This is a genomic window from Parafrigoribacterium mesophilum, assembly GCF_039652555.1.
GTDB classification, from domain to species: domain Bacteria; phylum Actinomycetota; class Actinomycetes; order Actinomycetales; family Microbacteriaceae; genus Parafrigoribacterium; species Parafrigoribacterium mesophilum.
On sequence record NZ_JBDJAF010000001.1, the window covers coordinates 1632098 to 1688857 of the forward strand.

At 66.9% G+C, this 56760-nt stretch carries 54 protein-coding genes (2 of these 54 only partly in view); 19 read left to right on the plus strand and 35 right to left on the minus strand.

Going from position 1 to position 56760, the window contains the following annotated elements; all coding sequences use genetic code 11:
• Positions 1 to 430: the end of a 6-phosphofructokinase gene (locus ABFX56_RS07810; protein ID WP_346232686.1), read on the plus strand. Its footprint begins 596 nt before the window's first position; the window shows 430 of its 1026 coding nt (coding positions 597–1026); its start codon lies beyond the left edge, outside the window; it ends in the stop codon at positions 428 to 430.
• A 164-nt stretch (positions 431 to 594) separates the two neighbouring features.
• On the opposite strand, the gene ABFX56_RS07815 is transcribed toward ABFX56_RS07810, so the two are convergent.
• Genes ABFX56_RS07815 through ABFX56_RS07830 form a run of 4 tightly spaced genes read right to left on the minus strand, consistent with a single transcriptional unit; the run spans position 595 to position 5611 of the window.
• The gene (locus ABFX56_RS07815; protein WP_346232687.1) at positions 595 to 2088 is read right to left on the minus strand and encodes an aldehyde dehydrogenase family protein; all 1494 of its coding nucleotides are present in this window, start codon (positions 2086 to 2088) and stop codon (positions 595 to 597) included.
• 18 nt (positions 2089 to 2106) lie between these two features.
• The gene (locus ABFX56_RS07820; protein WP_346232688.1) at positions 2107 to 3246 is read right to left on the minus strand and encodes an iron-containing alcohol dehydrogenase; all 1140 of its coding nucleotides are present in this window, start codon (positions 3244 to 3246) and stop codon (positions 2107 to 2109) included.
• Positions 3243 to 4061, minus strand: a complete 819-nt coding sequence (locus ABFX56_RS07825) for an enoyl-CoA hydratase/isomerase family protein (protein ID WP_346232689.1) — start codon at positions 4059 to 4061, stop codon at positions 3243 to 3245. Before ABFX56_RS07825 ends, ABFX56_RS07820 begins: the two co-directional genes overlap by 4 nt.
• The gene (locus tag ABFX56_RS07830; RefSeq protein WP_346232690.1) at positions 4061 to 5611 is read right to left on the minus strand and encodes an acyl CoA:acetate/3-ketoacid CoA transferase; all 1551 of its coding nucleotides are present in this window, start codon (positions 5609 to 5611) and stop codon (positions 4061 to 4063) included. The genes ABFX56_RS07825 and ABFX56_RS07830 overlap by 1 nt, the downstream gene beginning before the upstream one ends.
• Before the next feature lie 191 nt (positions 5612 to 5802).
• On the opposite strand from ABFX56_RS07830, the gene ABFX56_RS07835 reads away from it, so the two are divergent.
• Complete coding sequence (locus ABFX56_RS07835; protein ID WP_346232691.1) at positions 5803 to 6618, plus strand: IclR family transcriptional regulator; 816 nt, start codon at positions 5803 to 5805, stop codon at positions 6616 to 6618.
• An 86-nt stretch (positions 6619 to 6704) separates the two neighbouring features.
• Here the strand turns inward: ABFX56_RS07835 and ABFX56_RS07840 are convergent, their stop codons facing one another.
• Together ABFX56_RS07840 and ABFX56_RS07845 are read right to left on the minus strand one after the other, a co-directional pair.
• Positions 6705 to 7391: an HAD hydrolase family protein gene (locus tag ABFX56_RS07840; protein ID WP_346232692.1), complete on the minus strand. Its 687-nt coding sequence runs from the start codon at positions 7389 to 7391 to the stop codon at positions 6705 to 6707.
• Positions 7388 to 8536 carry a glycoside hydrolase family 88 protein gene (locus ABFX56_RS07845; RefSeq protein ID WP_346232693.1) on the minus strand — a complete coding sequence of 383 codons (1149 nt, stop codon included), beginning with the start codon at positions 8534 to 8536 and terminating at the stop codon, positions 7388 to 7390. The genes ABFX56_RS07840 and ABFX56_RS07845 overlap by 4 nt, the downstream gene beginning before the upstream one ends.
• Positions 8537 to 8711: 175 nt before the next feature.
• On the opposite strand from ABFX56_RS07845, the gene ABFX56_RS07850 reads away from it, so the two are divergent.
• The 5 genes from ABFX56_RS07850 to acuI all read left to right on the plus strand — a co-directional run bounded on the left by ABFX56_RS07850 (position 8712) and on the right by acuI (position 14105).
• Positions 8712 to 9512 carry an IclR family transcriptional regulator gene (locus tag ABFX56_RS07850; RefSeq protein ID WP_346232694.1) on the plus strand — a complete coding sequence of 267 codons (801 nt, stop codon included), beginning with the start codon at positions 8712 to 8714 and terminating at the stop codon, positions 9510 to 9512.
• Between the two features lie 174 nt (positions 9513 to 9686).
• Entirely contained in the window at positions 9687 to 10772 is a 1086-nt protein-coding gene (locus tag ABFX56_RS07855; RefSeq protein ID WP_346232695.1) for a substrate-binding domain-containing protein, read from the plus strand.
• 77 nt (positions 10773 to 10849) lie between these two features.
• Entirely contained in the window at positions 10850 to 11668 is an 819-nt protein-coding gene (locus ABFX56_RS07860) for an ATP-binding cassette domain-containing protein (RefSeq protein WP_346232696.1), read from the plus strand.
• A complete protein-coding gene (locus ABFX56_RS07865; RefSeq protein WP_346232697.1) occupies positions 11665 to 12915 on the plus strand; it encodes a sugar ABC transporter permease in 1251 nt (416 codons plus the stop codon). Before ABFX56_RS07860 ends, ABFX56_RS07865 begins: the two co-directional genes overlap by 4 nt.
• Positions 12916 to 13061: 146 nt before the next feature.
• Positions 13062 to 14105, plus strand: coding sequence for an acrylyl-CoA reductase (NADPH) (gene acuI / locus ABFX56_RS07870; RefSeq protein ID WP_346232698.1), 1044 nt, complete (start codon positions 13062 to 13064; stop codon positions 14103 to 14105).
• 170 nt (positions 14106 to 14275) lie between these two features.
• On the opposite strand, the gene ABFX56_RS07875 is transcribed toward acuI, so the two are convergent.
• On the minus strand, positions 14276 to 15037 hold the full coding sequence (locus ABFX56_RS07875) for an IclR family transcriptional regulator (RefSeq protein ID WP_346232699.1): 762 nt from the start codon (positions 15035 to 15037) through the stop codon (positions 14276 to 14278).
• Positions 15038 to 15359: 322 nt separating this feature from the next.
• Here ABFX56_RS07875 and ABFX56_RS07880 point away from each other — a divergent pair, with 322 nt between their 5' ends.
• Complete coding sequence (locus ABFX56_RS07880; RefSeq protein WP_346232700.1) at positions 15360 to 16394, plus strand: Gfo/Idh/MocA family protein; 1035 nt, start codon at positions 15360 to 15362, stop codon at positions 16392 to 16394.
• Positions 16395 to 16409: 15 nt separating this feature from the next.
• Complete coding sequence (locus tag ABFX56_RS07885) at positions 16410 to 17213, plus strand: SDR family NAD(P)-dependent oxidoreductase (RefSeq protein ID WP_346232701.1); 804 nt, start codon at positions 16410 to 16412, stop codon at positions 17211 to 17213.
• 19 nt (positions 17214 to 17232) lie between these two features.
• Here ABFX56_RS07885 and ABFX56_RS07890 read toward each other — a convergent pair whose 3' ends face one another.
• From ABFX56_RS07890 to hemE, 17 genes are all read right to left on the minus strand, one after another.
• On the minus strand, positions 17233 to 17847 hold the full coding sequence (locus ABFX56_RS07890; RefSeq protein ID WP_346232702.1) for a bifunctional 4-hydroxy-2-oxoglutarate aldolase/2-dehydro-3-deoxy-phosphogluconate aldolase: 615 nt from the start codon (positions 17845 to 17847) through the stop codon (positions 17233 to 17235).
• 51 nt (positions 17848 to 17898) lie between these two features.
• On the minus strand, positions 17899 to 19053 hold the full coding sequence (locus ABFX56_RS07895) for a YyaL domain-containing protein (protein ID WP_346232703.1): 1155 nt from the start codon (positions 19051 to 19053) through the stop codon (positions 17899 to 17901).
• A 56-nt stretch (positions 19054 to 19109) separates the two neighbouring features.
• Positions 19110 to 20042 carry a carbohydrate ABC transporter permease gene (locus tag ABFX56_RS07900; protein WP_346232704.1) on the minus strand — a complete coding sequence of 311 codons (933 nt, stop codon included), beginning with the start codon at positions 20040 to 20042 and terminating at the stop codon, positions 19110 to 19112.
• Positions 20039 to 20983, minus strand: a complete 945-nt coding sequence (locus tag ABFX56_RS07905) for a carbohydrate ABC transporter permease (RefSeq protein WP_346232705.1) — start codon at positions 20981 to 20983, stop codon at positions 20039 to 20041. Before ABFX56_RS07905 ends, ABFX56_RS07900 begins: the two co-directional genes overlap by 4 nt.
• A gap of 46 nt (positions 20984 to 21029) precedes the next feature.
• Positions 21030 to 22358 carry an ABC transporter substrate-binding protein gene (locus ABFX56_RS07910; RefSeq protein WP_346232706.1) on the minus strand — a complete coding sequence of 443 codons (1329 nt, stop codon included), beginning with the start codon at positions 22356 to 22358 and terminating at the stop codon, positions 21030 to 21032.
• A gap of 214 nt (positions 22359 to 22572) precedes the next feature.
• Complete coding sequence (locus tag ABFX56_RS07915; protein ID WP_346232707.1) at positions 22573 to 23844, minus strand: FAD-dependent oxidoreductase; 1272 nt, start codon at positions 23842 to 23844, stop codon at positions 22573 to 22575.
• 127 nt (positions 23845 to 23971) lie between these two features.
• Positions 23972 to 25291 (minus strand): glutamate-1-semialdehyde 2,1-aminomutase, encoded by a 1320-nt coding sequence (hemL, locus tag ABFX56_RS07920; protein ID WP_346232708.1) that lies wholly within the window; start codon positions 25289 to 25291, stop codon positions 23972 to 23974.
• Positions 25292 to 25328: 37 nt separating this feature from the next.
• On the minus strand, positions 25329 to 26288 hold the full coding sequence (hemB, locus tag ABFX56_RS07925) for a porphobilinogen synthase (protein ID WP_346233173.1): 960 nt from the start codon (positions 26286 to 26288) through the stop codon (positions 25329 to 25331).
• Between the two features lie 34 nt (positions 26289 to 26322).
• Positions 26323 to 27120 (minus strand): uroporphyrinogen-III synthase, encoded by a 798-nt coding sequence (locus ABFX56_RS07930; RefSeq protein ID WP_346232709.1) that lies wholly within the window; start codon positions 27118 to 27120, stop codon positions 26323 to 26325.
• Positions 27117 to 28064 carry a hydroxymethylbilane synthase gene (gene hemC, locus ABFX56_RS07935; protein ID WP_346232710.1) on the minus strand — a complete coding sequence of 316 codons (948 nt, stop codon included), beginning with the start codon at positions 28062 to 28064 and terminating at the stop codon, positions 27117 to 27119. Before hemC ends, ABFX56_RS07930 begins: the two co-directional genes overlap by 4 nt.
• Complete coding sequence (locus ABFX56_RS07940) at positions 28061 to 29263, minus strand: ferrochelatase (protein WP_346232711.1); 1203 nt, start codon at positions 29261 to 29263, stop codon at positions 28061 to 28063. The genes hemC and ABFX56_RS07940 overlap by 4 nt, the downstream gene beginning before the upstream one ends.
• A complete protein-coding gene (gene hemQ, locus ABFX56_RS07945) occupies positions 29260 to 29964 on the minus strand; it encodes a hydrogen peroxide-dependent heme synthase (protein ID WP_346232712.1) in 705 nt (234 codons plus the stop codon). The genes ABFX56_RS07940 and hemQ overlap by 4 nt, the downstream gene beginning before the upstream one ends.
• Positions 29965 to 30004: 40 nt before the next feature.
• The gene (locus tag ABFX56_RS07950) at positions 30005 to 30238 is read right to left on the minus strand and encodes a DUF3618 domain-containing protein (RefSeq protein WP_346232713.1); all 234 of its coding nucleotides are present in this window, start codon (positions 30236 to 30238) and stop codon (positions 30005 to 30007) included.
• Complete coding sequence (locus tag ABFX56_RS07955; protein WP_346232714.1) at positions 30235 to 30654, minus strand: phage holin family protein; 420 nt, start codon at positions 30652 to 30654, stop codon at positions 30235 to 30237. The genes ABFX56_RS07950 and ABFX56_RS07955 overlap by 4 nt, the downstream gene beginning before the upstream one ends.
• Entirely contained in the window at positions 30647 to 30967 is a 321-nt protein-coding gene (locus ABFX56_RS07960) for a YtxH domain-containing protein (RefSeq protein ID WP_346232715.1), read from the minus strand. Before ABFX56_RS07960 ends, ABFX56_RS07955 begins: the two co-directional genes overlap by 8 nt.
• Before the next feature lie 106 nt (positions 30968 to 31073).
• Positions 31074 to 32345 (minus strand): protoporphyrinogen/coproporphyrinogen oxidase, encoded by a 1272-nt coding sequence (locus ABFX56_RS07965; RefSeq protein WP_346232716.1) that lies wholly within the window; start codon positions 32343 to 32345, stop codon positions 31074 to 31076.
• 84 nt (positions 32346 to 32429) lie between these two features.
• The gene (gene hemE, locus ABFX56_RS07970; protein ID WP_346232717.1) at positions 32430 to 33488 is read right to left on the minus strand and encodes a uroporphyrinogen decarboxylase; all 1059 of its coding nucleotides are present in this window, start codon (positions 33486 to 33488) and stop codon (positions 32430 to 32432) included.
• 40 nt (positions 33489 to 33528) lie between these two features.
• Here hemE and ABFX56_RS07975 point away from each other — a divergent pair, with 40 nt between their 5' ends.
• Complete coding sequence (locus ABFX56_RS07975; protein WP_346232718.1) at positions 33529 to 34818, plus strand: glutamyl-tRNA reductase; 1290 nt, start codon at positions 33529 to 33531, stop codon at positions 34816 to 34818.
• Between the two features lie 239 nt (positions 34819 to 35057).
• On the opposite strand, the gene ABFX56_RS07980 is transcribed toward ABFX56_RS07975, so the two are convergent.
• From ABFX56_RS07980 to ABFX56_RS08000, 5 genes are all read right to left on the minus strand, one after another.
• Positions 35058 to 37391 carry a hypothetical protein gene (locus tag ABFX56_RS07980; protein ID WP_346232719.1) on the minus strand — a complete coding sequence of 778 codons (2334 nt, stop codon included), beginning with the start codon at positions 37389 to 37391 and terminating at the stop codon, positions 35058 to 35060.
• A gap of 351 nt (positions 37392 to 37742) precedes the next feature.
• The gene (locus ABFX56_RS07985) at positions 37743 to 38993 is read right to left on the minus strand and encodes a hypothetical protein (protein ID WP_346232720.1); all 1251 of its coding nucleotides are present in this window, start codon (positions 38991 to 38993) and stop codon (positions 37743 to 37745) included.
• A gap of 288 nt (positions 38994 to 39281) precedes the next feature.
• Positions 39282 to 40049 (minus strand): serine hydrolase, encoded by a 768-nt coding sequence (locus ABFX56_RS07990; RefSeq protein ID WP_346232721.1) that lies wholly within the window; start codon positions 40047 to 40049, stop codon positions 39282 to 39284.
• Between the two features lie 134 nt (positions 40050 to 40183).
• Positions 40184 to 42136 (minus strand): M13 family metallopeptidase, encoded by a 1953-nt coding sequence (locus ABFX56_RS07995; protein ID WP_346232722.1) that lies wholly within the window; start codon positions 42134 to 42136, stop codon positions 40184 to 40186.
• A 55-nt stretch (positions 42137 to 42191) separates the two neighbouring features.
• On the minus strand, positions 42192 to 42584 hold the full coding sequence (locus ABFX56_RS08000; protein ID WP_346232723.1) for a PPOX class F420-dependent oxidoreductase: 393 nt from the start codon (positions 42582 to 42584) through the stop codon (positions 42192 to 42194).
• 76 nt (positions 42585 to 42660) lie between these two features.
• Here ABFX56_RS08000 and ABFX56_RS08005 point away from each other — a divergent pair, with 76 nt between their 5' ends.
• Entirely contained in the window at positions 42661 to 42909 is a 249-nt protein-coding gene (locus ABFX56_RS08005) for a DUF2249 domain-containing protein (RefSeq protein ID WP_346232724.1), read from the plus strand.
• Positions 42899 to 43150, plus strand: a complete 252-nt coding sequence (locus ABFX56_RS08010; protein WP_346232725.1) for a hypothetical protein — start codon at positions 42899 to 42901, stop codon at positions 43148 to 43150. The genes ABFX56_RS08005 and ABFX56_RS08010 overlap by 11 nt, the downstream gene beginning before the upstream one ends.
• Positions 43151 to 43346: 196 nt before the next feature.
• Here the strand turns inward: ABFX56_RS08010 and ABFX56_RS08015 are convergent, their stop codons facing one another.
• Positions 43347 to 43625, minus strand: a complete 279-nt coding sequence (locus ABFX56_RS08015) for a hypothetical protein (RefSeq protein WP_346232726.1) — start codon at positions 43623 to 43625, stop codon at positions 43347 to 43349.
• Positions 43626 to 44102: 477 nt separating this feature from the next.
• On the opposite strand from ABFX56_RS08015, the gene ABFX56_RS08020 reads away from it, so the two are divergent.
• A complete protein-coding gene (locus ABFX56_RS08020; protein ID WP_346232727.1) occupies positions 44103 to 44273 on the plus strand; it encodes a hypothetical protein in 171 nt (56 codons plus the stop codon).
• Positions 44274 to 44276: 3 nt separating this feature from the next.
• On the opposite strand, the gene ABFX56_RS08025 is transcribed toward ABFX56_RS08020, so the two are convergent.
• Positions 44277 to 45371, minus strand: a complete 1095-nt coding sequence (locus ABFX56_RS08025) for a LacI family DNA-binding transcriptional regulator (RefSeq protein ID WP_346232728.1) — start codon at positions 45369 to 45371, stop codon at positions 44277 to 44279.
• Between the two features lie 76 nt (positions 45372 to 45447).
• Here ABFX56_RS08025 and ABFX56_RS08030 point away from each other — a divergent pair, with 76 nt between their 5' ends.
• The 4 genes from ABFX56_RS08030 to ABFX56_RS08045 all read left to right on the plus strand — a co-directional run bounded on the left by ABFX56_RS08030 (position 45448) and on the right by ABFX56_RS08045 (position 50167).
• On the plus strand, positions 45448 to 46716 hold the full coding sequence (locus ABFX56_RS08030) for an MFS transporter (RefSeq protein WP_346232729.1): 1269 nt from the start codon (positions 45448 to 45450) through the stop codon (positions 46714 to 46716).
• 110 nt (positions 46717 to 46826) lie between these two features.
• On the plus strand, positions 46827 to 47522 hold the full coding sequence (gene nucS / locus ABFX56_RS08035; protein WP_346232730.1) for an endonuclease NucS: 696 nt from the start codon (positions 46827 to 46829) through the stop codon (positions 47520 to 47522).
• Between the two features lie 60 nt (positions 47523 to 47582).
• A complete protein-coding gene (locus tag ABFX56_RS08040) occupies positions 47583 to 49343 on the plus strand; it encodes an aldehyde dehydrogenase family protein (RefSeq protein ID WP_346232731.1) in 1761 nt (586 codons plus the stop codon).
• A gap of 125 nt (positions 49344 to 49468) precedes the next feature.
• Entirely contained in the window at positions 49469 to 50167 is a 699-nt protein-coding gene (locus tag ABFX56_RS08045) for an HAD hydrolase-like protein (protein ID WP_346232732.1), read from the plus strand.
• Positions 50168 to 50239: 72 nt separating this feature from the next.
• On the opposite strand, the gene ABFX56_RS08050 is transcribed toward ABFX56_RS08045, so the two are convergent.
• Genes ABFX56_RS08050 through ABFX56_RS08065 form a run of 4 tightly spaced genes read right to left on the minus strand, consistent with a single transcriptional unit; the run spans position 50240 to position 54303 of the window.
• On the minus strand, positions 50240 to 51271 hold the full coding sequence (locus ABFX56_RS08050) for an NAD(P)/FAD-dependent oxidoreductase (protein ID WP_346232733.1): 1032 nt from the start codon (positions 51269 to 51271) through the stop codon (positions 50240 to 50242).
• Positions 51272 to 51284: 13 nt separating this feature from the next.
• The gene (locus ABFX56_RS08055) at positions 51285 to 51800 is read right to left on the minus strand and encodes an isoprenylcysteine carboxyl methyltransferase family protein (RefSeq protein WP_346232734.1); all 516 of its coding nucleotides are present in this window, start codon (positions 51798 to 51800) and stop codon (positions 51285 to 51287) included.
• A complete protein-coding gene (locus ABFX56_RS08060; protein WP_346232735.1) occupies positions 51797 to 52852 on the minus strand; it encodes a type III polyketide synthase in 1056 nt (351 codons plus the stop codon). Before ABFX56_RS08060 ends, ABFX56_RS08055 begins: the two co-directional genes overlap by 4 nt.
• Entirely contained in the window at positions 52849 to 54303 is a 1455-nt protein-coding gene (locus ABFX56_RS08065; protein WP_346232736.1) for a lipase maturation factor family protein, read from the minus strand. The genes ABFX56_RS08060 and ABFX56_RS08065 overlap by 4 nt, the downstream gene beginning before the upstream one ends.
• Positions 54304 to 54520: 217 nt before the next feature.
• Here ABFX56_RS08065 and ABFX56_RS08070 point away from each other — a divergent pair, with 217 nt between their 5' ends.
• The gene (locus ABFX56_RS08070; protein WP_346232737.1) at positions 54521 to 55849 is read left to right on the plus strand and encodes an MATE family efflux transporter; all 1329 of its coding nucleotides are present in this window, start codon (positions 54521 to 54523) and stop codon (positions 55847 to 55849) included.
• A 146-nt stretch (positions 55850 to 55995) separates the two neighbouring features.
• Positions 55996 to 56760 carry the 5' portion of an SDR family oxidoreductase gene (locus ABFX56_RS08075; RefSeq protein ID WP_346232738.1) on the plus strand. It continues 237 nt past the right edge of the window, so only the first 765 of its 1002 coding nucleotides appear in the window; the start codon lies at positions 55996 to 55998; the stop codon falls past the right edge of the window.

Genomic DNA, 56760 nt, shown 5'->3' on the forward strand with positions numbered 1-56760 from the left:
GCAGATCTGCACCTGGGTGCAGCAGACCAGGGACCGCGGCCGCGCCCCGCTGGTGGTCGTCGCGGAGGGCTTCGCGCTCGACACCATGGACGACGTGCACTACGAACGCGGACTGGATGCCTTCGGCCGACCTCGCCTGGGCGGCATCGGCGAGATGCTCGGCCCGATCATCGAGGAGAACACCGGCATCGAAACCCGGGCGACCACGCTTGGGCACATCCAACGCGGCGGAACGCCCACCGCCTACGACCGCGTGCTGGCCACCCGGTACGGTATGGCGGCGGTCGACGCGGTGATGGAGGGCCTGTGGGGCCGGATGGTCTCACTCACCGGCACCGCCATCACGAACGTGCCCCTCGAGGACGCGCTCGGCAAGCTGAAGACGGTACCGCAGGAACGCTACGACGAGGCAGCGATCCTGTTCGGCTAGTCAGCGGGCGGCGGGAGACACGCCCCCTTCGAGACAGGCGCTAGAGCGCCTTCCTCAGGGAACGCGTCTCCCGGTCGGTCCCATGTGGCGTGAGCCGCCAGGCGAACATCGGTCCCTGAGAAGTGAGCCGCCAGGCGAACGTCTCGAAGGGGCACCGCCCCGGACTACCTCGCTGAGGGGATCGCGAAGGTGCCGGCGCGCTTGCCGGTGCGGATGTTAACGCTCTTCAGCTCGGTGAACTCCTCGAACCCGGCCTCGCCCATTTCGCGGCCGATGCCGCTGGCCTTGTAGCCGCCGAACGGCATCTGCGGTGGCGCGTCGATGGTGGTGTTGGCGTAGACCGTGCCGCTCCTCAGCTGCTTGGCGACGTCCAGCACGGTGTCGATGTTCTTGCTCCAGACGCTGTTGGACAGCCCGTAGTCGACGCTGTTGGCCAGCCGTACCGCTTCTGCAGCATCGTTGAACCGGGTCACCGTGAGCACCGGGCCGAAGATTTCCTCCTGGAAGGCGGAGGCAGTGAACGGCACCTTGTCGATGATCGTCGGTTGCAAGAACTGCCCGGCACCGTACTCGCCGCCGGTGAGCCGATCACCGCCGGTGACGATCTCCGCGCCCTGCCCGGAAGCGCCCTTCACGTACGCGCTCACCTTGCCCAGGTGCGCGGCGTGGATGAGCGCGCCGATGTCGCTGGTGCGATCCAGCGGCTGCCCGACCTTGAGCTTCGCGGCACGGCGGGCCACTTCGGCGACGAAGTCGTTCGCCACGGAGGATTCCACGAGCAGTCGCGGCTGGGAGACGCAGCACTCGCCGTTGTTGAAGTTCATGCCGAACACGACGCCGGCGGCGGCATCCTCGAGGTCCGCGTCGGCGAACACGAGGTTGGCGGCCTTGCCACCGAGCTCGAGCGAGATCTTCTTCATATTCCCCGTCGCGGCAGCGAGCACGCGCTTGCCGGTCGCGGTGGAGCCGGTGAACGATACCAGATCGACCATCTTCGACTCGGTAAGCGCCTGCCCGGCGGGGCCGGCACCGGAAACCATGTTCACCACGCCGTCCGGCACCCCGGCCTCGGCGACGAGCTTCATGATCTCCCACGCACTGGAGCTGGTGAACTCGCTCGGCTTCACCACGACGGTGCAGCCGGCGGCGAGCGCGAACGGCAGCTTCTGGCAGAGGATCAGCGCGGGGAAGTTCCACGGGATGATCAGTCCGACAACGCCGACCGGCTCCCGCAGCACCAGGCCGGTGAAGTCCGGCCCGTTGCTCGTGAACGTCTTGCCCTGCATGTTCAACGCCAGCGAGGCTGCATACCGGCACAGCGATGCGGCGCCGCCGATGTCACCCTCGGCGAGGATGATCGGCTTGCCGCCCTCCTCGCTGTCCAGCCTGGCGAGCTTCGCAGCATCCCGGTCGATCAGGTCGGCCAGCCGGTTCAAGATGATGGCCCGCTCCATGCCGCTGGTGTGCGGCCAGGTGCCGGTGTCGAACGCGGTGCGGGCGACGCTGATCGCGTGCTCGACGGCCTCAACACTCGTCGCAACCACCTGGCTCACCACCTCGTCCGTGCCGGGCGCCCGCCGGTCGATGAGTTCGAGCCCTGCGGATTCGACGTAGTCCCCGTCGACGAAATTGCCAATGATGCGGGTGGATGCTGCCATGATCTTCTCTCCTGCTACCTAGAGTGCCTTGCGATACAGAGCTTGAATGTCCTCGAGGGTGACCTCGCGGGGGTTGCCGGGCAGGTCAGCCTGCACGAGCGCATCCTGGGCCAGCGCGTCGATCGCGTCGGCAGGCACGCCCACCTCGGAGAGCTTGCGCGGCACCCCGGTCTCCTGGGCTAGACGGTGCACTGCGGATGCCGCGCGCTGCGCCGCCTGCTCGTCATCCAGGCCTGTGGTGTCCTCGCCGAGTGCCCGGGCGATGCGCGCGAACCGGGCTGGAGACGAGGAGATGTTGAAGTCCATCACATAGGGCAGGAACAGCGCGTTGGCGGTGCCGTGATGCACGCCGAAGTGCGCCCCGATCGTGTTGGCCAGCGCGTGCACGGCGCCCAGGCCCGCGTCGTGGAATCCGATTCCGGCCATCGACGACGCCACCAGCATGTTGTACAGCGCGTCCTCATCACCGTGGGCGGCAGCGACCAGATTCGCACCGATCAGCTCGATCGCGCCGATGTTGATCGCGTCGGTGACCGGGTTTGCGCCCTTCGCGACGTATGCCTCGATCGCGTGCGTGAGCGCATCCATGCCGGTCGTTGCCGCGATTCGGCCGGGCAGGCCGGCCACCACGCGCCGGTCGAGCAGGGCGATCTTCACGAACATCAGGTCGGAGACGATGACCATCTTCACGTGGGTGGCCGGGTTGGTGATCACGGCGCCCTTGGTCACCTCGCTGCCGCTGCCCACGGTGGTGGGGATCGCGATCACCGGCAGCGGGGCGTAGCTGAACTTGTCCACCCCTTCGTAGTCGGCGATACCGCCACCGTTCGTGGCGAGTACCGCCACCGACTTGGCGACGTCCATGCTGGAGCCGCCGCCGATGGCGACGAGGATGTCCGCGGCGGCGTCCACGCGAGCCTTCTCCGCGGCTTCCACCGTGGCGATATCGGGGTTGCCGACGACCTCCGTGAAGGTGGCGATGTCGAGATTGCCGGTTTTCAGCACGTCGAGCACCCGGCTCAGGATGCCGGCGGCCACGATGCCCGGGTCGGTGATGACCAGAACCCGGGTACCCAGGCTCGGCAGTTCCGCGGCAAGCTGCTCAAGAGCACCGTCCCCGAGGATCAGGCGGGGCGGGGAGGAAAAACGCTGGCTCATTGGGGTTCCTTCGTGTGGTTGGCAGGTGCGGGAGTGGACGATTTCTTGCGATCGAAGAAGGCCTGCACCGCGGCGCGCTGCTCGGGGCTCACCGAGCAGTGCCCGACCAATTCGGCCTCGACCTGAAGGCCTCGAGTGATGCCGGAACGCACCCCGGCGTAGACCGCCTTCTTGGCGGCGGCGACGGCGGTCGGGCTCATCGCGGTGATCCGGGAGGCGAGTTCCAGGGCCGCGGCGACCGGATCATCCGCGACACTGTTCACGAGGCCGAATTCAAGGGCGCGGTGCGCGCCGACGGGCTCTCCGGTCAGGATCAGCTCGAGTGCACGACCCTCGCCGATCAGGCGGGGCAGCCGCTGCGTGCCGCCCCAGCCCGGAATGTTGCCCAGGGTCATCTCGGGCTGTCCGAGCAGGGCAGTGGGCGCCGCGATGCGCAGGTCGCACGCCATCGCCAGCTCCAGGCCTCCGCCGAACGCGATACCGTTCACGGCCGCGATCACGACCTGGCCGGCGTCTTCCAAACTGTCGAAGACGAGCTGTCCGGTGCGCATCATCTCGGTGGCGCTCTGAAGCGTCAGTCCGACCAGGTTGTTGATGTCCGCGCCGGCGCAGAACACCTTGGGTCCGGACCCGGTGAGGACGACGGCCTTCACGTCGGCGAAGCGGCCACCGGCGCCGAGGTCGCGGGTCAGGTCGCCGATTGCCTGGATCAGCTGCGTGCTGAGCGCGTTGCCCTTGCGCGGCCGGTTCAGGGTGGCCAGGAGCACCTCCCCACGCCGCTCAAGCAGCAGCACGTCGTCGTTCGACTGGTCCATCAGTTCCTCCCCGCCAGCTGCAGCGCGAGCGCCGCGTTCTTGAACAGTGCCGGATCCATCACCTTGAGGTTGTCGGCCACGATTGGTCGGAAGCCCATGTTGGCGATGACGTCCCGTTCCAGGTCGGTGCCCGGCGCGAGTTCGATGAGCACCGGCCCCTCCGGCCGCAACTCGAACACGGCTCGCTCGCTGACGTACAGCACCGGTTGCCCGACGGCGGTGGCGCGCGCGCCAGAGAAGCTGATCTGCTGCACCTGCTTCACGAACTTCTGCTTGCCGCCGGTCGGCAGCCCGATGGATCCCGAGCCGTCGACCTGGTAGTCACCGCCCGCCACGAAGGTGCCGACGAACACTACACGATGGGAACCCTGCGAAATGTTGATGAATCCGCCGACGCCCGGGGCGCGCCGCCCGAATCGCCCCACATTCACGTTGCCCTGCGCATCCACCTCGGCGAAGCTGAGCACCGCGATGTCGACGCCGCCACCGTCGTACCAGTCGAATTGCGCCCCGGAAGTCACGCTGGCCTGGGCGTTGCGGGCCATGCCGAAGTCGGTGCCGCCCGCGGGCACCCCGCCGATGTGGCCTTGCTCCACGGTGAACGTGACGTCGCCGGCCTTTCCTTCCTCGGCGAGCACCGCGGCGACCCCGTCCGGCATCCCGAAGCCGAGGTTGATGATGTCACCCCTGCGCAGTTCCGCTGCGGCACGACGGGCGATGACCTTGCGCACGCCCATCTCCATCGGCTCGATGGCGACATCGTCCAGGCGCTTGCGACCCTCGAGATACGGGTCACGATCAGTGGCGCTGGAGAGGCGTTGCGTGGGGTCAACCACGATGGCGTCTACCAGGATGCCCGGCACCCGCACCTGATCGGCGACCAGCGTGCCCGACGGCACCCGGCTCCGCACCTGTGCGAGCACGAGGCCGCCGTTGTTCTTGACAGCCTGCGCCGCGGCGAGAGTCTCAGCGAGCAGCCCCTCGCCCTCCATCGAGATGTTGCCATCTTCGTCGGCGGTCGTGCCGCGAATGATCGCGACATCGATCGGAAACACCGGGGTGAAAATCCACTCCTTACCAGAAAGAGTGACTAACTCGACGATGTCGTCCACGGCGGCGGAGTTCAGCCGGCCTCCCTCGATCCGCGGGTCGACGAAGGTGCCGAGGCCGATATGGCTGACCACTCCTGGGCCGTGCGCTGCCGCCACCCGCAGCAGGTGCGAGATGGTGCCCTGAGGCAGGCAGTACGCCTCAATGAGGTTGTCAGCGGCCATCTCCTGCATGCCCTTGGTCCAGCCCCAGTGGCCGCCGATCACGCGCTTGACCATGCCGACGTGGGCGAACCGGTCGATGCCATCGCCGTTTCCCGAGCCCATGCCGGAGACATGCACGACACAGAGATCGCGCGGTGATCCGGTGCCGAGGAAGCGCTCCTCCAGTGCCTTCAGGATCACGGACGGGTCGTTGACGCCGCCGCCCGACCCGTCGACGATGACGGTCGCGCCGTCCGGAATGAGTTCCACGGCTTCCTTGGCGGTCGAAAAACGCATATTCTCCTCATTGGTTAACAGTGCGACGACGGGCGCGCGGGATACCCGGGGCCACCACTGTCAAATTTATGAGCGGGACAACCGGACTGCAATAGCGTAAAGAAAATAGTGTTAGCTATTGGCAATCGGTCGTACTAGTCTTCATTCTGTTCTGCCGAACCATCCCGGCAGCCGAACTGCTAAGGAACACCGTGGAAACGCCAGAGACAGAAGAGTCAGCCCTGGAGACGCCCGAAGCCGGACCCCGGATCGTGCGGTCGGTGGCCCGTGCCGCCGCCCTGCTCAAGGCACTCGCAGCCAAAGGCAAGCCGATGGGCCTGAGCGAACTCGCCAAGTCCATCGAGATCAGCAAGCCGGCCACATTCCACCTGCTGCGCACGCTCGAGCTTGAGGGCTTCGTTGCCAAGAGCTCGGATGCGACCTACCAGCTGGACTGGGGACTGTACGAACTCGGCAGCGCCGTCATCCGGTCGGTGGACCTGACGCGTGTCACCCGGCTGCACCTGGACCGGGTTGCCGAAGAGACCGGTGAGGCGGTTCTGCTCAGCATCCTCGACGGTGAGTCGGTGCTTTACCTCGACCGTGGGCAGTCTACGGAGTCGTTCACCATGGTGGCCAATGTCGGGCGGCGATCCCCGTTGCACACCAACGCCTCAGGCAAGATTCTGCTCGCCCACCAGGACCAGAAGTTCATCCAGAGCGTACTTGGCAAGCCGCTCCACGCGAACACACCGGCGACGGTGTGCAACCCGCGCGAGCTGGAAGCGCAACTGCTCGAGGCCCGTCGCGACGGGTACGCCACCTGTTGGCAGGAGCAAGAACTGGGACTGTGCAGCATCGCCGTCCCGATCTTCGACTACACGGGCAAGGCGTGCGCGGCCATGGCGATCGCGGGGCCGGCCGAGCGCGTGAGCAAGCAATCCGTGTCCGGGCTGGTGGAGCGGCTGCACGAGGAAGCTCACCAGATCTCGGCGAAGCTCGGCGCACTCGTGCCCGAGCTGCGATAGCGAACTGCGCTCAGCCCTCTCCACGGCGGGAGGATCGCGCTCAGTGAAATTCAGGCGCACAGTGAATTTCAGGCGCACAGTGAAATTCAGGCACAGAGAAGGTTGATCAGCGCTCCAGCGATGTCCGGGCCACCGACCGTGGCGACGTCGAGGGCATCGAGGCCGCGCCTCGTGCGCATCCATTCGAGCGTACCGCTGGTGCTGACGCCGGATGCGGTGACGGTGAGGCACGAGGACCCTGCCGCGTGCATCGCGAGACAGCTCGGCAGCCGAGCGGCGATCGCCTGAAGGTGATGCACCTTCTCCGGCGGCGCCATGATCATGAGCTCCTCCGGCGGCCGGGTGACCGTTGCCAGGTCACGCACCACCGGAGTGGCGTCCAGCGACCTGGCTAGGGCCGCGATCGTGTCATCCACCCGAGGTACGAACCAGTCGAAGCCGCGGAACCAGTTCGCGCTCAGTCCCACCGCATCAGCCGTGGCAACGAGTTCGTGGGCGACGGCCAGCCCGATCGCGCTCTCCTGCACGACCCGCAACACGCCGTCCGGCGCGAAAGCGCCGGTGAGCGCGCCCCGGGCGGCGACGAACTGAGCCGGCTCGAACTGCTCGAGCTGGCGCAAGATGCGCCGCAGCATCCGTGCCCCGAGGGAGGTGACGAGCACCAGCTCGACACCGGACCTGCGCACGGCGGTCACCGCGTCGACGCTCGCGCCGTTCAGCGAGTGGGTCGACGCCGCCAGTGCGGCGTCGACGTCAACGGCGACAAGTTTCACTGCGACCTGTCCTGCGTGAGCCGCACCGCAGCGTCTGCCCGTGCGAGCTTGTCCAAGGCCTCCACGAAGTAGTAGTCACCCCACATCACACTTTCGTCGACGCCCATGCCGTTGCGCCGATGGTAGAGAGAATGCTTGATGATCCCTTCCCATGCATCGCCGGAAGAGCCGAGAAATTCCGGTTCGCTCAGCCGTCCGACGATACCCCTTGCGTACTCCCGGTAGACCGGGCCGTCGTCTCCGATCAAGTCCGCGAGCTGCAGCATGGCCGCCGCGGTGATGCTCGCCCCCGACGCCTCATAGCGGAACTCCGGGGCCGGGTCATCCCAATCGTTCGGGCCGACGAACTTATCGCCGACCTGGTCGATGTAGAGGTCGGCACAACGCCGCGCCGTGTCGAGGAACCGGGCGTCGCCGGTGTACTGGTACGCGGTGCCGAAACCGTAGATGGCCCAGGCGTGTCCGCGCACCCAGGAGGAGTCGGATCGGTATCCCTGGTGGGTCGCCGCCCTGAGGAATTCGCCGGAGTTCGGGTCGAACCAGCCTTCGTGAATCGTGCTGGAGTCGCCTCGGACGAGATAGCGGCGCGAAGTGAGCGCGTGGGCGGTGGCAATGTCGGCCAGGGCGGTGTCGCCGCTGAGGGCAGCCGCCTGATAGATGATTCCGATGTTCATCATCACGTCGATGAAGGTGCTGCCGGCGTCCACCCAGGTGCGCAAGTATTTACCCGGGCGGTTGAACCGGCCCGCCATGGTCCGTCCGGCCTGAATCAGCACGTCCCGGGTCTCGTCGCTCGGGTGCAGGGTGTGCCAGCGACCCCAGCTAGGGGTGAAGAGAAAGCCGATGTCGTGGGTGCCGGCGTCGAGCTTGCGCGGTTCTACTATGCGGCTGTACTTCTCGGCCTGCTCGCGCCACGCGGCGTCGCCGGTGCGGTCGGCGAAGATCCAGACCATCCCAGCCAAGAACCCTCCGGTCCAGATCGGGGCCCAGGAGTCCTCGTCGAAGTGCCAACGACCGTTCTGCGTGTACACCGGAACCTGCCCGGGATGTTCCGTGATCAGGCGCCACACGCGCTCCTGGGCGAGTGAGAGCGCCTGATCGACATCCACGTCGGTCGTGTGCTCCAGCCGGATCTCAGTTGTCATAGTTGTATACGCCTTCGGTAATGGGGCAGCACGCGAGGACCACGACACCCACCTCCGAAAGATAGTCCGGTTGGATTCGGCTCCTCAATAGCTACTCGCAAATAGTATTCGTTCACTGCTAACATCGTTTTCTAACACGCGCAGCTTCGTTCCAATGGCGGCAAGGAGATTTGCCATGGCATCGCCAAAATCCGATCTTTTGACGAAAGAGCCGCGTGTCGTGCGATCGGTGGTGCACGCATCCGGTCTGCTCAAAGCTCTCCACAAGAACGGCAGACCCACGTCGCTGAGCGATTTGGCGCGAAAGATCGAGTTGAGCAAGCCTGCCACCTACGTCCTGCTGAGAACTCTCGAGGAGGCCGGGCTCATCAGCCGGGATGCCGCGGCGCGCTACGAACTGAGCTGGGGCGTGTACGAACTGGGCAGTGCCGTGATCCGGCCCGTGGGCTTGGCCCGCGCCGCCCGGCTACACCTGGACCACCTTGCGGAGCGCACCGGTGAGGCGGTACTTCTCGCCATCCTCGACAACGCAGCCGTGCTGTACCTCGACCGCGGCCAGGAGCATGAGTCCTTCAGGATGGTCGCGAACATCGGGAGGCGCTCGCCGCTGCACACCAACGCCTCCGGCAAGGTGCTCCTCGCCTACCAGGGCGCGGCCTACATCGAGGCGATCGCCACCCGTCCGCTCGCCCCGACCACCTCGCTCACCATCACCGACGGTCAGGCGCTCATCGCAGAACTCACTCGTGTGCGCGAGCGCGGCTACGCCACGTGCAGCCAGGAGCAGGAGATCGGCCTGTCCAGCATCGCCGTGCCGGTGTTCGCGGGCCAAGGACGAATGCTGGCCGCGCTGGCAGTGGCCGGCCCCACCAGCCGATTCACTCAGCATCAGCTGCCGATACTGCTGAACGAGTTGCGCGGCACCTCGGCGGACATCTCACGTCACTTGTCCCAACCGGGAGGGTTGCCACGTTAGCGATCAGCGAATACTATTTTCGTCTCGCTATTGCCTCTCGTGACGGCGAGGAGATACCGTTCGATCAGTTGAGAGGCCCAGGCGTGGTGCCACGCTTAGCGGCACCGTGAACCAAGGCGCCTGCGATACCTCTCACGCACATTCCCTGCTGAATAACCGGAGGTTTTGAAAGACATGAAACTCTTGACCAAGAGAACAGTCGGCATCGCCGCCGCACTGTTGATGACCGCGGGAGTGTTGACGGCCTGTTCCGCCAATGACTCCGGCAACAAGGCAGACGCGAGCAACGACACGTCGCATGCGAAGATCGGGCTCTTGCTGCCCGAGGTGACCACGCTGCGCTACGAGGAGAAGGACAAGCCGTACTTCACCGAGGCGCTCAAGGAATTGTGCCCCGACTGCGAGCTGATGTACGCGAACGCGAGTTCGGATGCCGCGAAGCAGTTGCAGCAAGCGCAGTCCTTCCTGACTCAGGGCGTGCAGGTGCTGGTCGTCGACCCGTATGACGGCGTCGCCGCCGCCAGCATCGTTTCCGCGGCCAAGGCCCAGAATGTGCCGGTCGTCTCGTATGACCGTCTCATCAAGAGCCCCGACGTCACGTTCTCCATTTCCAACGACTATGAGAAGGTCGGCGAGTTGCAAGGCACCGCGCTCGTCGAGAAGCTCAAGGCCGACGGGGTCAAGCCCGGCGACGGCGGCATCCTGATGATCGATGGCGCCGAGACCGACCCCAACGCGGCCAACATCAAGAAGGGAGCACACTCGGTTATCGACGCGAGCGGCTACAAGATTCTGGCCGAGTTCGCCACCTGGGACCCAGCGGAAGCGCAGGAATGGGTGTCCAGTCAGCTCACCAAGTTCCGTGACGACATCGTGGGCGTGTACTCGGCCAACGATAACAACGGCGGTTCGACCGTCGCGGCGATGAAGGCCATCGGCATGGAGATCCCGCCGATCACCGGACTCGACGCGTCGCTGCCCGGATTGCAGCGCATCGTTGCCGGCACTCAGTACATGACGGTGTACAACCCGTTCCGCTCTGAGGCGCAGCACGCCGCACAGGCGGCCTGGGACCTGGTGAACAAGCGCACCCCGAAGGCCACGACCGAGGTCAACGGCATCCCGAGCTTCCTCAACCAGCCGGTCTCGGTGAACGTGACCAACATCATGGACACGATCATCAAGGACGACTTCTACAAGGTCTCGGAGATCTGCACCGCGGAATACGCCGCGGCCTGCGAGGCAGCAGGCATCAAGTAACTGCAACTGCGGCCGGGGGCTCTCACGGGCTCCCGGCCGTTAGCCGCGTCAACGGCAGTCAACGCAAGGAAGCAACCATGACCATGACCTCCCCCGCTCCGGCCACGGCGCCGGACACCACAGACCCCATCCTGTCGTTGCGCGGAATCAACAAGGCATTCGGTGCCGTGCAGGCGCTCACCGATGTCGAACTCGACGTCTACCCCGGCGAGGTGCTTGCCATCGTTGGCGACAACGGCGCCGGAAAGTCCACGCTGGTGAAAATCCTCGCCGGCGTGCATCCACAAGACTCCGGCACCATCACCTTCCGGGGCGGGAAGGTCGCCATCGGCTCGCCGGCCGCCTCCCGCGACCTGGGAATCGCCACCGTGTTCCAGGATCTGGCGCTCTGCGACAACCTTGACGTGGTGTCGAACTTGTTCCTCGGACACGAGGTGGGCACCTGGGCACTCGGCGAAGTGGAGATGGAGCAGCGCTCGTGGGAGCTGCTGCAACAGCTGTCGGCGAAGATCCCCTCGGTGCGCATCGCCGTCGCCTCCCTGTCGGGAGGCCAACGCCAGACCGTCGCGATCGCCAGGTCCCTGCTGGGCGACCCGGCCGTCGTGATCCTCGACGAACCCACCGCAGCGCTCGGGGTGGCGCAAACAGCCGAAGTGCTCAACCTCATCGAGCGACTGCGTGAGCGTGGCCTCGGCGTCATCCTGATCAGCCACAACATGGCCGATGTGCAGGCCGTCGCCAACCGGGTTGCGGTGCTGCGGCTCGGCCGCAACAACGGCGAATTCCGGATCGGTGAAGTCAGCTACGAGGACATCATCGCCGCCATCACCGGCGCAACAGACAACGCGGTCACCCGCCGGGCGGGCGCCCACACCGAGAACGGAGCAATCTCATGACCGGCACGCTGGACGACACGAAAACGGCGCCAGACGTGCAAGACGAGCGCCTGATCCGCCCACACGGTCTGGCCGGCCAATGGCGAGCTACGGTATCCCGGATCAGCAAAGGCGACCTCGGCTCGCTGCCGGTCATCGTGGGTCTGGCCATCATCTGGGTCGTCTTCCAGCTGCTCAACCCGTTCTTCCTCTCCAGTGCCAACCTGGTCAATCTGGCCGTGGAGTGCGCGGCCATCGGCACCATCGCCATCGGTGTGGTGCTCGTGCTGCTGGTGGCGCAGATCGACTTGTCGATCGGCTCGATCAGCGGCGTCGCCAGCGCCATTGCCGCGGTGGGTTATATCCACCTGGATTGGCCGCTCTGGGTGAGCGTCGGCCTGGGCATCCTCTCCGGAGTCGTCATCGGCTGGATTTACGGCCTCATCTATGCCCGGTTCGGCGTACCGACCTTCGTCATCACCCTGGCTGGCTTGATGGGCTTTCTCGGACTGCAACTGTGGATTCTGGGCACGAACGGGTCGATCAACATCCCGTTCGACACCTGGCTGGTCTACTTCGCGCAGCAGCTGTTCGTCCCTGAGGCGATTTCATACGCGCTCGTGGTCGTCGCCGTCGCAGGCTACGGCGGCTCCGCGCTTCTCAACTCCAGGCAGCGTGCTGCGGCCGGGCTGACGGCGACCTCGACGGCGACCATCATCGCCAAGGCGGTCGCACTGCTCGTGGTGCTCGGCGTCACCGTCTGGTACCTCAATCTCACCCGCGGGGTGGCCGTGGTGTTCCTGACCTTCGTCGTCTTCGTCGTGATCATCAACTACGCGCTGACCCGCACCAGGTGGGGACGCGCGGTCTACGCCGTCGGCGGAAGCGTGGAAGCCGCACGCCGCGCCGGCATCAACGTGAACCGGATCTTCATCTCCTGCCTCGTGCTCGGTGGCGCCTTCGCGGCGATCGGCGGTATATTCGCGGCGGGCCGGTTGGCCTCGGCCGGCGTGGCCAGCGGCGGCGGCGACACCAACCTGATGGCGATCGCCGCAGCAGTCATCGGCGGAACCAGCCTGTTCGGCGGGCGCGGCAACGCCTGGTCCGCCTTGCTGGGCATCGTCGTCATCCAATCGATCGCGAACGGCCTGACGCTGCTCAGCCTGGACACCTCGGTGCGCTACATGGTCACCGGCGCCGTGCTGCTGCTGGCCGTCGTCATCGACTCGCTGTCCCGCCGCTCGCGCGCCATGCACGGACAGGCCTGAGTCGCGCGGCGCTTCCTCCACGCCGCCGCGCCCCAACCGGCTCGTCGCACCTTCCACCCCCGGTGCGGCGAGTCGGCTAGCGGGGCGCACCATGGCGACACCCGGTGGTGGGCTAGCGTGGCAGTGATGACCAGGAGGAGTGCCTGATGTTCCGTGCAGTGCGTGTGTCGAAGGATGCGGATGCGCCTGCCAGCGCAACCCTGGTGTCGATCAGCGACGACGACCTCATGCCGGGCGACGTGACCGTTGACGTTGAATATTCCAGCATCAATTTCAAAGACGGTCTGGCGCTCGCGGGCAAGCCCGGCGTGATCCGGCAGTACCCGCTCATCCCGGGCATCGATTTCGTCGGCACTGTCGCTGCATCGGACAGCGATCGGTGGTACGTCGGCGACCGGGTCATCCTCAACGGCTGGGGTGTCGGCGAGACCCATCACGGCGGTCTCGCCGAACGAGCCAGAGTCGATGGCGATTGGCTCGTGCGGCTGCCGGAGGCACTGAGCACGAAGCAGGCCGCCGCCATCGGCACGGCCGGCTTCACCGCGATGCTCGCTGTCCTGGCATTGGAGAGAACCGGCGCCCTGTACGGATCATTCGAGCAAGTTCACGAATTGACCACGGCCGGCGGCGAGGTCCCGCCCGAATCCGGAGCAGACGTGCTGGTCACCGGCGCGGCAGGCGGCGTCGGCTCCATCGCCATCGCACTCTTGTCCTCACTCGGCCACCGGGTGACGGCGTCCACCGGCCGCCTGGAGGAGGAGCCGTACCTGCGCAGCCTCGGGGCGGCGGCGGTCGTCGACCGTGGTGAGTTCTCGGAGCCGGGCAAGCCGCTGCAGCGGCAACGCTGGGCGGCGGCGGTCGACTCCGTGGGTGGGCAGACGCTCGCCAACGTGCTGGCCCAGACGAACTACGGCGGCACCGTTGCCAGCTGCGGGCTGGCCCAGAGTGCGAACCTCCCGGCCACCGTGATGCCGTTCATCCTGCGCGCGGTCACGCTCACCGGTATCAACTCGGTTCAGGCACCGCGCACCTTGCGCACCGAAGCGTGGCGGCGGCTCGCCAGCGACCTCGATCTGGGGCTGCTCGAGCAGATCACCACGTCGGTGCCCCTGGCCGAAGCCCCGTCGCTGGCCGATCGCATCCTCGCCGGCCGGGTGCGCGGCCGCACCGTCGTCGACGTCCGCGCCTGACCCGGCCACGCCAACCCGTTCCGGGCAACCCGTTTCACGGAGTTTTTGTCCCGGATGCCCGTCTGAGCCGATGTTTGTGCCGCCGGATGCCAGATTCTCCTTGAAACGGGACTGGACGGACGGGACTGGACGGAGCGGGAACGGAACGGGATGACGGGCGGATGCAGACGCTAGTCGTCGCCGACGCCGCCTCGCCTCAAATCGGTGCCGATCATGTGAGCGACGGACCGGAGCAGACTCAGGCTCTCGCGGGTGGTCTGCGTGCTCTGCCCAATCGAGGCGCCCGCAATCGCCAACGACGCGATCACGGCTCCGCGGTAGTCACGCACCGGCACTGCGAGCGAGGAGAATCCGACCTCGTCCTCCTGCCAGCAGGTCGCGAAGCCTTGCCAGCGGACCTTGGCCAGTTCCCTCCGCAAGTGGCTCGGGTCGGTGATGGTGTTCCGGGTCAGTCTGGCCAGCGGCCGCGCCACGACACGCTGCAGCACCTGGGGATCCTGGGTGAACGCCAAAAGCACCTTGCCGGACGCCGTGGAATGCAGAGCACACCGCCGCCCGGCGTTGGCCACCACACGGAAACCGCTTCGCGCTTCACCGCGATCCAGATACAACACCGAGTCGCCATCCAGCATCCCCAGCAGCACGGACTCACCGGTTTGCGCCGCCAGCCGATCCAGATAGTGACGAGCTACCCGGGTCAAGTCGATTCTGCGCACGACGGCGGCGCCGAGCTCGTACACGCCCCAGCTGAGCCGGTACTGCGCGCCGGTCTCATCACGGACCACGAACCGCCGGGAAGCCAGAGTGCCTAAGAGGTGATGTACGGTGGCCTTGCTCAGCCCGACGCGTTCCGCGATGGCGCTGACGCCCATTCCCTCCGGCGCCTCTGTGAGCACCTGGAGGACATCGATCGCGTGTTCAACAGACTGCACACGCCGAGTTCGCCTCGCTTCGGACACGACTGAACCCGTCGGTACCGCTGACACTGCAATAGCTTCGACCGTCATCGCTCGCCTATCCTCAGACTCAGTTCAACTGTGCAGGGTCCGGCAAGACAAATCAATAGCGTTGAGCAAATAATGTTAGCTATCGCCAAGCGGCTGGTATCCGGATGCCTGGATGACGGGAGAAGTTTCTTCATTTCACCACAAATTGCCGCTCAATTGTCCATAGCTAACAATATTTTCTGAGCGCTATTGCTTCGGGCTGATCGGGTCAGCAGAGTTGAAGAAAGCCCCAACGACGGGAGTGAGCGTGGAGCGAAGCCTCAGAATCGGCATCCTCGGGTCCGGCCATATCGTGATGAACGCCATCCTGGATGCCGTTGCCGAGGCCGACCATGCGGCCGTGGCTGCGATCGCCACCCGTGGCGATGGTGCGGCGTTGCGGGGCGACGGCCGCCTGGCGGGTGCGACGATCCTGACCGGCCCAGACTCGTACGCGCAGTTGGTCGCTTCCAACGATGTTGATGCGGTCTACGTCGGGCTGCCGAACCATTTACACAAAATCTGGACGCTGGAGGCCATCCGGCACGGCAAACACGTTCTGTGCGAGAAGCCCCTCGGCGTCGACGCGCGCGAGGCGAGCGAGATGGTGGCTGCAGCGCAGCGCGCGAACGTCCACCTCGTCGAGGCCTTCATGTATCGGTACAACCCGCAACACGCGCGTGTGCGGGAGATCATCGCGTCGGGAGAGCTCGGAACCGTGAAGCTGGTCCGCAGCGGCTTCACGGTGCCTCTCGACGACCCGCTCAGCAACGTGCGATTCGGTCCGTACCCGGCGGCGGGTGCACTTTTCGACGTCGGCGTCTATTGCATCAACGTTGCGCGCTGGATGTTCGGTACCGAGCCGTTGACTGCTTTTGCCAGCATGGTGGAACTGGCCGGTTCCAGGGGCGATATTTTGCACTCCCTGGTCCTGACCTTTCCCGATGGAGGGTTGGCATCACTGTCTGGTGGCCTTGGCCAGGCGTACCAGAGTTTTTACGAGGTCATCGGAACGGACGGAAGGGTGATGGTCGATCGGCCCTTCGCGACTCCGCCGTTCGTTCCGGCGCGGGAGCAGCTCGAGCTCGAGGTCCACACCGCCGGGAAAGTGAGGCGAGAGCCCTTCCCTGACACCGGGCAGTATGTCGCCCAGTTCGACGAGTTCGCCAAACTCGTGGCGGGAGAGCCCAGCCGCGCGTATCTGGCCGAGGACGCCATCGCCACCATGTCGATCGTCGATGCGTTGGTGAACTCATCGCGCTCCGGCCGCGCCGAAATCGTCAACCAAATCCCACGTTCATAGGAAGAAAAAGAGACTGTGAGTACAGAAGTCAGCGAAACCACCGACACGAGCACTCTCGACGGCAAGGCGGTGATCATCACCGGTGGCGGTCAGGGCCTAGGCCGGGCAGTGGCGCTGCGAGCGGCCGCCAAGGGCGCGAAGGTCATCATCGCCGACCTGAACCCGACGACGACCGCCTCGGTCTTGGACGAGTTGCGTGCCATTACTCCTGACGCTGAAAGCTACGTCGGCGATGTTTCCAAACCGGATGTTGCGAAAGGGCTGGTCGACCTGGCCGAGGAGAAGTTCGGCGGCCTCTGGGGTCTGGTCAACAACGCCGGGATCACCCAGGTCGGCACGCTGGAGAACACCAGTGAAGCCGACTGGGATCGCACGCTCTCGGTCAATCTCAAGAGCATGTTCTTGGTCACCAAGTACGCGCTCCCGGTGCTGCGCAAGGGCGGCGGCGGCTCGATTGTCAACGTGTGCTCGATCTCCGGTATCGCCGGGATGCCGGAGCAGGGCGCCTACGCGCCGTCCAAGGGTGGGGTCGCGTCGATGACTCAGCAGTTGGCCTTCGATTACGGCAAGGACGCGATTCGGGTGAACGCGGTTGCCCCCGCTGCCATGATGACGCCGATGATCCAGGACAACCTGGCCGGCTTCGACACGGATGAGCAACGCGAGTCCTGGTTCGCCTGGGTGCAGGATCAGGTCCTGCTGAAGCGAGTGGCGCAACCTCGCGAAGTCGCCTCAGCGGTGGTGTTCCTGCTCTCGGAGGACGCGTCGTTCGTGCACGGAGTGATCCTTCCCGTTGACGGCGGATGGGCGTCGCACTGATCCTGGCGGCCCTTTCCCGTTAGGCCGCCAGGGAGGCAATTGCCGCCCGCAGGTCCGCGGCGGATCCTGCGCTCCGCAATCCGCCTCCCATTCCGACGGCCACGGCACCGGCATCCAGCCATGGCCGCGCATCGGACATCCGCATGCCGCCGGTGGGCACCAGTTTCAGCAGCGGCAGGGCCTGCAGCAGCGCCTTCAACGTGTCCAGGGTCCACAGCTTGGCCGGGAACAGTTTCACTAGATCGGCACCGGCCAGGGTTGCGTTGACGCATTCGGTCGGGGTGAGTGCCCCGACCACGCTGGCCAGCCGCAGTTCCCGGCACGTGGAGATCAAACCCGCCGTGCTGATCGGACTCACAACGAAGGCCGCGCCCGCGGCTGCGGCATCCCGCACATCCTGGTCGGTCAGGACGGTGCCGACCCCGAACTGGACCCCGTCATCGCTGAACTGGTGAGCCATCCAGCGGGCCACGTCCAACGCTCCGGGAGTCGACAGTGAGACTTCGATGGCGCGCACGCCGGCTGCCACCAGCCGGTCGACCTCCTGCTTCGCGGCGTCGGTCGTGTGCTCGCGCACGATCCCGATCAGCCGGGAGGAAGTGATGGCCGTTACCGCGTCACGAGGCGACATCATTGACCCGATCTTGAGCGATGGCCGTCGGGGCGGCGGCGGTGATGCCGGCGGTCACCGCGGAAACACGGACAGGGAACTGTCATCGTCAGCGCCGGAACGCACCCGCCACAGTGCCTCGGTGTAGTAGCTGTCACCCACGATGACCGAGCCGCCGATGCCGTGAGCATGGGGCACGTCGAGCGCAGCGCCGCTGAGAATACCGAGCCCGCGCGGATCGCCGAGCACGTTCTTCTCGGACAGCGCCTCGAGCATCCGGGTGGCGTAGTTGCGCAGTTCGGACCGCCGGCGACCGCCCGTCAGGTCGGCCAGTTCGAGGATGCCAGCGTAGGCCAAACTTGCCGCGAAGGTGTCACGGATGGGCGTCTCGTTCTCGGGCAGGTCGAAGTCCCACAACGGTGCGGGCTCGTCTTGCACCCGATCGATCCAGTAGTCGGCCATGGCGTCGGCCACCTGCAGGGACGCCGCGTCGCCGGTGACCCGATGCACCGCAGCGAAGCCATAGATTCCCCAGGCCTGACCCCGGGACCAGCATCCGGAGGCTGAATATCCCTGATAGGTGTCGATGCCGTCCGGATTGCCGCTGCGGTCGAACAGCAGCACCTGACCGGTCGACCCGTCCGGCCGCACGAGCTGGTCGGCGATGAGTTGCACGGCCGACATGGCCGCGTCGGCGAGATCTTCACGGCCGGTCTGCAACGAGTACCACAGCGGCACCGCAAGATTGATCACGTCATCCACCGTGGTGAACGGGTATTGGGTTTCGGCAGGCGTGCCGAACGATTTCATGTACCCGATCTCAAGAAAGCGACCGGACACTGTCTCGGCGGCCGCCAGGGCCAACGGCCTCAGTCGCTCCTCGTGCCCGACCGCCATCCCGACCAGGGTGCCACGGAAGAACATGTGGGCCACCGACGCGAAGCTTCTCAGGTTCGCCCGGTTGGTCAGACGCTCACTCCACTCCAGTGCTCGATCCGCCCAGCTCTCACGCTCGGCCGTGTTGCCGGCTCCGGCAGCGAGGAACCACAGAATCGCGGGAAGGTCCCCGACCATCCACGACCCGTGATGGGGCAAGACCCCGCGTTGACTCTGGTCGAACTCGGACGTGATCCACGCGCCGTCATCCGTCCAGATCGGAAAGGCGCTCATCTGCGACAGCAGTTCCGCTTCCGCGCGGACTGCGTCCCAGGCACGTTCCAAAGTGGTCATGACTCCCCATTCGTGAGTTCGGTATCGGGTGTCTCCCGCATCCGAAATTGTCTGGCTCAGCCCTTGGTGGACCCCAGCGTCAGTCCGGCGATGAACTGCTTCTGCAGGACGATGAAGATGATCAGCGTGGGTATAGCCGCCATCAGGGCCGCCGCCGCGATCATGTTCTGATTGGCGACGAACTCACCCTGAAGGTCGGTCAGAGCCGACGTGATCGGCCGTCTCTTGCCGGTGGAGATCAGCGTGATCGCCCAGAAGAAGTCGTTGTAGATCCACGTCGTCAGGAGCGTGGCCAGCGCGGCAAGCGCCGGGCGGATCGTCGGAAGAGTCAAACTCCAATACCTGGTCCACAGTGACGCGCCGTCGACCAGAGCGGCATCGTACATCTCCTGAGGAATCGTTCTCATGTAGTTGCTGAGGACGAAGACGCAGAAGCCGACCTGGAACGTCACGTTGATCACGATCAGTCCGGTGATCGAGTTATACATCGTCCCGCTGGCGCTGAGGAACTCCGGCAGCGGGATGGCCAGATACAGCCGGTACAGCGGTGTGATGATCACCTGCTGTGGCAAGAGGTTGCCGGCGGTGAACAGCATCAACAGGGCGATATTCAGTTTGAAATTGATCCGAGTGATGACGAAGGCGACACCTGACGCCAAGAACAGCGTGATGACCACTCCGGGCAGCGTGATCAACACGGAGTTGATGAAGTAGGTCAGGATGTTGGACTGCTGCCAGGCCTCGATGTAGTTCTGGAACGTCAGGGACTTGGGCAGCGACACGTAGCCGAGCTTGTTGGTCTCGGTGATCGGGCGCAGGCTGACGTATAACGCGAACAGCACGGGCAGCAGCCACAACACGGCGCAGCTGAACATGAAGACCTCGGCAACGATCTTCCACGGCCGCATCCGGATGCGAGGGCGCCCCTTCGCAGCGTCGGGGCGGTGCACCGCATCGATCGTTCGGCGCGCGCCGCTGGTTCCGCTCATCGGAAGCTCCCTTCGCGGCGGAATGCCCGCCAGAGGAAGAGCACGATCGGCACCAGGGCGATGACGAGCAGGACCACCCCGAGCGCAGAGCCGAACCCGATCCGCTGGATCTCGCCGACGATGTTGTTGGTGACCAGCACCGACAGCAGTTCCAGGCCGTTATGGCCGCGGTTCGTGATGTAGACGAGGTCGAACGCGCGCAACGACTCGATCACGGTGACGATCACGATCACGACGTTGATCGGGCGCATGACGGGGAAGGTCACGAAGCGGAACCTCTGCCATTCGTTCACTCCGTCCAGCGATGCCGCCTCCTTCAGTGCGGGATCGACGGACTTGAGTCCGGCCAGATAGAGCACCATCACGTATCCCGCCTGCCGCCAACTCGCTTCGACCAGGACCGCCCACAGGTTCAAGTCCGGGTTTCCGAGCCAATCGATAAGGTTGTGGTCCGATGTTCGCCCGAGCACGCTGTTGATGAGTCCGAAGTTCGACGAGTACATGAACTCCCAGATGATGCCGATCAACGCCAGCGACAGCAGGACCGGCATGAACAGCGCGCTCTGATAGAACCGGCTGCCCTTGACGCCACCGTCGATGATGAGGGCGAACACCATCCCCAGCGGGGTGGCGAATCCGATGAAGACCGCCAACCAGATGATGTTGTGCAGCACCGCCGGCCAGAACTCCGGGTAGATCGTCGCCGCCTGAACGTAGTTCTGGGTGCCGTACCAGCATCCGTTGTTCAGCACGGAGGGCATCGGCGGCGGCTGGCAGGCCTCCAGGCGAAGCCCGCCAACGCCGTTCCAACGGGTGAAGGAGAGAAGGACGGAGCCCAGCGCGGGACCCCAGACGAAGGCCAGAATGGCCAGCGTCGGGATTCCCACTAGTCCCGCTATGACGAGCTTGTCCACCCGGGAGACGCGCCTGAATCGAAGCATTTCCCGTCCCCTCTACAACCCACTCCTGTGCCGTGCTTGGCGCGACTCAGGCAAAGATGGTCTTCGCCTGCGCTTCGAGCTTCTTTTGCACGGCCAGGATGTTGGATTTGCTCGGGTCCGCGATGAAGTCTTGTAACCCCGCGAACGCCGCGGCGGCCATGGCCGGATCGGTGTCACGGTCGAGGAACTGCGAAACGGCCTTCTTCGAGGAGATCAGCTCGGCTGACTTCTTCTGCAGGTCCGAGTAGTTGGACGTGTCGGCATCCTTGGTCATCCCGACATCCCACTTATCGGTTTTGAGGTACTGCGCAGCGGCAGCGCTGGTGCCGAGGTATTTCAGCACCTTCTTGGCGGCATCCGGGTTCTTGGCCTTCGCCGCACACATGTAGCCGTCGGAGGGTGCCTCCATGTAATCGGTGCCGTACTTGCTGTTGATCTCGGGGAACTCGAAGAAGTCGAGATCGGGCAGGTTATCCGGTGAGTAGTTCGCGCCGACCTGATTGGAGCCCTGGAACATGATCCCGGCCTGCTTGTTCTCCAGTGCCTTGGCGGCATCCTGCCAGATGCGCCCGTTGGCGCCGGTCTGGCAGTACGGCAGCAGCTCGGCATACTGCTCGAATGTGGCGGTCACCCCGGCATCGGTCCACGGAACCTCGTGGCGCATCAATTGCATGTGGTAGTCGTATCCGTTGACGCGGAGGTCGATGGTGTCAAAGAATCCGCACGCCGGCCACAGATCCTTATCCGCGAACGCGATCGGGATGAGGCCGTCGGTCTTCAACTGCTTGCAGAGCGCGATGAGGTCGTCCCACGACGTGGGGATGTCGTAGCCCTTGTCACCGAAGACGCTCTTGTTGTGAAAGAAGACCCACGGGTAGTTGTACATCGGGATGAAGTAGTAGTGACCGTCGAGACCCTTGGACAGCGCCTGCGCAGCCGGGCCGAAGTTGGATCCGATCTCGTCCCAGACGTCGTCGATCGGTGTGGCGAGTCCTTGTGCGGCGAAGAACTGCATCCGGTAGCCGGCGAACCAGGTGAACAGGTCGTCCGGTGTTGCCTGCAGGTAGTTGCTGATGCTGCTCTTGAACGTCTCGTGGTCAACGAGGTTGAGGTTGATGTCGACGCCGGTTGACCGCGCTGCCTCGTCAATGAGGGCTTTCTGCGAGTCCTTCACACCCGGGTTCGAGTTGTAGGAGCCGACGGTGATCGGCCCCTTGCCGCCGCCACCACCCGTCCCGCCGCTGTTTCCGCCGCCTGCCGGGCTGGCGCAGGAGGCCAGAACGGAGCTGCCGACACCGGCAACCGCCATGGCGGCGAGCCCCTGCAAAAGGCTGCGGCGGCTGAAGGAGTTGCCCGCCGATGGGTGAATGTTCATTGTCGTTGCCTGTGGGGTCATGCCACGCACGATGCCTCCCTGATAGTCCTGGCTGGATGATCAGGAATGTAACAGCGGCGTTCGTTCCGCCGGTGAAGAAGATGGCACTGCCAAACGCGCCGACCAGCATCCGCTGATCACCGTCGTCGGCGGGTGCGCTGATCCCGTTTCACGGAGTTTCTGTCCCGGATGCCCGTCTGGGCCGATAGGTGGGCTACCGGATGTCAGTTTTTCCTTGAAACGGGAGCTGGCGGGCGGCGGGGAACAGGTCGGCGCGCAGGTGCTCGGGACGGAAACCACGGCCCACCATGCGAGCCGCAACACGCTGGATGGCGGGCAGGACGATCCGCAGGAAGACGCGCCAGCGCAGCGGCAGCGGATGCGGCAGCTTGATTCCGGAGCCCGACCGGCCGATGCGCTTGTGCAGTTGCAGTTGGATTGGCTGCATGAGCCGCACCGGCGGCAACCGGCGGGCCTGCACTGCGGCGAGCTCCTTCGGTGTGACGCTGCCAGCTTTCAGGGGGACGGCGAGCAGGTTCGCGCTGGCCACCGCATCCTGGATCGCGTAATTGACACCGACACCGAACGCCGGCGACATGGCGTGGGCGGCATCCCCGATGCACAGCAATCCAGGTGCAGACCACCGCTTCAGTCGGTTCACCCGCACCGAAAGCAGCTTCACCTCGTCCCAGCTCGCCAGCTGCGGCACGGCGGGCGCCAGGAACGCCGCGGCGTCCACGATGCGCTGGCGGAACGCATCCAGTCCCTCGGCGCGGATCGCGTCGAATCCGCCCTTCGGGATCAGCATGCCCGCCTGGTAGTAGCCCTCGCGGGGAATGGTGATCACCATGGACCGGCTGTCCAGGTAGGCCAGTGTCGCCGGCTGCGGACGACCGAGCTTGGGCAGATGGAACCACAGCACATCCACGGCGACGCCGAACTCGCGCGGCACCATGCCGGCGGCGGCACGCACCGCCGAGGCGCGGCCATCCGCGGCGACGGTGAGGGCAGCGACCACGTCGATCGGCCCGTCCGGAGTCTTCGCGGTGACACCGGCGACTCGGCCGTGGTTGCGGCGGATGCCCGTGACCTCCGCCTGCATGATCAACCGGAAATTCGGATACTGCGACGCCTCATCGGCCATGAAGTTCAGAAAGTCCCACTGCGGCATCAGCGCGAGAAAGTGCGTGCCGCCGTGCAGGCGCCGGAAATCGATCGGCCGGATGCGATTGCCGCTGATCACGACGTCCAGCGTCTCAATCCGATCGTGCGGCAGGGCGAGGAACTCGTCTTTCAGCCCCAATTCGCCGAGCAGGTCGATCGTGGACGGGTGGATGGTGTCGCCGCGGAAGTCCCGCAGGAAGTCGGCGTGCTTCTCCAACACGACAACGTCGACGCCGGCGCGCGCCAAAAGGTAGCCGAGCATGAGCCCCGCCGGGCCGCCACCGGCGATGCAGCATTGCGTCTGGATGCTGGTTTCTGACATCCCCCCATTATTCGCGCCGGAGCGGGTGGTGTCGCGGAGGTCTCGACACGCGCCTCGCAAGCTCGGGCGCTATCGACCGGCGGGGCGGGCGGCAGGTGCTGCCCTGCCGCGGGGCAGGCGACGAACGCTAACGAACCGCCGCGGCAGCGGCTCTCGCGGCGGCCGGCAGTGCCTCCAGAATGCGCGACACCGCGGCGTCGTCGTGCGCGGCGGTGACGAACCACGCCTCGAACGCCGACGGCGGCAGACACACCCCGGCATCCAGCATCGAGTGGAAGAACGGCGGGTACCGGTACACGTCCGACGCCTTGACCGCGGCGTAGTCCCGCGGCGGAGACTGGGTGAACGCGACAGAGAACAGGTTGCCGGCCCGCTGGATTGAGTGCACGACGCCTTCCGCGGTCAGGGCAGCGGACACCGCATCCGAAAGCTGCTCAGCCACTACGTCCAGACGGTGGTACACGGCGTCATCGGCGAGCCGCAGCGTGGCCAGGCCCGCGGCGACGGCGACGGGGTTTCCGCTGAGTGTTCCGGCCTGATACACCGGGCCGAGCGGGGCGAGCAGGTCCATCAGGTCGGCGCGTCCGCCGAGCGCGGCCAGCGGCATCCCGCCGCCGACGACCTTGCCGAAGGTGAACAGGTCGGGTTGCCACGGCGCTCCGGAAGCCGCCTCGAGTCCCCACCAGCCGGCCGGGCCGACTCGGAACCCGGTGAGCACCTCGTCCAGGACCAGCAGCGCGCCGTGCTCGTGAGCGATCTGGGCCAGCGCGGCGTTGAACCCGGGCCGCGGCGGCACGACGCCCATGTTGGCGGCGGCCGCCTCGACGATGATGCCGGCGATCTTCGATCCGTGCGCGGCGAACGCGGCCCGCACGGCGTCGAGGTCGTTGTACGGCAGCACGAGTGTCTGGGCGGCGGTCGCGGCGGTGACCCCGGCCGAGCCGGGCAGCGCCAGGGTGGCCACGCCCGAGCCGGATTCGGCGAGCAGCGCATCCGAGTGCCCGTGGTAGTGCCCGGCGAACTTGACCAGCAGGTCGCGGCCGGTGGCCCCGCGCGCCAACCGGATCGCGGTCATGGTGGCCTCGGTGCCGGTGGACACCAGGCGCAACTTCTGCACCGGGGACCGCCCGCCAGCCGTAACCCGACCGCAGACAACCTCAGCCAACTCGGTCTCCGCCGGGGTCGACGCGCCGAACGACAACCCCTGCGCGGCAGCGTCCTGCACGGCGCGCACGACCTCCGGATGCGCGTGGCCGAGGATCGCCGGACCCCACGACGCGACGAGGTCGACGTACTGGCGGCCGTCGGCATCCGTCACGTAGGGGCCGCGCGCAGAGACGATGAACCTGGGCGTGCCGCCCACCGAACCGTAGGCCCGCACCGGGGAGTTCACCCCGCCTGGGATGGACCGCTTGGCGCGGGTGAAGTACTCGTCATTGGCGGTCATGCACGCCCTCCGGCAGACAACTGTTCCCGTGCGGCGGTCACTTCAACCAGCCGGCCAGCTCAACCGCCCAGTAGGTGAGCACGGCATCGGCGCCGGCGCGGCGGATGCCGAGCACCGACTCGGTCACCGCCCTGCGGCGGTCGATCCAACCCCGGGCCGCGGCTGCCTCGATCATCGAGTACTCCCCGGACACTTGATATGCCCACACCGGGACGTCGCTGATCGCGGCGGCGTCGGCCAGCACGTCGAGGTAGCTCATCGCCGGCTTGACCATCACGATGTCCGCACCCTCGCCGATGTCGAGGAGCACCTCGCGCAGTCCTTCTCGACGGTTCGCGGGATCGAGTTGGTAGGTACTGCGGTTGCCGACCAGGGTGGACTCGACCGCTTCTCGGAACGGACCGTAGAACGCCGACGCATATTTGGCCGCGTAGCCCAGGATGGCCGTGTCAATGAAGCCGTGCGCGTCGAGAACGTCGCGCACCGCGGCGACCTGACCGTCCATCATGCCGCTGAGGCCGAGCAGCGCCGATCCGGCTTCCGCCTGCGTCACCGCCATGTCCTGGTAGCGCAGCAGCGTGGCATCGTTGTCCACGGCGCCGTGGGCATCCAGCACTCCGCAGTGGCCGTGGTCGGTGAACTCGTCGAGGCACAGGTCGGTCTGCACGACCAGCGCGTCGCCCACTTCGGCGACGACCGCCCTGGTCGCGACGTTGAGGATGCCGTTCGGGTCCGTGGCACCGGAGCCGACGGCATCCCGAGTGGTCGGCACCCCGAACAGCATCAGGCCGCCGACGCCGGCCTCGGCCGCCTGTGCAGCCGCTCGCTTGAGGCTGTCCAGGCTGTGCTGCACCACCCCGGGCATTGATTCGATCGGCACCGGCGCGTCGGCGCCCTCGCGCACGAAGACCGGGAGCACGAGCTGCGCCGGAGCAACACGGGTCTCGGAGACGAGCCGGCGGAAGGCGGCGCTGGAGCGCAGGCGCCGGGGCCGGATGCGGGGTGCCGGAGCGCTGGACGGACGAGGTGAGTCAGGAATGAGCTGTCCCTTTGCTGGTGAGTTGGATGTCGCGAGCGTGGTCGACCAGGGCCTCGACCAGTCCGGCGGCGGAGCGGGTTTCGGCGATGAGATGAACGGTGATGCCGGCCGCGCGGGCGTCGAACGCGGTGCGGGGCCCGATGCACGCCACGACCGTGTGTTGCGGCAGCGGGCCGAGTTGCAGTTGAATCTGGCGGGCCACGCTGCCCGAGGTGACGAGGATGGCGTGGATGCGCCCTGCCGCGACGTCGGCGGCGATGTGCCCGGTGACCGGCACGCCCACGGTGCGGTAGGCGGCGACGAATTCGACGTCGAGCCCTAGCCCGGCCAGGCCGGCGACCAGCGTGGGCTCGGCGATGTTCGACTGCGGAATGAGCACCTTGCCGCGAATCGCCGACTTCGGCCATTCGCGCACCAGGCCACGGGCCGAGTTGTCGCCGACGGGCACGAAGTCCACCGGGTAGCCGGCCAGGCTGAGCGCGGCTGCGGTGGTCTCACCCACCGCAGCAATTCGAGTGCCGCCGGGGATCACCACCTGCTGGCTGACCAGCACGTCCACGGTCGTGGCGCTGGTGACCACGAGCCAGTCGAACGTTCCGGATGCCAGCCGCTGCAGCGCATCCGACAGGGCACCAGGGTCCTCGGCGCTCGCAAAATTGATCATCGGCGCGATCACGGGGATCGCCCCGTGCGTTCGCAGGCTCGCGGCGACATCGTCGCCCCATTTGCCGCCGCGGGGTACGAGCACGCGCCACTGGGACAGCGGCTTGTCCCTGCCCGCAGCGTTCATGCCGTTTTCAGTTCCGCAAGATCGGCGGCGCCGAGGCTCAGCAACTCATCGCCGACGCGCTCACCGAGGTCCTCGGCCTGGCGCACCCGCTCGACTGTCGCGCCTTCCAGCACAAGGGCATGGGAACTCGTGACGTGCCGTGTCCCATCCGGCTGGTAGACGGTCGCGGTGAGCAGCAGCAGTTCGCCGTCCACGACGGCGGTCGCCCCGATCGGTGCGGAGCATCCGGCTTGCAGCCTGGCCAGCACCGACCGTTCCGCAAGGGCGGTCAGGTGGGACGTGCCGTGGTCCAGGCCGTTCAGGATGCGATCCAGCAGCTGCTCGGATCCACCGCGCACCTCGATGGCGAGCGCTCCCTGTCCCGGCGCGGTGGGCCAGTCGGCAAGGTCGAGGAAATCGGTCACGGCGTCGAGCCGGTCGAGTCTGGCCAGTCCGGCTGCGGCGAGCACGACGGCGTCGAGGTCGTCGGGGTTGACGCGTCCGAGGCGGGTGTCGACGTTGCCGCGCAGGTCGACGACGGCAAGATCCGGCCGCAGCGCCTTCAGTTGGGCGACCCGGCGCGGGGAGCCGGTTCCGACCCGGGCGCCGACTGGCAGGGAGGCGAGCGTCCAGCCCTCACGGGCGCACAGGGTGTCCCGGGGGTCCTCGCGCTTCGGGACGGCGCCGATGCGCAGGTCCTCGTACGGCACCGTTGGCAGGTCCTTGAAGGAGTGCACGAGCAGGTCGCAGCGCCCGGCGATGAGGGCTTCGCGTAGTGCATTTGCGAACACCCCGGTGCCACCGAGCGTCGCAAGGGAGGCTTTGTTGCGGTCGCCCTCGCTGGTGATCGGGACCAACTCCACGTCGACCGCGAACTTCGCCGCGATCCGGTCGGCGATCAGTCCAGCCTGCGCCAGCGCCAACGCACTCGCGCGGGTTCCAATTCGTACTGCCTCGTCGGTCACGGAGCCTCTCCTGCCAGGGCCGGTTTGAACCCGAGCCGCACGTTCTCACAGCATCCGGGCCGGCAAACGTCGTACCACGGCCCGATGTCGGTCAATGCCGGTCGCTGGGCGATCGGGGTGCCGTTCACCCGTTCGAGCACGAGGTCGATCAGCCCGGAAACGAACGCCGGATGCGCGCCAGGCGTCGGCACGCGGACCGCGACGATGCCGTGCACCCGCGCCGTCTCGGTCGCCTCGGTGTCCAGATCCCACTTGACTTCCATGTGGTCGCTGACGAAGCCGAGCGGCACGATCACGACGGCCTTCGTGCCGGAAGCGGCGAGCTTCTCGATCCGCGCGTTGATGTCGGGTTCGAGCCACGGCATGCTCGGCGGTCCGGACCTGGACTGGTAGACGAGGGACCAGGCCGGGGCGCCGCTGGTGTCGACAGGCTCAACCCGCTTCGCGGTTTCGACAAGCTCAACCACCGGAGCGCCGGTCTCGACAGGCTCGACGAGCGGCGGCGAGGCGACCGCATCCACGATGGCGCTGGCCACCGCCAGGTGCTGGGCGACGTAGGCGCCGCCTGGGCCGAAGTGGCGCTCCGCCGGGCCCGATCGGTCCGCGTCCTCGGTCGGAATCGAATGGGTGGAGAACAGGATGTGGATCTCGGATGCCGCGAAACCGCGCAGTTCCTCGCTGGCGAGCGCCTCCTGCACACCGTCGATGAACGGCTGCACGAATCCGGGGTGGTCGAAGTACTGCCGCACCTTGTCCAGTTGCAGACTGAGTCCGGTCTCGGTGACCGCGGCGGCGAGGTCTTCGCGGTATTGGCGGCAGCTGGAGTACGAGCTGTATGCGCTCGTAGTGATGGTGATCAGCCGGCTGTGTCCGGCCGCGGCGGCGACGACGAGAGCCTCGCTCAAATACGGCGCCCAGTTGCGGTTGCCCCAGTACACCGGCAGGTCGACACCGCGGCGGGCAAGTTCGGCCTCCAGCGCGGCCTTGAGCGCGCGGTTCTGTCCGTTGATCGGGCTGACGCCGCCGAAGGCGCGGTAGTGGGTGGCCACCTCTTCGAGCCGCGCGTCGGGGATTCCCCGCCCGCGGGTCACGTTCCTCAGGAACGGGAGGACGTCGTCCTGTCCTTCCGGGCCGCCGAACCCCGCAAGGAGGATAGCGTCGTACGTCGTGGGCGGAGCCGCCACACGCTCTGGTGTCACGTGAGGACCTCGGGGATCTCGGTCGTCGCAATCAGGCGGCCGGTGTAGAACGGGGTTTCCTCGCGCACGTGCAGGCGCGCATCCGCCTGCCGCAGTTTGCGCATCAGGTCGACGAGGTCGACGAGTTCTTCGGATTCGAGGGCGAGAATCCACTCGTAGTCGCCGAGCGCGAACGCGGCGACCGTGTTGGGTTTCACCTGCGGGAACTCCCGGCCCATCATGCCGTGCCTGCCGAGCATCCCGCGCCGTTCCTCGTCGGGCAGCAGGTACCACTCGTGCGAGCGCACGAACGGGTACACGGTAAGCCAGCGCTGAGCCTCGACGCCGCGGAGGTAGGACGGCAGGTGGTCGGCAGTGAATTCGGCGTTGCGGTGCACGCCCATCACGTTCCAAGTGGGTAGCAGGCTCGAGAGCACGCTGGTGCGGCGCAGCAACCGCAGGGCCGACTGGATGGCCTCGGGGGCGCCGCCGTGCAGCCAGATCATGATGTCGGCATCGGATTTCAATCCGGACACGTCATAGAAGCCACGCAGAGTCACTCCGGTGCGCTCGACGGACGCGACGGCCGCATCCAGCTCCTGTACTGCCCCGCGCAGTTCCGCCTCACTCAGCGTGGCCGCCGGGTCCCGGCGCAGCACCGCCCAGAGGGTGTAACTCGGGTCAAATGGCGCGGCTGTATTCGGTTCCACGGGGAGGGTCATGCTTCTATCTTCCCTCGCCGTGCTGGGAGTGCAAAAACGGCTAGTCTTTGCCGAACAGCGCCCAGGCGACCAGGCCGCCGGCAAGGATCACGACGGCTGTCGCGCCGATGATCCAGGGCACGGGCCGATCTTCGTAGGATGCCGTAGCCCTGGCCTTCAGCCGCCCCATCTGCTTGGGCACGTTGAGCTTGTCCTCGATGGCGTCCAGGGTGTCCTCGAGTTCGGCCCGCAGGGTGGTTACCCGGTTGTCCGGGTCTTCGCTCGGTACCTTCACGATCCGCCTCGCTTCACTGTTCCGGTGATGACGCGCACGTCCTGCTTGACGCTGCCGATGGTCTCGACCGGCGTCGGCGGCGCGCCGGCCTTGAGCTTGGTCACTCCCAGGTACGCCAGCACGCCGGCGATGATGAGCAAGACGACGGCCACGATCAGGGCCGACAGCCAGGCCGGAAGCGCCACCGCGATGCCGAGCACGGCGGCGGCGATGAACGTGGCGAGCGCGAAGAATCCGAACACCGCGGCCACGGCGAAGAACGCCGCGCCGATCCCGGCCGCCTTCAGTTTGGCGGTCAGCTCTTCCTTGAACCGCTCGAGCTCGGCCTTGATCAACTCGCTGATCAGCGTGGGCAGCGAACCGATCAGGGAAAAGAGCGAGCGTTTGGGCCCCGCCTGAGATTCGGCGTCAATCATGCGCGTGAGGGGCGGCCGCATCGGTCGCGGCGCCGGCTGCCCCGGTGTTCGAGGTCGAACTAGACGTCGTGACGCTCTGGTTGCGCTTGGAGCGGGAGACTACCTTCTTGGCGCCCTCGCTCAGCGCCCTGGCGACATCCGGCGCCTTGTCTTTGGCGAACTCCCCCGCCTCGTGCACCTGATGCTGCACCCGTGGGTCGTTCCACAGGTTGCGCGCCCACACCTTGATGTCCTCATAACGCTCTCGGCCGGCGCGAGCACCAAGCACATAGCCGATTCCCACCCCGACCAGCAAAACCAGCTTGCCTCGCATGATGTCTCCGTTCCGTCTGGGCCCAGGAAGGGCGAAAGGCTCACGTACGGATCCAAGAGTAGTCCGGGTCACGCCGAGGGAATCGAGTGAGCCTGGGAGATTCCGGTTAATCGCGCGAACCCGCCAGCAGTTCGGCGCACGCCTGCCGGGCAAAGGAGATGCCGGCGGCGAGGCCGGTTCCGGCCACCGCCTCGCCGACCTGGGTCACCCCGTCCGGCGCGCCGACTGCGGAACCGACGGCGGGGCCCGGCCAACTGACCTGCGCGAAGCCGGCGACCTGCGCCGCGGTGATGGGCACGCCGAGCAGGCGTTGCGCATCCGTCCTGGCGATGTCGTCGAGTCCGTGTTCCGGCGCGCCGTTGTAGGACAGCCGCAGCACGTGCCTGTGCGGACCAGCCTTCTCGGCCAGCCACGCCCACTTCGCGCTCGCGTGCGTGAGCGCCTTCGCACGGATGCCGGCGGCACCGGGAGCGACCAGCAGGCCGGTACCGCGCGGGGCGGCATCCAGCGCTGCGGCATCGACGACGAGGGTGGCGAGCACGATCTTTCGGGCCGGTGGCGATTCCAGCCGTGTGGCGAGCACCACGTGGTCGGCTGTGAGCACGCCGCCGTCGGCCAGGTCCACAGCGCCGGCGCTCACGGCGGCCACGCTGGTTCCGGTCCGCACGTTGACGCCCCGGCGGTGCAGGTCGGCAGCCAGCGCCTCGACGATACGGTAGATGCCACCGTCGATACCGGCCACCGCGGAACCGGCCGGAGCCGCGGCACGCAGGCTGAGTACCGCCCGGGACAGCGAGCCGGTGCGAGCGATGGCTTTTCTCAGCCCGGGCGCCACCCGGTCGACCGCCAGCTCGTCGGGATGCCGGGAGTGGATGCCCAGTACCACCGGGGCGACCAGACTGTCCAACACGCGGGGGCCCATCCTTTTGCGCACCAGGTCGCCGAGGCTCTGGCCGTCCCGCACCGAGGCGAACGGCAGCAGCACATCCAGTTCGGCACGCAGCGCGCCGGCCAACCCGGTCACCGCGATCACGTCCTTGGCCAACGGTGTGCCGGGAATGCCGAACAGTCCGGTTTTCGGAAGCGGGAGCGGGTCCCGGTCAGCCGGCTGCAGCCAGGCACCGGAGTGATTCGGCTCGACGATCGCGTCGGCCATTCCGAGTTCGGTGACGAAGGCGGCCACTGTGCCGCCGCGCGTGGCGAAGCTTTCGGCGCCGGCATCCAGGTCGATGCCGGCGACGGTGTGTCGGGCCACGCGCCCCCCGAGCATCGCGGCGGCCTCCAGCAGGGTGACCTGGAATCCGCCGGTGGCCAGTTCCCGTGCCGCAACCAGCCCGGCGATCCCGCCACCCACCACGATCACCCGAGGCATGGGCATCCGTTCATCCTTCGGCACCGTGCATCTCGACAGCGTGCACTGTCTCGACACCGTGCACTGTCGGCGCCATTGCGGGCGGCTCGGTCAGCGCAGGGCATGGGCCAGTTCAACGACCCGCGTCAGCACGGCAGGGTCGGTGTCGGGCGGCACACCGTGACCGAGGTTGAGCACGTGTGCGGGCGCGGCGGCTCCGCTGTCGACGACCTCGCGCACGTGCGCCTCGAGCACCGGCCACGGTGCCGCGAGTATGGCCGGGTTGATGTTGCCTTGCAGCGGCACGGTGCCGCCGAGCCGGCGGTTCGCTTCGGAGAGCGGGATGCGGTCGTCGACGCCCATCACGTCCGCCCCGATGGCGTACATGGACGGCAACAGTTCACCGGTCCCTACACCGAAGTGCACGATCGGGACACCGAGTTCGCGAACCGGCGCGATCGCCTGGGCCGAGTACGGCGCGACGTGCCTTTGATAGTCGGCGACCGACAACGAGCCGACCCACGAGTCGAATAGTTGGGCGGCGCTGGCACCGGCCAGCACCTGGGCCCGTAGGAACGCGCCGGTCACCTCGGCGGCCCAGCTCAGCAGCGCCCGCCAGACCAGGGGGTCGGCGTGCATCAGCGTGCGGGCACGCAGATGGTCCTTCGACGGTCCGCCCTCGACCAGGTAGGCGGCCAGGGTGAACGGGGCGCCGGCGAAGCCGATCAGTGGGGTGGAGCCCAATTGCGCCACCGTGCGGGCGACGCCGTCGGTGATCGGCTGCAGATCGCTGGGCCGCAGCGGACGCAACGCCGCGACATCCGCGGCGCTGCGGATCGGGGCGCCGAGCACCGGGCCACGTCCGGGCACGATGTCGACATCCACGCCGGCCAGTTTCAGCGGCACGACGATGTCGCTGAAGAAGATGGCGGCATCCACACCGTGCCGACGCACCGGCTGCAGGGTGATTTCGCTGGAGAGTTCCGGCGTAAGACACGCGTCGAGCATGGCCGTGCCCTGGCGTGCGGCACGATATTCCGGCAGCGACCGGCCGGCTTGGCGCATGAACCAGACCGGGACGAATTCCGGCCGCTCGCCCCGGTACGCGCGGATGAGAGGCGACTGGGCCGTACGCCCATCGGTCATCGGGTGGGTATCTGGCAGAGTCATGTGTTCAAGTCTCACACGCGCCCGCGGTTAGCATTGAGTTGTGCTGTTGTGCCTGTCCGTGAACCATGTGAATGCGAGCTTCGACACCCTGGAGCGGCTTTCGGCCACGACCGTGGACACCGCCGCGGAATTGGTGCGCGGCGATGCCGTCGCCCAGGGGGCCATCATGCTGGCCACCTGCAATCGCTTCGAGGCCTATCTCGACCTCGACGCGGCATCCGGCATCGCGGTCGCTGCGGCGGCCGACGCGACGCTGGCGCAACTCAGTACTGCCAGCGGGATTCCCGCGGCTGAGTTGCGCGGATCGATCAGCGTTCTGTCTGGGCCCAGCGTGGTCGAGCACCTCTTCGCCGTCTCCGCCGGGCTGGAATCGGTCGTCGTCGGTGAGGACGAGATCTCCGGCCAGGTGCGTCGCGCGCTGGAGCGGGCGCGCTCACGGCGCACCACGTCATCCGAGCTGGAGCGGCTGTTCCAGAAAGCGTCGCACACCGCGCGCGAGATCAAGACCGGCACCGAGCTGGGCGGCGCAGGCCGTTCGCTCGCCCGGCTGGCGTTGGAGCTGGCCTCCAGCCGCGTCACCGACTGGGCGACGACGCCGGTGCTCATCGTGGGGACCGGTCAGTATGCCGCGACGACACTCGCGGCCCTGCGCCGGTACGGGGCCGCGGACCTGCGGGTCTTCTCTCCCTCCGGGCGCGGCGAAAAGTTTGCCCTCCGGCACGGCATCACCTTGGAGCGCGACCTCCTGGTCGCGCTCGCCTCGGCCGACATCGTCATCACCTGCACGGCATCGGCGACGCCGGTCGTCACGCCAGAGACGCTGCTGCCGCGCTCGCGCAGCCGCCTCATCATCGACCTCGGCTTGCCGCGGAACGTGGATCCGGCCGTCGGGGCCATCGACGGCGTCGAGCTGCTCGACCTGGAGACGGTGAGCCTGCACGCGCCGCTGGAGGAGCTGAACGCCACGAGCATCGCCCGCGAGATGGTCGGCGCGGCGGCCGCGGAGTTCGCCGCGGTCGGCGCCGAGCAGTCGCTCACCTCCGGCATCGTGGCGCTGCGTCAGCACGTCCTCGGCATCCTTGAGGACGAGATCGAGCGCGCTCGCTCTCGAGGAGACTCGACTCCGCACACGGAAGCATCACTGCGTCACCTGGTCGGTGTGCTGCTGCACACGCCGTCGGCGCGGGCGCGGGAGCTGGCGCGAAGCGGGGACCAGCAGGCGTTCGTCGACGGACTCGACGCGCTGTTCGGCATCCAGGTCCCGGCTGCGGCGGATGCCGCACCCGATGCCGAGGACTCCGCGGGCACGGCCGCCGCCTCCGCCTCCTAACCGCCGGGCCGTCACGCGCTCGTCTGCCACCCGCGCCGCCCCCCCGGAAATTCAGGAAAACCGGTCAGCCAAGCGAGCCGAGCGGCGTGTATTCGGGCCAGTCGAGTCGTCCGATGACGCCGTTTCCTGAATTTCCGGGGCGGGGCGGAGTTGCGGATGGCGGGCATCCGGCTGATGGAACATAGAGGACGCCCCGGTCCCTACCCGAGTGGGGATCCGGGGCGCCCTATCCTTAGCTGCTACTTCCCGTAGCGGAACCGCTTCTCGGCGATGACCAGGGCGCCACCGAGGAACAACAGGCCGCTGGCGAACAGCAGGCCCAGATTGATCGAACCACCGTCGGTGCCCGTAGCCGCCAGAGTTTCACCAGGAAGGGCGAGGGTAGTGAGATCCCCGCAGTCCATCGGGTCAGTGAAGCTCAGCGTCCAGGTGCTCGGGTTGTCGATGCCGAAGTCGAACCCGTGACCCTCAGCAGGAACGGCGGTGACAACGTGAGTGCCCTTCTTGGAAACAGTGTGAGTTCCAGCAGTGACCACGTTCCCATCGACCTTCCAGACGATGGCGTCGGCGATGCCGTCCGCTTCACCCAGGGTGAACGATCCGTCCGCCTTGCAGGTGAGGTTGTTGGATGCGACGGTCGGGGTGACCACCGATTCGGTCGGGAACTCGAATCCACAATTGTCTGCACGGTGAACAGTGACGGTGTATGGCCAGTGGGTGTCCCCACTGAGAACAAAGCCGTCAAGGGCCGTCGCAGTGACAACGTGGTCGCCGGGCTTCACCAGTGTGGTTGCGCTGGTGACTGGCTGTCCGTCGATCGTGTACTCGACTCCATCTTTGAGGTCGACCCAGACGCTGCCACTGGTCCGGTTGCCGGCGACGCAGGTCTCATCCTGCGCGACCGGATCGCCTGGGATGACGGCAGTCGGGCAAGGGGCGTCCGTGAAGGTAAAGGTGAACAACCGCTGCGTTCCCTTCGGGATCACCCGGTCCGTGGTCGGCGACGCCTTGACCGTCACGGTCCCGACGCCGTTGACCCGCTCGTCCTTCACTGTGTAGTGAATGTCGTCGGTGTTCTTCGGAACATTCACCACATCGTTCACGACGCCACACACATCGCTTGCCGTCGGAATCTCGGGCAGCACGCTGATCGTCGTGTAGTCGAATGTGTAGTTCACACAGCCAGCGGTAATCGAGTTGACAACTCCGTCCCCGATGGCGCCGGAACCGAGCGAATAGCCGACAGCCACTACCTGGATGTCGTGCCCCACGCTGTCCGCAAGGATTTCATTCAGGGTGCCGTAGGCGTGCTGGTAGCTGGAGTTCGGTCCGGCCGGAACGCCGGGGATCGCCCTGGTGCCCCAGAACTTGTCGAAGAGCGGCTCCTGAACAAGATTGCCGGCCCACACTCCGTCCACCGTGATGGACAGGTTCAAGCCTGCGCTAGCTCCGCTCGTCGCGGTGTAGTCCATCGAGGGAGTGCCAGCTTGCGAAAGTGGGAAGCTCACGGGAACGTATCCCGCCGACTTGCTCAACGAGAGGTCCGGCCCCGTGGTCCAGATGTGCAGGCCACCGGCGACGTACGCGTGGTGACCCTCACTCCTGGAATCCGAAAAATCCCACCCGTTGGGGTTGAGGTTCGTGCTTACCGGGCCGCTGGTGATGGTCGTGCACTGCAGCACGGTAGGCGGCGTGGAGCAATCAATCGGGGTCGATGCTGGAACGGTCACGATCCAAACGGCATACCCTGGGTCGAGGCCATCCCTGTCCGCCAAGACGTAACCACTGTCGGCGACCGCTGTGAACGCATACTCGCCGGGCGCAACGTTCGTCAACGTGCCAGAGCCCTCGGCCCAATGGCCGTGATCAAACGGCGGCAACGTGATGGTGCCGTTCGTTCCAGTGGATACCCCCGCCTGACAGATCGCGGTGCCCGCCACGGCGGTCGGTTGAGTCGGTGTCGCGTACTTGACGTCAGGAGCGCAGGTCAGCTTGGGCGCAATCGTGTAAGTCACGGCGAGCGTGGTTGTGCCGTCCGAAAAGGTATGCCCGTCGTCGGCGATGGCATTCCGAGATCCGTCGGTGACATCGTCGGTGTTCTCCCACGTCGCGTTGCTGATATCGAACGTGACTCCACCAGCTGCCTCGCATGTGGCCGGCAACGGTTGCGCGGATGCTCGCGAATCAGCTGTGGGTGTCGGAGTCGGGGTCATCCCGCAAATGATCCAGTGGGAGATAATCGGCTTCTGATTACCTTGGTTCAGCGGCGGGTAGTACGGTGTATTGGCCTCCGGAGCGGTGACAACGTGGTCGTTGCTCCCCGCGTTCACAATCAAGTACTGCCACGTAGCGGATGTGTTGAGCGTGACAGCCTTCTGGTCGTTGGTGACCGCACCGTAGTTGCTGTTGTCGCTGACGTCGTATTTGATACAACTGGTGTTGTAGAGGGTCTGCCAATAAGTCACCCCATTGGTGTTGTCTTCGATGCCGGCATTCGCTGGGCCTGCGCCTAGCGAGACAAGCCCGACGACCATGAGTAGTGTGCTCGCGATCGCCAATAGTTTTGTTCGCATTGCAATTCCCCCTGAGGAGATCGTGTTCGGGTACACGCGATCCACGAAAGGCAAACTGCAACATTGAAGCATCCCCGGAGTGGACACGGAGAAGGGGAATGGGGCAAGACTTGATGCGATTCGGGTTCGCAAGGTTACGGCCGGGGGCCGGATGAGGGTTCGGGTATCACCTGCCTATATGCACGCTGTCGGGTCGGCTGAACAGTTTCGGGGGCCTGCTCAACCCAGGTGCAGCCCCAAGGTAGCATGGCCCCCGTTCGGAGTACAAGGATTATTTAGGAATGCCGGCCGAGGGGCACCCTGACCCATCATTGTTGAGGGGTCAGGGCGTCTCTCGTCTGTGAATGCTGGCTACCTCTTGTCGAGGCGGAACCGCTTCTCGGTGATGACCAAGGCGCGACGCAGCAAGAGCAGCCCGCCGCCGAGCAACAGCAGACCCCCAGCCAGAAGCAGGCTCAAGTTGATGACGTTGGCGTTGGCACCGGTGGAGGCGAGACTGTCATCGCCGGGGAGGGCGAGAGTCGTCAGATCGCCGCAGTCCTGCGCATCCGTGAAATTCAGCGCCCACGTGGTCTGGGTGTCGAAGCTGAAGCCGTACGTCGGCGCGTTCGGCGCGGCGGTGACGGTAACGATCCCCGCCGACCTCACTAGATGCTTACCTGAGGTCACGGCTTTCCCGTCGACGGTCCAGAGGATTCCCTCGTCGAGTCCCTCCGCGGACGCGAGCGTATAGGTGCCGTTGGCGCTGCAGCCCAGGTTCTCGAAGGTGACCGTGGGAGTGACCAGCGGATGCGTCGAGAGCTCGACGCAGGCAGGATCGGACGCGGACAACGCTGGCGCAAGATCGCCGGTCAGCGTCATCGTTGCCTGTCCCGTGCTGAACAGGCGGCCATCGTGGGCCGCGGCCGTCACGGAATAGTGCAGATTGCCGTCGCCGGAGTACACGACCTCGTTCCAGGATGCAAACGCACCCGACCCGAGAACAAGTTGTGCCGGCGCTGCGCAGGTCGGGTCCGTCGTGGTGACCAGCCCGGCCACCGCGAGGGTCGGCGGCAACGAAACGCAGTGTCCCGCATCATCGCGCATCTGAGTGTCACTGCATTCGCCGACAGGCGGCACCGTCTCACACACCGTTCCCGCGCTCTGGTTGCCCAGCATCGCGGGGCAGGCATCCGTCTCCGGCGGCATAGTCACGCACACCGTTCCCGCGCTCTGGGGACCGGGCATGTCGGGGCACGCGTCCGTCGTCGGCGGCGTGCTGGAAGCAGTGCTTGGGGTATAGGAGAGGGCGTAATGGCTGATGTTCTTCGTGGCGGTGGGGTAGGAGATGGTCAGCGATGCGACCGGCGGATTCACATCAACCCACTTCGGGCCAAGTCCCTGTTGCACGGAACCTGCCTTGATGCAGTACCCGTCGATGAGTTGGCCTGCCGGCGCCGCGACTTCGAGCGCCAAGTGAGAGCCCGACACGTCGATCTTGCCGGAGTCGAATCCGGCGCAGACCTGACCATCGTTGCCGGCACTAGCCTGACCAGCGCCGAGCGCCATGAGCCCAGCCAGGAGAAGCAGCGCGCTTCCCGCCGCCAGTATTTTCTTGTGCATTGTTTCCTCGGGATATGTGTTCGGGTACACGCGATCCACGAAGCACTGACGCGAGCTTCCTGAGCCTCGGAGCGGTCACGAGGTTAAGGAGGGGGCAGGGCTCGATGCGATTCGGGTTCGCAGAGAAGTGGCCGGAGACGGCCGTAAAAGTGGTTCGGGTATCACCTTCCTGAGCACACTGTCGGGGAAGTGAGGCGAACTAGGGGTTCCGCCCAACTCAGTGCAGGCTCAAGCTACCATGACCCCCATTCGGAGGACAACTCGACATTCAGTGTGTCGACTTTCCGGTCAGGACACGTGTTCCAGCAGGTCATAACCCATCCGGCGCAGTGCATCGACGACACGCAGCCGGGCCGCGACGCCGGACTCCTCGAGGGTCACCGTGACGGCGTACGCTACCGCCGCCTTCGGTCCGTAGAGCAAACCGGCCTCCGAACGCACGCCGCCTGAACTGCCCGTCGTGTTGATCAGCTGGATGCCGGCCTCGGCCGACCGATGCGCCAGCGGGTCCAGCCCGAACGCGCTCGCCACCCCGGACAGGTCGAAGCCGAGGGACAGCCAGCCGAGCACTCGCCGGCTCGTCGGCGCATCCACCACCGCGTCGCGAGCCAGCGCTGCGAACAGGGCGGTGAGTTCTGAGGTCGATCCGACCGAGACGTGCGGCGCGTCATCCGGTCCGCGACGATCGCGCACCCGGTCGAGCATGGCGGTGTGCTTCAACCCGAGGGACTCCGCTCGGGTGCGCACCGCGTCCAGTCCCACCTGCCGAAGCAAGGTGTTGACGGCGACACTGTCCGCGGTCGCGCCGATCAGGGTGGCCAGGTCGACGGCGGGCAACGCCGGCGCCTGCAGGAATTGCCACAGACCCGGGCCCTTGGTGGCATCCTGCTCGGTCTTGTCGAGGATGCCAAGCCCGGCGTGGTCGCGTTCGGTGATGCGCGCCGACACCTCGATGAGCAACAGGATGCGTCCGACGCCGGCCGTCGGCAGCACGACGTGGTCGTCGGCCGAGAGCAGTGTCGTGCCGGTGGCCAGGTCGATAGCGTTTGCCGACACCTGCGCGCCTGAGTAGGCCAGCTGGCCCAGCGCTCGGAACGAGCCGGAGAAATTCTCGCCGACCTCCTCCGCGCGATGACGCCCTGGAGTACGCGCGCGCATCCGTTCGCGGCGCGTTTGATTCTGTGCTGCGGCTACCAAATGGTCACTCGGTCATCCGGGTCCAGCCACAGGGCGTCTCCCCCGGCGACATGGAAGGTGCGATAAAACTCGTCGATGTTGCGGACGATCTGGTTGCAGCGGAACTCGTTCGGCGAATGCGGATCGATCGCCAGCAGTCTGATGACCTCCTCATCGCGGGCCTTGAGCTGCCAGGCCTGCGCCCAGGAGAGGAAGAAGCGCTCCGCTCCGGTCATCGAATCGATCACGGGCGGCTCGTCGCCCTGTAAGGAAAGCAGATATGCCTTCCAGGCGATGTCGAGGCCACCGAGGTCCCCGATGTTCTCGCCGATCGTGAGCGCGCCGTTGACGTGGTGATCCGGCACCTGGCGTGGAGCGAGGGCGTTGTACTGCTCGATCAGGGAGGCCGTGAGCTTCTCAAACGCGACCCGGTCCTCGGCGCTCCACCAGTCGGTGAGGCGGCCGTCGCCATCGTACTTGGAGCCCTGATCGTCGAATCCGTGGCCGATTTCGTGGCCGATGACCGCACCGATCGCGCCGTAGTTGGCCGCCGCATCGCGGGTCGGATCGAAGAAGGGGAACTGCAAGATCGCGGCGGGGAAGACGATCTCGTTGAACCCGGGGTTGTAGTAGGCGTTGATCGTTTGCGGGGTCATGAACCACTCGTCGCGGTCCAGCGGTTTGCCAATCTTGCCCAGTTCGCGTTGGAACTCGAACTCCGTGGTGGCCCGCACGTTGGCGAGCAGGTCAGCCGGGTCGATCCGAAGGCTCGAGTAGTCGCGCCACTTGGCCGGGTAGCCGATCTTCGGGGTGAACTTCTCCAGCTTCTCCAGGGCGCGTGCCCTGGTGGCATCGGTCATCCAGGTGATCGTCGTGATGCTCTGACGGTAGGCCTCGACCAGGTTGGCCACGAGCACGTCCATCGCCCTTTTCGCTTCCGCCGGAAAGTGTCGCTCGACGTAGATCTTGCCGACGGCCTCGCCGAGCGAGCCCTCCACCAGCGAGACACCCCGTTTCCAGCGGGCGCGCAGCTCAGGAGTGCCACTCAGTGTCCTACCGTAGAAGTCGAAGTTCGCCTCGACGAAGTCGCTCGACAGGTAGGCAGCGGAGGAACGGATCACCTGCCAGCTGAGCCAGTCGCGCCAGGCGTCCAGGCGATCGGCGGTGAGCAGCGCGGCTACCCCCTGGACGAAGCTGGGCTGGCGCACGACGAGTTCGTCGAGTGAGCCGGCGGGCACGTCGAGCGCGGTGCGCCACTGGTTGAAGCCAGGGTCGACCTGATCCCAGGTCCGCAGGTTGTAGGTGGCTTCACTGTCGCGGGAGGCCACGTTGTCCCAGTGGTGCCCGGCCAGTTCGGTCTCGAGCGCGAAGACGCGTTTCGCCCGACCGGCCGGGTCGTCCAAGTGAGCGAGACCGAACATCCGCTCGAGGAACCCAACGTAGTGCTCCCGCACCTCGGCGAACGTGTCCTGCCGGTAATAGGACTCGTCGGGCAGTCCCAGGCCACCCTGCTCGAGGAAGACGAGGTAGCGTTCCGGGTCGCCGGGGTCGTTGTCGACGAACAGTTGGAAGAACCCGCCTACGCCCTTGCGCTCGAGGTGACCGAGAGTGGTGAGCAGTGTGTCGACGGAGTCGACGGCGGCGACCGCGCTCATCAGCGGCGTCAGGGGGCTGGCACCCAATTCCTCGGCACGGGCCTCATCCATGAAGCTCGCGTAGAGGTCGCCGAGCTTGCGCGCCTCGGTGCCCGGCTCGGCGTTCTGGGCTTCGACGATGATGTCGCGCACCGCCTTTTCGGCCTCCTCGGCCAGCACGTAGAACGACCCATACCTGGCCTTGTCTGCGGGGATCTCGGTGCGCGCAATCCACTTCCCGTTGACGTGACGGAACAGATCGTCTTGAGGCCGGATGTCCCCATCCAGCTCGTCGACGAGAATTCCAGATTTCAGGGGGCTGTCGGGGCTCATGCGTCAAGCCTATGCGAGTGCGCCGAGGCGGGCGCAGCACAAGCTTCGCTGCGGGTTAGCGAACGCGGACGACGTCGATGGCCATGACAAGAATGACCCGGTCCGCCGCATCCGCCGGTGCTGGCGAATCGTGCCCGGCGCCGTAACGCCGGTCGAGCACCTGATAGAAGGAGCCGGTCGGGTCGTCGATCACCTCACTGAGCCGCCCGCGCAACTCGACGAAACGGTAACGGTCGTGCACGTCGGTCACCGACAGCGTCATGGCCGGGTTGAGCTGCAGGTTGCGGAACTTGACCCGCTTGTTGGTGTGGGTGAACCGGATGTTCTCCCCGTCGAACAGGAACCACATGTCGTTGAGCTGGATGCGACCATCCGGCCTCAGCGTCGCCAGGTGCGCGATGGTGGCTTGTTCGAGGATGGCGCGGTGGCTGGCGGGGATTTCGGTCATGCCCTCAGCCTAGGCATGCCCTGGCCATAGGATCGAAGGCAGGCGCGTGACCGAGTACGCGGCCCAAGGAGCTCACATGACCGACCCATCGACTGCGAACGGATCCCCCCTCGATGTGCGGACCCTGCCCCACGGCGAGCGCCACGAGATCATCTTCTCGCGCCTCGACGACCTGAGCATCGGCGAGTCACTCGTCATCCTCAACGACCACGACCCGAAGCCGTTGCGCTACCAGAGCGAAGCGCTCTGGCCTGGACGCTACGAGTGGACCTACGAAGAGGCCGGCCCCGAGATCTGGCGCGTCGCGATCAGCCGTGCCAGCTGAGCCGAACCCGGCCGACTCCCCGGACCCGATCGATGGACTGACTCGCGTACTGGCCAAGGCGTGCCGGGCGCTGGGCGATGCCGGGCATCCGAAAGAAGCCGCGGCCCTCGCTGCCCAGGGGTGGACGATGGTGCGGGGGCTCTACCCGAAGCAGGCGGACCGGCTGGATGGCGCAATGCACTACCTGGCGCGCCTGGAGGCGAAGCAGGAGGCCGGCGAGTCTTCGCCGCCGGTCGAGTAGTCGCCGGGGGTCTCGACAGGCTCGACCACCGGAGCCGGCCCGACCACCGGAACAGGCCCGACCACCGGAACAGGCTCGACCACCGGAACAGGACCGACCACTGGAACAGGCCCGACCACCGGAACAGGCTCGACGGGAGCATCCGCGGGTCGAGTAGCGACCGAGGAACGAGGCCGCGTATCGAGACCTCCCGCACTCACCCCGTCGCCCTGCGCTCCTCCCACTCCGCCATCAGCTTCCCGAGGCTCTGCTGGATGAAGACGAAGAACTCCGCCATCTCTGCCACGCGCGCCCGCGCCGCACTCTGGGGCGGGAGCGTCGCGGCGCCGGCCGTCGCCGCATCCGCGACCTGTTGATACACCGCGATGTTGGTCATCGTCATCGCGTACCAGGACCGCACGATCGCATAGCGATCCCGGCGGGAGCCGCTCACCGGTATCCGGGCGACGAAGCCGACCAGTTGCAGGTACCGCACCGCCCCGGAAACCCCTTCGGCGGAACACGACAACGGCCGCCGCGGCGAGCACCACGCCGATACCGGTGAGGATGAGGCCGGCGCTCCAGTCGAAGTCCACGACCGGCACCGCGCCACGGATCGCGAGCAGCGCGGGGTTGGCGGTGGCCAGCTTGACCAGTGCGGCGCTTTGCTCGGGGGTGCCGAACTCTTGTGCGGCGGCGGAGGCGCTGCCGACCGTGAGTAGCCAGATCCCGGCGATCGGTATCCGCATCGAACACGAGCGTGTCCCGTTTCAAGGAGATTCGGTCAGAATGTCCCCGATTTGCCGGCTCCCGGCATGCCCGACGCACGATTTCCTTGAGATGGTTCAAGCAGGTACTGGGAGGTGGGCAGAGTGCGCAGCGGGATCGGAACTCCTACTCTCGACGCAGACGGCCATCCGGCTTATCCTCGGTGCCAGCACGTGCGGACGACACCGATCTTCGGAGGTTCACGATGAGCGACGAATCCACCTCAGGCACCGACGTCCCGGTCGGCGATATGACCGAGCAGGGACAGACCGACCTCGGTCCGCACCCCTCGCTGACGCACCTGGAAAACCTCGAGCAAGCCAACTTGGAGGCGGTGGCGGAGGAGACCGAGACTACGACCGATGCGGACTCGTGAAGGCTACCGCCGCGCCAGAGCGGCGGTTGTATTCCCGCGGCGGAATGTACTGGTGAAGGAGGCCGGTTGCGCCTGCCCGCCGCCCAACAGCATCCCGACCGCCCGGCCGGCTGCACGGCCCTTCTCGACCGCCGGCTGCACCATTGTGGTCAATTCGTGGGGCGCTAGGCCATCCAGCCGGATGCCGTCAAAACCGGCCACGCTCACGTCCGCCGGAACCCGAAGGCCGAGTTCTTCCGCGGCCCGGATGACGCCGGCAGCGAGCAAGTCGCTCTGCGCGATGATGGCCGTCGGGCGGGTGCGGGCATTTGCCAGCAGTTCGAATCCCGCCTGCCTCCCCTCGTCGATCAGGCTGCCCGCCGCCACCCACCCGGATGCTTCCGGGAAGATGTCACGCACACCGCGCAGGCGTTCGGATGCGGTGAATCCGGTGCTTTCTGCCTCGCGCCGGGCGGTGAGCGGTCCACGCGACCGCTCGGCGTCGAGCGGCAGCGTGACAAGTGCGACGTGCGCATGACCCAGCTCTTTGAGATGCCGCGCCATCGCGCGCGATGCCTCACGATTGTCCAACGCGATGTCGAGCACACCCTCCATGGGCGCCGCTTCGATCGCAACGACGGGCACACCGCGCCGCCGCAGAATGGCGACGGCACGATCCAGGCGGGTGCTGCAGCCGACGAGCACGACGGCATCCAGGGGCGCGGTGTCCATGCTCACAGCACCGTCGCCGGTGTCGGTGAGCAGCAGGAGGCCCGAGCCCAGAGCGCCGGTTTCGTCGGCCAGGCCGTCGAGCATGGCGATGTTCATCGGATCGCGGAAGGCGTCGCGAAGCCGATCCTCGATGACGACCCCGACGATGCCGGAGCGGCCACGGCGCAGCGATTGGGCGCGTGGATCTGGGCCTGCGTAGTTGAGCGTCGCCGCCGCCGCCAGCACCCGGGCGCGCGTCTGCCCGGAGACCGGCCCCGACCCGCTGAAGGCCAAGGATGCGGTGGACGGGGATACCCCGGCCAGCGCCGCGACCTCCGCGAGGTTCGGGCGGTGGACGACGTTACGCTCATGGTGCTCCCGCGCCCGCGCGCTTGCCTCGGTGCTCATGACTTGGTAGCTTAGTCGAATCGATTCGATCGAGTCGATTCCAGGCCATCCGCGCCATCAGCCAACCCCGGGAATCATGTCCAAGAGCACCGTTTCGCCCACCCGTAACTACCCAGGCGGGCTCACCCGCCACGACGTGGTCGCCTGGCGCAACGCCACCTTCACGATCTTCGGATTGTGCGGCATCGGCCTGGCCAGCTGGATCGCCCGGGTGCCGGCGGTCCGCGACGCCCTCGGGGCCAGCACGCTCCAGATGGGGATGCTCATCTTCGGGCTGGCGGCCGGGTCGATCCTCGGCCTGCTCGCATCCGGACAGATCATCGCGCGATTCGGGGCGGCCCGCACAATCGCCTGGTGCCTCACGATCGGCCCGGTCGGCTTCGCGTTCGCCGGCGTGTTCGCCACGGTGGGACCGAGTTTCGCCGCCGTCCTCATCGGCCTCGCCATCTTCGGAGCGGCCTTCTCCGTCACGGATGTCTCGATGAACGTCTCCGGGGCCGCGAACGAGCGCGTGTCGGGGCGCAGCATCATGCCCATCTTCCACGCCTGCTTCAGCTTCGGAACGATGCTCGGCGCCGGCGGCGGCGCGCTGGCGGAATGGGCGGGATTGCCCATTGCGATCCACACGGCCATCATCGCCGCCGTGATGATCGCCGGAGCCCACGTCGCCGTGCGATTCCTGCAGTCCGAGAACCTCGTGGCCGAGGAGGCCTCCGCGGAGGCGGATCCCTCCACGGTGCGGCGCGGTCGGCTGGACATCTGGCGCGAGCCGCGCACCCTGCTGATCGGGCTGATCGTGCTCGGGATGGCGTTCGCCGAGGGGTCGGCCAACGACTGGCTCGCGCTCGCCATGGTCGACGGTCACGGCGTGGACAACGCCACCGGCGCGATTGTGCTCGGCGTGTTCGTCACGGCGATGACCGTGGGGCGCCTGCTCGGTGTTCTGGTGCTCGACCGCTACGGGCGGGTACCGGTGCTGCGGGCATCCGCGGGCCTGGCAACCCTGGGTCTGCTCATCATGATCTTCGTGCCCAATGCCTGGATCGCCACCGTCGGGGTCGTGCTGTGGGGACTCGGGTCGGCGCTCGGCTTCCCGGTCGGGATGTCGGCGGCGGCGGATGACCCCAAGACCGCGGCGGCGCGGGTGAGTGCGGTCGCCACGATCGGCTACTGCGCGTTTCTGGTCGGCCCGCCGCTGATCGGCTTCCTCGGCGAGCACATCGGCCTGCTGAACGGACTGCTGGTCGTGCTCGTGTTGGTGGCGCTCGCCGGCGCGGTGTCCCACGCGGCCCGGGAGCCGGGCGCGACCGCGTCCGCTGCCCCGGTGGAGCCCGCCGTCGAATAACAGTTCCCGTTCCGGCTAACTGTGCCCGGCGCAACGGCAACTATTAGCCGAAACGGACGCAGTTGTTCCGCGGGACGGCGGCCCCGAGCCGTCCAGGTACCCTGGTAACCGTGCGTCTCGTCATTGCCCGCTGCTCCGTCGACTACGCCGGGCGACTCAGCGCCCATCTGCCACTGGCCACCCGCCTGCTCATGGTCAAGGCCGACGGCAGCGTGCTCGTACACTCCGACTCACTCTCCTACAAACCGCTGAACTGGATGAGCCCACCCTCGGTGCTCTCCGTCGTCGCCCCCGAGCCGGATCAGGCAGAGGCCGGCGTCACCGAGGTCTGGAAGGTCGTGCAAGGCAAGACCTCCGATCTGCTCCTCATCAGCGTGCACGAGATACTGCACGACAGCGAGCACGAACTCGGCATCGACCCCGGGCTCACCAAAGACGGCGTGGAGGCCGACCTGCAGAAGCTCCTGGCCGAGCAGATCGAACTGCTCGGCGACGGTTACCGCCTGGTGCGCCGCGAGTTCATGACGGCGATCGGTCCGGTGGACATCCTCGCGACGGATGCGACGGGCGGCTCGGTCGCGATCGAGATCAAACGCCGCGGCGACATCGACGGCGTGGAGCAGCTCACCCGTTATCTGGAATTGATGAACCGGGACCCGCGGCTGGCACCGGTCGAGGGGGTGTTCGCGGCGCAGGAGATCAAGCCGCAGGCACGCACTCTGGCGCGGGATCGCGGCATCCGGTGCCTCGTGCTCGACTACGATGCGATGCGCGGCATGGACGACGGCCACCTGCGTCTTTTCTGACTTTCGCACCGGGCTTCCGGAGGCCTGCGACGTAGTCTGGTGGCGATCGAAGGGGACCTCATGGACCGAATCCGGGCATCCGTTACCTCGCCAACCGAGCTCGTGCAGCCGCCGCAACTCGACACCGCCGCTATCGACCGCGCACTCGGGCAGCTGGCCGCCGGCGAGAAGGCCTGGGCGGCCACCGGGTTGCGCCGCCGGATCGCTTTGCTGCGTGAGGTGCACGAGGCGGGGGCCCGCCAGGCGGAGGCGTGGGTCGCCGCCGCGGCGTCGTACAAAGGCGTCGAGTTGGATGCCCCGCAGATCGGCGAGGAATGGCTGTCCGGCCCGTACCCGGTGCTTACCGGCACCGACCTGCTTTCGGAGAGCCTCGAGAAGCTCGCGGCGGGCGGCAGCCCGGTCGACGGGCATCCGATCAGCGACGCGCCCGGCGGCCGCAAGGCGGTGCAGGTGCTGCCGAGCAGCGTGTTCGACTCGCTGCTGCTCAACGGCTACTCCGTCGAGGTCTGGATGCCACCGGAGGTGACCGAGGAGACCATCCGCAGCCGCGCGGGTCTCGCCGCCCGCACCCCTGACGCGACCGACGGCATCGTCGCCGTGCTGGGCGCCGGCAACATCACCTCCATCCCAGCACTCGACGTGCTCTACGAACTGTTCGCGCAGAACCGGGTCGTAGCGCTCAAGCTCAATCCGATCACGGACGCGATGCTGCCGGTCTTCGAGTCGGTCTTCGCCCCACTGATCGACCTCGGCGTGCTGCGCATCCTGACCGGAGGGGCCGAGGCCGGCCAGTACCTCGTGCACCACGAGCAGGTTGCGCACGTGCACATCACCGGCAGTGCCGCCACCCACGACGCGATCGTCTGGGGCACCGGCGAGGATGCGGCTGCTCGGAGGGCGCAGAACACTCCGCTGCTCGACAAACCGATCACGAGCGAGCTCGGCGGCGTCTCCCCCATCATCGTGCTGCCCGGGCGCTGGTCGAGAGCCGACCTGCGCTTCCAGGCCGAGAACATCGCCACCCAGCGGCTGCACAACGGCGGCTACAACTGCATCGCCAGCCAGGTCGTGATCCTGCCGTCGGACTGGGCACTGAAAGACACCTTCGTGGCAGAAATCGCGGACGCCCTCGACCGCGCGCCGAAGCGCCCCAGCTATTACCCGGGCAGCGACCGTCGGGTCGCCGCCGCCAAGGCCGCGTATCCGACGGCGCGCATCCTGGGTCCCGCGGGGCGGCGATTGCTTGTGGCGGATGCGGTGTCGGATGCCGCGGGTCCGGCCGACGCGCTCTCGACGGAGTACTTCGCCCCGGTGCTGGCTATCGTCGAGTTGCCCGGGCGTGGCACCGACTACCTCGGCGCGGCGGTCGCGATGGCCAACGACCGACTGACCGGCACGCTGGGCGCCAACGTCATCGCGCATCCACGCACGCTGCGCCGGCTCGGACCCGCCTTTGAGAAGGCGCTCGTGGACCTGCGCTACGGCACCATCGCGGTCAACACGTGGACCGGTTTGGGCTTCCTCACCGCGGGCGCCAGCTGGGGCGCCTTCCCCGGTAACACGATTCGGAACGTGGGCAGTGGCATCGGCGTGGTGCACAACGCGCTGCTACTGGATGCGCCGGAACGCACCATCGCCCGCGGCCCGTTCCAACCCGCCCACCGCGCGCTGAGCAACGGCCAATTCGCGGTCGCGCCCCGGCCGCCGTGGTTTCTGAACAACCGCACCGGCACGGCAACCTCCCGGCTGCTCACGCAATTCGCGGCGAACCCGTCCTGGGGCAAACTGCCGGCTATCTTCGCTTCCGCGCTGCGCGGCTAGCCTCCGTATTTGTTCCCGTTCCGGCTTAGTGTGCCCGTTGCGCGGGGCACAACCAGCCGGAATGGGAACAGTTGCAGAAGCCCGGGGAACTCGATCGCGCCGGAACTTCCGTAGGCTGAGAACAAATGAAACCCGATTGGTCTTGCATCCTCTTCGATCTGGATGGCACGATCGCCGATTCCGCTCCCGGAATCACCGCGACGCTCGCCCACATGTTCGAAGCCCTCGAGCTGCCCGTGCCCGCTCCAGCGGAACTGCTCCGCTACGTCGGTCCGCCGATCCTGGATGCGTTCCGCGATTTCGCCGGCTTCTCCCCGGAGAAGTCGGCTCACGCCCTCGCGATCTACCGCAAGGAGTACGCCCTCAACGGGGTCACCGGCACCTCCGCCTACCCCGGCATCGCCGAGGTGCTCGAGGCCATCCACGACAGCGGCATCCCGACCTCGCTGGCGACTTCCAAGCCGGAACTGCCGGCCACGAATATGCTGAGCGCCTACGGGCTCCGCCAGTACTTCGACGTCATTACCGGGGCCACCGAAGACGAAACCCGTAGCGCCAAGGCGGATGTCGTCGCTGAAGCACTGCGTCGACTGGCCGCGATCGGCGCCGACGTCTCCCGCCCGGTCATGGTCGGTGACCGCATCCACGACGTCGAGGGCGCCGCAGCGCACGGCGTGCCGACCATCTACGTCGAGTGGGGCTACGGAAGCCCCGCCGAGCAGGCCGGCGCGATCGCCGTCGCCGGCACACCGGAGGCGCTGCGCACCTTGCTGCTCGGCGACCCGGCACGATCGACGACGGTGCCAAGAACCACCGAACGATAGCCCTTCGGACGGGGGTGGCCGCCGAGGCGGCCGCGCTCGTCCGAAAACGCAACACCGGATGAACGGATGCGGTCAGCGCGCGAGGCGCTCCACCACGGTCCCGTACAGGCCGGGCAGGCGCTGCGCCAGCGGCACGATCGCCGGGCGTAGCGGTGATCCGGCCAGCACCAGCACTCCGCCGGTGAGTTTGCGGAAGTCGCCACTGGCCCGACGCCAGTCCCGCTCGTATCGTCCCGGGTCGCCGGCGACGATGCACGCGATCGCCGCCCGAGCCTGCGCCAGGCCCACCCGGATGCCTTCGCCCGTGATGGCGTCCACGTAGCCCGAGGCATCGCCCACCAGCAGCACCCGCCCGGCGACCCGTCGCGCGGTACGGCGCCGGAACGGGCCGGCGCCGCGCAGCGGGCCGGCCGGCAGCCGGCCACTCAGCTCCGGCACGGCGGCGACGGCACGGGCGTAGTCGGTGTGAGCCGGGCCGAGCACCGCGACCCCAACGAGGTCGGCCGCGACCGGCGTGATGTACACCTCGGCATCCGGCAACCAACGCACCTCGACAAAGGAACTCCACGGCGCGACCGCGAAGTGCCGCCGCAGCCCGAAGCGCCGCATGCCTCGGGCCGGCGCATCCAGTCCGGCCAGTGCCGACACGCGCGAGTGCAGCCCATCGCAACCGAGCAGCCATCGCGCCAGGAGGCCGCCCGCCCGGACGCCTTCCCTGTCCTGGACGAGGGAGTCGAGCTTGATGGCGACCGGTTCAACACCCAATTCGGCGGCCCGGGCGGTGAGGGCGGCGTGCAGCACGGTGCGGCGCACACCGAGTCCGTTGCCGTTCGTGAACCGATGGTCCGCGCGGTATTTCGTTCCCGGCCCGGCCCGCTGATAGCTGATCCCGGACAGCTCCCAGCCGACGGGGCGCACCCCGAGTCGCTGAAGCGCTGCGACCGCCCCCGGCATCAGCCCCTCTCCGCAGGCCTTGTCGATCGGCGCGGGACGGGGCTCGAGCACCCCGACCGTCAGTCCGGCCAGCCGTGCCTCGATTGCCGCGGCCAGTCCGATCGGGCCGCCGCCGACCACCAGCACGTCCACGCTCGGTTCCGCGCTCATCGGCGGCAGTTGCTCACGGCCGCAGGGCCTTCAGCGCACGGTCCTCGGCTGGGATGCGGACTCCCACGAGCAGCACGGTGTTGAGCGCGGTGAAGGCGAGTGCCGTGATCCAGGCCGTGTGTACGAGCGGCAGTGCGAGACCTTCGACGGCGACGGCGACGTAGTTCGGATGCGGCAGAAACCGGTACGGTCCTCCGGTGACCCGTCCTGCCTCGGGCACCACGATGATCCGGGTGTTCCACTGCTGCCCGAGCGTGGCGATGCACCAGTACCGAAGCGCCTGGCTCAGCAGCACGAGCACGAACATTGGCCAGCCGAGCCAGGGCAGGAACGGCCGGCCGGCCACCAGCACCTCGACGGCGCAGGCAAGGAGCAGCCCGACGTGCAACGTCACCATCGCCGGGTAGTGCCCCCTCCCGTACTCGACGCCGCCGCGCGCGAACGCCACCTCGGCGTTCCGTGTGGACAACGCGAGTTCGACGATCCGCTCCGCTCCGGTCGCCGCGAGCAGCGCGAGGTAGACGATCATGGCCAGCCCAGCAGCACGAACTCCGCGCTGACCCCTGGCCCGAGTGCGAAGAGCAACCCCGAGGCACCGGGTGGCACTCCGCGCGCGAGCGCATCCGCCAGAATGTGCAGCACCGAGGCCGAGGAGAGGTTGCCGACCGCCCCCAGGGAATTCCAGCTGAGTTGGAAACATGCGGGTGACAGGCCGAGCGCCTGCGCGAACGCCTCGAGCACGCGCGGGCCGCCGGGATGGGCGATCCAGGTATCGATGCCGCGGGCACCGAGTGAGTGCGCGGCCAGGAACGCGCTCACATCGGCCGGGAAGTTCTGCTCAATCACCGCGGCGACGCCCGACGACAGCACGATCTCGAATCCGGTGCCGCGGATGTTCCAGCCGATCACCTGCTGCGTGTCCGGGTAGTAGGAGCTGCGGGTGTCAACGACGGTCGGTCCGGCGGCAGACCGATGCTCGTCGCCGACCATGACGACCGCGGCGGCGCCGTCGCCGAAGAGCCCGGAGGCGACCAAGTTGGCCATGCTCTCGTCGCCGCGCTGCAGGGTCAGGGAGCAGAGCTCGACACTGAGCAGCACGGCGACGTCGCGCGGATGCCCGAGCAGGTAGTCGTGCACTCTGGCGATGCCGGAGGCACCGGCGACGCAGCCGAGGCCGAACGACGGCATCCGTTTCACGTCGGGACGCAGCCCCAGTTTCGACACCAGCAGACCGTCGATGGAGGGCGCTGAGATGCCGGTGACCGAAGTGAACAGGATGAAGTCCACGTCGGCCGGAGTGAGGGCGCACCGGTCGAGCGCGGCGCGAATGGCTGCTTCGCCGAGCCGGGTGGCGACCTCGATGAAGAGGTCGTTCGTCTCCTCGAACGCACCGAGGTCCCGGTAGCGCTCCAGCGGCAGAGCGGTGTGGCGACGTTGTATGCCGCTAGCGGCATGCATCCGCTCGAGGACGGCACGGTGTTTGGCCTCCGGGGCGATGAGGGCGACGAGTTCGCGCGTAATCTCCGCCTGAGTGTAGGAAAACTCGGGCAGCACCGGCGCGACTGCCACGATGCGGCTCATGACCGGGCGGTTTCGGGGTGCAGCGAGACCGGCGGGATGGCCACCTGTACCGGTTCGCGGATCCACCACAGTCCGCCTTCCCGCTTCTCCGCCCTGGTGGCGAACCGGTAAAGGAACATGCGGGCGCGAACCCAGTGCGGACGCTGCCCACCGAACGGGTCGACGCGCAGCAGCCGCAGGGTGAGTGGGTCGGCCTCGAGCAACCGCTCCAGGAACGCATAGAACCACCGCTCGTGTACGGAACCCAGCGGCAGAAACCACATCAGCCAGTCCAGGCGAAGGTGGTAGGGAGCGAACTGGCGCGGCATCCGTGCCGGGTCGCCCGGCTTGCCCTTGAATTCGTATTCGCGCCAGTCGGCGGTGTCGTCCGGTGAGACATCCAGGGTCCCCTCGACGATCACCTCGTAGCGGCGTTTGGTGACGCTGCCGAAGGCACCGTAGGCGTTGACGAGGTGCCAGCGGTTGAAGCTGGCATTCATCAGCTGGTGGCGCGAGAGCAGGTTGCGGATGGGCCAGTAGCTGAGGAACACCAGGAACACCGTGACGGCCAGGACGAGGCTGAGGAACCACACCGGCGTGTAGGTGCCCGATCCCCAGTCGAGCGGTATGGCGGGGATGAGCCCGTGCGCCGTGGTGTCGCTGACGGCGGCGAAGGCGAGCACGATGGTGATCCAGTTGAGCCAGGCGAAGTTGCCGGAGATGACCAGCCACAGCTGGGTGAGGATGACGATGGCGGCGGCGACGCTCGCGATCGGCTGCGGGGCGAACAGGAAGAACGGCACGATCAATTGTGCGAAGTGGTTGCCGATCACCTCGGCGCGGTGCACCGGCTTGGGCAGCAGGTGGGCGAACCGGCTCACCGGGTTGGGCATCGGCTGGGTCTCATGGTGGTAGAAGAGCGCCGTGAGATCGCGCCACGATCGATCGCCGCGGATCTTGATCATTCCGGCGCCGAACTCCAGGCGGAATACCAGCCACGCGGTGAGCAGCAGAATGAACCGCGGTGGTTGCACCTCGTCGGAGCCGAGGAAGGCGACGAGGAATCCGGCCTCGAGCAGCAGGCTTTCCCAGCCGAAGCCGTAGAAGGTCTGGCCGATGTTCATGATCGACATGTAGAGCAGCCACATCACCAGGAACACGATCAGCGGCACCCAGGCCGGCAGCGCCTGCGGAATACCGATCACGGTGGCGGCAGCGAGCACGATGCCGGTCCAGGCCACTGCGAGCAGAAACCGGTCCGAGTAGTGCCAGCGGAACAGGGTCGGACCGCGCACTGCACTCTTGTGCCTGAGCAGTACGGGCGCCGGCAGCAATCCATGCTCGCCCAGCAGCGCGCGGAACTGCGCGGCCGTGGAGGCGAACGCGACCAGGTACATCAATGCGACCCCGCGCTGCAGCACCTGCCGCGCGAATTCGTAGTCTGCCGCGTTGAACCAATCCATTCCGTTCACGCTAGGACCGCGGCGCCCCCTCGACAAGTCGCCCTCCCTCCCCGCCACGACGTCCACAACCCGTTTCAAGGAGTTTCTGCTCCACGGGAGTAGGTTCACGGCGATCTGGCGGCCCCGAAGACAGAAACTCCGTGAAACGGGACGGAAGAAGGGTGCGGATGCCTGGGCACGTGACCGCGGATGCCAGGGGCCAGAACAGCCAGGCCAGGCCGGTAAAGTGGCCCGCATCGCTACCTTGAACGACGTTGACCGTGACATCCTGCGCCTGGCGCTGCCGGCGCTCGGTGCGTTGGTGGCCGAACCGCTGTTCCTGCTCACCGACACGGCGCTCGTCGGCCATCTTGGCGCGGTGCCGCTGGCCGGGCTCAGCATCGGTAGCGCCATCCTCCAGACCGTCACCGGGCTGCTCATCTTCCTTGCCTACGCCACCACGCCCGCCGTGGCCCGTCGGCTCGGCGCGGGCGACAGCGTCGGCGCCATCCGGGCCGGCATCGATGGGATGTGGCTTGCCCTCGCCATCGGCATCGGCATCGTCGCGATCGGGGTGCCGACGTCCGGATGGCTGGTGCGACTTTTCGGCGCAACGCCGCTGGTGTCAGAAGCTGCCCACACCTACTTCGGAATCTCGCTGTGGGGTATTCCCGGAATGCTGCTCGTCATCGCGGCTACCGGGTTGCTGCGCGGCCTGCAGAACACTAAGACCCCACTGCTCGTCGCCATCGCCGGCTTCGGCGCCAACGCCGCGCTTAGTGCCATCTTCATCTATGGCTTTGGCTGGGGCATCGCCGGCTCCGCCATCGGCACCGTTGTCGCGCAGTGGGCGATGGCGGCGGTCTACCTCGTCATCGCCGTCCGCGCCGCCCGCGCCGCCGGCGCACGCTTGCGACCGGGTTTTCGCGGCGTGGGTGGCGCCGCCCACGCAGGCGTGTGGCTGCTCGCTCGCACTTTGAGCCTGCGCGCGGCGATGCTCGCGACCGTCTTCGTCGCCGCGGACTTCGGCATCACCGAGCTGGCTACACTGCAGATCGCGCTCACGCTGTTCTCCACGCTGGCCTTCATCCTCGACTCCCTCGCCATCGCCGGCCAGGCGCTCATCGGGCATGGCTTGGGCGCCGCGGATGTACCGCGCGTCTCCGCCATTACCCGGCGCCTTGTCAGTCACGGCCTGCTCACCGGCGCGGTATTGGCCATCGTCATCCTCATCCTGGCCCCGCTGATTGGACCGGTGTTCAGCGACGATCCCGCCGTGCACCGGATGCTCACTGGCACCATGCTCGTGATGGCCGGCGGCATCCCGCTGGCCGGTTACGTTTTCGTGCTCGATGGTGTGTTGATCGGGGCCGGCGATGCCCGGTACCTCGCAATCTCTGGGGGCGTGAACCTGGCGATGTACGCCCCACTGCTGATCTGGCTCGACGTCACACACCCGGCTGCGGGCCTGTCCTGGCTCTGGGCCGCGTTCGGCTTCGGATACATCGGCGCCCGCGCCCTCACTCTGGGCCTGCGCGCCCGCGGCACCCGCTGGATCGTCACCGGCGTCGGCTGACCCACCGCCCGGTCCCGTTTCACGGAGTTTCTGTCTCCGAGGGGTCCGGATGCCTGTGGGCCGGTCGGGCGGGGACAGAAACTCCTTGAAACGGGTTGAGACGGGCCGACTTGACGCTGAACACCGCAGCGGCAACTGTAGAGAGCGTGACCAACCTCAGAGTTCTCTTCATCGGTGGAACCGGCACGATCAGCGCGGCGGCGAGCGAACTTGCCGTGCAACGCGGCCTGCAACTGACCATCCTGAACCGCGGTCACACCTCGCTGCGGCCCGCTCCGGCCGGGGTCAAAGTCCTCACCGCCGACATGCGCGACGGGGCCTCCGTGCGCAAGGCCCTCGGCCGGCGCCGGTTCGACGTCGTCGTGGACTTCATCGCATTCACCCCCGAGCACGTGCAACGCGACATCGAACTGTTCGAAGGTCGCACCGGGCAGTACGTGTTCATCTCCTCGGCGTCCGTCTACCAGAAGCCGCTGGCCCGGCTGCCGATCACCGAGTCGACCCCGCTGCGCAACCCGTACTGGCAGTACTCGCAGGACAAGATCGCCTGCGAGGAGCTTCTGGTCTCGGCCTACCGGCAGCGCGGCTTCCCGGTCACGATCGTGCGCCCGTCGCACACCTACGACCAGACGCGGGTGCCGCTCACCGGCGAATGGACCGCCCTGGACCGGATGCGCCGCGGCGCGCCCGTGATCGTGCACGGCGACGGCACCTCGCTGTGGACGCTCACCCACAGCCGCGACTTCGCCAAGGGCTTCGTTGGTCTGCTCGGCAACCCGCAGGCGATCGGCGACAGCTTCCACATCACCTCGGACGAACTGCTCACCTGGAATCAGATCACCGAACTCCTGGCCGCGGCCGCCGGTGTGAAGGCCGAGATCGTGCACGTGCCCTCGGATGCACTCGCGGCG

Bases quoted from the DNA above. Each gene is read 5' to 3' on its own strand.
- ABFX56_RS07815 (WP_346232687.1), bottom strand. From the start codon at position 2,088: ATGGCAGCATCCACCCGCATCATTGGCAATTTCGTCGACGGGGACTAC.
- ABFX56_RS07820 (WP_346232688.1), bottom strand. From the start codon at position 3,246: ATGAGCCAGCGTTTTTCCTCCCCGCCCCGCCTGATCCTCGGGGACGGT.
- ABFX56_RS07825 (WP_346232689.1), bottom strand. From the start codon at position 4,061: ATGGACCAGTCGAACGACGACGTGCTGCTGCTTGAGCGGCGTGGGGAG.
- ABFX56_RS07830 (WP_346232690.1), bottom strand. From the start codon at position 5,611: ATGCGTTTTTCGACCGCCAAGGAAGCCGTGGAACTCATTCCGGACGGC.
- ABFX56_RS07845 (WP_346232693.1), bottom strand. From the start codon at position 8,536: ATGACAACTGAGATCCGGCTGGAGCACACGACCGACGTGGATGTCGAT.
- ABFX56_RS07850 (WP_346232694.1), top strand. From the start codon at position 8,712: ATGGCATCGCCAAAATCCGATCTTTTGACGAAAGAGCCGCGTGTCGTG.
- ABFX56_RS07855 (WP_346232695.1), top strand. From the start codon at position 9,687: ATGAAACTCTTGACCAAGAGAACAGTCGGCATCGCCGCCGCACTGTTG.
- ABFX56_RS07860 (WP_346232696.1), top strand. From the start codon at position 10,850: ATGACCATGACCTCCCCCGCTCCGGCCACGGCGCCGGACACCACAGAC.
- ABFX56_RS07865 (WP_346232697.1), top strand. From the start codon at position 11,665: ATGACCGGCACGCTGGACGACACGAAAACGGCGCCAGACGTGCAAGAC.
- acuI (WP_346232698.1), top strand. From the start codon at position 13,062: ATGTTCCGTGCAGTGCGTGTGTCGAAGGATGCGGATGCGCCTGCCAGC.
- ABFX56_RS07890 (WP_346232702.1), bottom strand. From the start codon at position 17,847: ATGATGTCGCCTCGTGACGCGGTAACGGCCATCACTTCCTCCCGGCTG.
- ABFX56_RS07895 (WP_346232703.1), bottom strand. From the start codon at position 19,053: ATGACCACTTTGGAACGTGCCTGGGACGCAGTCCGCGCGGAAGCGGAA.
- ABFX56_RS07900 (WP_346232704.1), bottom strand. From the start codon at position 20,042: ATGAGCGGAACCAGCGGCGCGCGCCGAACGATCGATGCGGTGCACCGC.
- ABFX56_RS07905 (WP_346232705.1), bottom strand. From the start codon at position 20,983: ATGCTTCGATTCAGGCGCGTCTCCCGGGTGGACAAGCTCGTCATAGCG.
- ABFX56_RS07910 (WP_346232706.1), bottom strand. From the start codon at position 22,358: ATGAACATTCACCCATCGGCGGGCAACTCCTTCAGCCGCCGCAGCCTT.
- ABFX56_RS07915 (WP_346232707.1), bottom strand. From the start codon at position 23,844: ATGTCAGAAACCAGCATCCAGACGCAATGCTGCATCGCCGGTGGCGGC.
- hemL (WP_346232708.1), bottom strand. From the start codon at position 25,291: ATGACCGCCAATGACGAGTACTTCACCCGCGCCAAGCGGTCCATCCCA.
- ABFX56_RS07930 (WP_346232709.1), bottom strand. From the start codon at position 27,120: ATGAACGCTGCGGGCAGGGACAAGCCGCTGTCCCAGTGGCGCGTGCTC.
- hemQ (WP_346232712.1), bottom strand. From the start codon at position 29,964: ATGACCCTCCCCGTGGAACCGAATACAGCCGCGCCATTTGACCCGAGT.
- ABFX56_RS07955 (WP_346232714.1), bottom strand. From the start codon at position 30,654: ATGATTGACGCCGAATCTCAGGCGGGGCCCAAACGCTCGCTCTTTTCC.
- ABFX56_RS07960 (WP_346232715.1), bottom strand. From the start codon at position 30,967: ATGCGAGGCAAGCTGGTTTTGCTGGTCGGGGTGGGAATCGGCTATGTG.
- ABFX56_RS07965 (WP_346232716.1), bottom strand. From the start codon at position 32,345: ATGCCCATGCCTCGGGTGATCGTGGTGGGTGGCGGGATCGCCGGGCTG.
- hemE (WP_346232717.1), bottom strand. From the start codon at position 33,488: ATGACTCTGCCAGATACCCACCCGATGACCGATGGGCGTACGGCCCAG.
- ABFX56_RS07980 (WP_346232719.1), bottom strand. From the start codon at position 37,391: ATGCGAACAAAACTATTGGCGATCGCGAGCACACTACTCATGGTCGTC.
- ABFX56_RS07985 (WP_346232720.1), bottom strand. From the start codon at position 38,993: ATGCACAAGAAAATACTGGCGGCGGGAAGCGCGCTGCTTCTCCTGGCT.
- ABFX56_RS07995 (WP_346232722.1), bottom strand. From the start codon at position 42,136: ATGAGCCCCGACAGCCCCCTGAAATCTGGAATTCTCGTCGACGAGCTG.
- ABFX56_RS08000 (WP_346232723.1), bottom strand. From the start codon at position 42,584: ATGACCGAAATCCCCGCCAGCCACCGCGCCATCCTCGAACAAGCCACC.
- ABFX56_RS08005 (WP_346232724.1), top strand. From the start codon at position 42,661: ATGACCGACCCATCGACTGCGAACGGATCCCCCCTCGATGTGCGGACC.
- ABFX56_RS08020 (WP_346232727.1), top strand. From the start codon at position 44,103: ATGAGCGACGAATCCACCTCAGGCACCGACGTCCCGGTCGGCGATATG.
- ABFX56_RS08025 (WP_346232728.1), bottom strand. From the start codon at position 45,371: ATGAGCACCGAGGCAAGCGCGCGGGCGCGGGAGCACCATGAGCGTAAC.
- ABFX56_RS08030 (WP_346232729.1), top strand. From the start codon at position 45,448: ATGTCCAAGAGCACCGTTTCGCCCACCCGTAACTACCCAGGCGGGCTC.
- ABFX56_RS08040 (WP_346232731.1), top strand. From the start codon at position 47,583: ATGGACCGAATCCGGGCATCCGTTACCTCGCCAACCGAGCTCGTGCAG.
- ABFX56_RS08045 (WP_346232732.1), top strand. From the start codon at position 49,469: ATGAAACCCGATTGGTCTTGCATCCTCTTCGATCTGGATGGCACGATC.
- ABFX56_RS08050 (WP_346232733.1), bottom strand. From the start codon at position 51,271: ATGAGCGCGGAACCGAGCGTGGACGTGCTGGTGGTCGGCGGCGGCCCG.
- ABFX56_RS08055 (WP_346232734.1), bottom strand. From the start codon at position 51,800: ATGATCGTCTACCTCGCGCTGCTCGCGGCGACCGGAGCGGAGCGGATC.
- ABFX56_RS08060 (WP_346232735.1), bottom strand. From the start codon at position 52,852: ATGAGCCGCATCGTGGCAGTCGCGCCGGTGCTGCCCGAGTTTTCCTAC.